Genomic DNA, 51,241 nt, shown 5'->3' on the forward strand with positions numbered 1-51,241 from the left:
TGTCCAGGCCGCCGGGCAGGCGCGCCAGCACCTCGTCGAAGGCGCTGGAATGCGCGGCGGCCTGCAAGTCGGCCTCGGGGCGGGCTTCGCCGAAATCGAGGTTCTCGCGCACGCTGGCCTCGAACACCTCGGCCTCCTGCGGGATCAGGGTGGCCAGCTGGCGCAGGCGGGTCCAGGGTGCGGGTTGTCCGTCCAGCCTAAGCTCGCCGGACTGGGGGGCATACAGGCCGGCTAGCACCCGTAGCAGCGTGCTTTTGCCGCCGCCGCTCGCACCCACCAGCGCCACGCGGCTGCCGCGCTGCAGCGTCAGGTCGATGTCCTGCAGCCCATGACCGCGGCTGCCATCGGCATAGCGCCATTGCATGCCCTGCAGCGTCAGCGTCACCCACCGTGCCTGCGTGTCCACGGGCGGCACCGGCTGCTCGGGGTCGCCCGGTGCGGCCCAGATCGGCGCGGCGCTGCCCCAGTCGGTGTGCATGCGCGCAAAGCTCTGGAAGTTGGCCGCCATGGAGCCCACGACGGACGCAGCCTGCTGTGCGTACTGGTAGATCATGAACACGGTGCCCAGCATCACTGGCTGGCCGGGCACGCGGTTCTGCCACACGTATTCCATGACCAGCGCCCAGGTCAGGCCCAGGCCCAGCAGGTCGACGGTGAACCACTTGCCTTCGTTCACCACCACGGCGCGCTTCAGCGGCGCCGACACCGCGCCCATGCGCCGCCCGAGCAGCCGGCGCGAGGCCGCCTGCAGCCGCAGGCCGATCACCGTGCCGGCATTGCCGATGAAGTCGAACAGGGCGGCGGCGTAGCGCCGGTCGGCATCGTTCTCGGCGCGGGCCAGCTGCATCAGTGTGCGGTCGAAGCGCACGATGACGACCGCGATGGCGACGAAGCCCACCAGCGCGATCAGCCCGCTGGCCGGCGCCAGCAGCGCCAGGGCCACCAGCGGGCCGATGAAGCTGAAGGCGTTCTGCACGTAGACGAACTGGTTCTGGGTGAAGTCCGACAGCGCGCGGCTGGCCTGGTGCACGCGATGCTGCAGCTCGCCGGAATGGTGGCCATCGCGCCACACCAGCGGCGCGGCGGCGATGCGAGCATAGAGCTGGTCGGCCACGCGCTCGCGCACGCGCAGCCCGACGTTGCGCTCCAGCACGCGGCCGGGGCCGTGCAGCATCCACGAGACGAGGTAGATGGCCAGCAGCAGCAGGATCCAGCGGCCCGAGCCGGCGATATCGCCGCGCTGCAGGGTGTCGATGGCGCGACCGGCGAGCCAGGGCAGGGTGAGGCGGATGAGCTGCGAGGCCGAGATGAGCGTCGTCGCACCCACCAGATGGGTGCGCACGCCCTCGGCATGGCGCCATAGCGCCTGGTAGAGCTCGCGGACCGCACGGGCAGGAGACGACGTCGCCATCGCCGCGGGGCCTTACTTCAGCGGGATGGGCGTGCCCCGGTCCACCGGCACGGCGGTGACCGCATTGGTGGGCGAGCCGTCGATCAGCTTGTCGGAATAGGTGATGTAGACCAGCGTGTTGCGCCTGGCATCGACCATGCGCACCACGCGCAGCCGCTTGAACAGGATCGACTGCCGTTCGCTGTAGACCTCTTCCTGCTGCGGCAGGGGATTGGCGATGGCGATGGGCCCGACCTGGCGGCAGGCGATCGAGGCCTCGGCCTTGTCCTCGGCCAGGCCGACGGCGCCCGACAGGCCACCGGTCTTCGCACGCGAGACATAGCAGGTCACGCCCGTGACCTTGGGGTCGTCATAGGCCTCGACCACCACCTTGTGGTCGGGGCCGATGAGCTTGAAGGCCGTGCTGACCTCGCCGACCTTGGTGTTCTGGGCCTGGGCCACGCCGGCGGCGGCAGCCAGCAGCAGCGGCAGGAGCAGCGGTGCACGCATCACTGGATGTCCAGGGTGTGGATCTGGAAGCGGCCGGCGCGCCGGTCCTCGAAGAAGCAGCGCAGCGCTTCGCGCACGGTGCGGAAGGCGATCTCGTCCCAGGGGATCTCGTCTTCCTCGAACAACCTCGCCTCGATGGTCTCGTGGCCAGGGTCGAAGCGATCGCTCTGCAGCTCGGCCAGGTAGAACAGGTGCACCTGGCCGACGCGCATGACGTTCATGATGGCGAAGAGCTCGCCCATCTTGAACTGGGCCCCGGCCTCCTCGACCGTCTCGCGCGCGGCGCCGTCGGCGGTGGTTTCGCCCAGTTCCATGAAGCCCGCCGGCAGCGTCCACTTGCCCCAGCGCGGCTCGATGTTGCGCTTGCACAGCAGCACGCGCGTGCCCAGCACCGGCACCGTGCCCACCACGTTCAGCGGGTTCTCGTAGTGGATGGTGCCGCAGGCCGGGCAGACGGCGCGCTCGCGCGTGTCGCCGTCGTCCGGCACGCGGTAGACCACCGCGGTGCCGCAGGCCTTGCAGTGCTTGATGCGGGGTCGCTCGAACATGGGGCGCCGGCTCCTCGGTGGCCGATCAGGCGATGCGCACCGACAGGCGCGGCAGGCCGGCCACCTCGCCCTCCAGCAGGTCGCCCTGCACGACCGCGGCCACGCCCTCGGGCGTGCCGGTGTAGATCAGGTCGCCGGGCTGCAGCTCCCAGGCGGCCGACAGGTGTTCGATGGTCTCGGCGATGTTCCAGATCAGCTGGCTCACGTTGCTGCGCTGGCGGTCGGTGCCATTGACCTGCAGCGAGATCGCGGCCTTCTCGATGTCGCCAGCTTCGGCCTTGGGCACGATCGGGCCGATGGGCGAGCTCTGCTCGAAGCTCTTGCCGATCTCCCAGGGGCGACCCTGCTTCTTCATGTCGTTCTGCAGGTCGCGACGGGTCATGTCCAGACCCACGGCGTAGCCGAAGATGTGGTTGTGGGCGTCGGCCGCGGCGATGTTCTTGCCGCCGGTGCCGATGGCCACCACGAGTTCGATCTCGTGGTGCAGGTTCTTGGTCAGGGTGGGGTAAGCCGCGGTGCCGGTGGTGCCGGCGTCGACCACCACGGCCGCATCGGCCGGCTTCATGAAGAAGAAGGGCGGCTCGCGGCCGGTGAAGCCCATTTCCTTGGCATGCTCCTCGTAGTTGCGGCCGACGCAGTAGATGCGGTGGATCGGGAAGCGCGCGGCGCTGCCCGCCACGGGAACCGACACCACCGGTGCCGGCGCAAAGACGAAATCCTGGGAAGCCATGGAGACTGCTCTTGGAAGGGTTGGGGGAGGGGAAGGGCGCAGTGTGCCAGAGGCGGCGCCGTCGTATGCTCGCCGACCATGATCAAGCTGCACAACTACTTTCGCTCCTCGGCCTCCTTCCGCGTGCGCATCGCCCTGCAGCTCAAGGGCCTGCCGTATGACTACGTGCCGGTGCACATCGCCCGTGGCGACCACAAGACCGCGCCGTATGCGCAGATCTCGGCCGACCAGCTGGTGCCGCTGCTGGAGACGGACGACGGCCAGCGTTTCTCGCAGTCCATGGCGATCATCGAATACCTGGACGAGCTGCACCCCGAGCCGGCCCTGCTGCCGCGCGATGTGGCCGCCCGCGCCCATGTGCGTGCGCTGGCCCAGTCCATCGCCTGCGAGATCCATCCGCTGAACAACCTGCGCGTGCTTAAGTACCTGGTGCGCGAGCTCAAGCTGAGCGAAGACACCAAGAACGACTGGTACCGCCATTGGGTACGCGACGGACTGGTGGCCTTCGAGCGCCAGCTGGCCGCCTCGCCCGCTGGCCGCTTCTGCTGGGGCGACACGCCCACGCTGGCCGATTGCTGCCTGGTGCCGCAGATCTTCAATGCCCGCCGTTTCGACAGCGACCTGTCGGGTCTGCCGCGCACCATGGCGGCGTACGACGCCTGCATGGAACTGCCGGCCTTCCAGGCTGCGCAGCCGTCGCAGTGTCCCGACGCGGAATGAGCCGCGGATCGACGGCCGGAGCGTGGGCACGCAAATGATCTGCCCTGACTGGCCGGCGCCGCCTGGCGTGCATGCCCTGTGCACCACGCGCGACGGCGGCGTGTCCGGAAGCGCGCAGGGTGGCGGCTGGGCGGGCCTGAACCTGGGCACGCATGTGGGTGACGACCCGGCGGCGGTGGCCGAGAACCGCGCCCGGCTGGCTGAGGCCACCGGCGTGCGCCCTGTCTACCTGCAGCAGGTGCATGGCACGGCCTGCGCGCCGCTGGACGCAGCCAGCCCGGACGGCCTGGAGGCGGACGCCTGCACGACCGCCGAGCCCGGCATCGCCTGCACGATCATGGTGGCCGACTGCCTGCCGGTGCTGCTGACCGATGCGATGGGCCGGCGGGTGGCCGCCGCCCATTGCGGCTGGCGCGGCCTGGCCGCAGGCGTGCTCGACAGTGCCTGCGCTGCTTTCGAAGCTGGCAGCGAATTGCTGGCCTGGCTCGGGCCCTGCATCGGTCCGACCGCCTTTGAGGTGGGGCCCGAGGTCCGCGTGGCCTTCCTGGCGCGCGACGAAGGCGCTCACGCCTGCTTCGTGCCGGGCGCCGCCGAGGTCAAATGGCTGGCGAACCTGCCGGCCTTGGCGCGACGCCGCCTGGCCGCGCTGGGCGTGCGGGACGTGCATGGCAACGACGGCAGCGCCGCCTGGTGCACCGTCGGCAATCCCTCAGTCTTCTTTTCGTACCGGCGCGATGGGCGCGTCAGTGGCCGTTTCGCGGCCCTCATCTGGCGGGATTGAAGCGCCTGGTTGCGCGGACGGCGCGTTCGCGCCCTCTGCCGCGGCCTCCCGCGCGCGCCGCGCCCGACGCCGCGCGGGCGTGGACAGGATGTAGCCCACGATCGCCATGGGCAGCAGCCCATACAGCACGAAGGTGACGATGGCACCCAGCAGGCTGCCGTTGGTGTTCGTGGCTTCGGCCACGGCCATCATCACGGCCACGTAGAGCCAGGCGATCACGACGAGATGGAGAAACACGGGGCGGCTTTAGAGGTAGGCTTTCCGGGGGAAGAGGGGTCTCGAAAATGCAGGATACTCCGCCGGACCATCCGTCAGGTGAGGCACCGGAGACTCCATGAACCAGCAAGACGCGAAGGCCCAGATGAACGCCATGTTCGGGCCGTTTCAGCAGGCATTGACCGATGGTTGGGGCAAGGCAATGAGTGCCTTCGGCCAGCTCGGCAACGGCGGCAGCTTCGGCGGCGCCGCGCAGCCGGAGTTGCCGCGCTTCTCCTTCGACCCGGGTCGCCTGCAGGCCATCCAGCAGCAGTATGTGGAAGAGGCCGGCGCCCTGTGGCGCCAGGGCCTGTCGGTGCCGCCGCCGGGCGACAAGCGCTTCGCGGGCGAAGGCTGGGCCGCCAATCCCATGGCCGCGTTCTCGGCCGCGGCCTACCTGCTCAATGCCCGCACCCTGCTGGCCATGACCGAGGCGGTCGAGGCCGACGCCAAGACCCAGGCCCGGCTTCGCTTCGCGGTCGAGCAGTGGATGGCCGCCTCGGCGCCCAGCAACTTCCTGGCCTTCAACGCCGAGGCGCAGCAGAAAGCCCTCAAGACCCAGGGTGAGAGCATCGCCCGCGGCATGCAGAACCTGATGCACGACATGCGCCAGGGCCACGTCAGCATGACGGACGAGAGCGCCTTCGAGGTCGGCCGCAACGTGGCCACCACCGAGGGTGCCGTGGTCTTCGAGAACGAGCTGTTCCAGCTCATCGAGTACAAACCGCTGGGCGACAAGGTGCACGAACGCCCGCTGCTGCTGGTGCCGCCCTGCATCAACAAGTTCTACATCCTCGACCTGCAGCCCGACAACTCCCTGGTGCGCCATGCCGTCGAGCAGGGCCACCGCACCTTCGTCGTCAGCTGGCGCAATCCCGACGAGTCGCTGGCCCACACCACCTGGGACGACTACATCGAGAAGGGCGCCATCACCGCCATCGGTGCGGTGCAGGCCATTAGCGGCCAGGACAAGCGCGGCGGCAAGATCAACGTTCTGGGCTTCTGCGTGGGCGGCACCATCCTGGGCACCGCACTGGCAGTGCTAGCGGCACGCGGGCACAAGCCGGCGGCCTCGGTCACCTTCCTCACGACGCTGCTGCGCTTCGAGGACACGGGCATCCTCGACGTCTTCATCGACGAGGCCTTCGTGCGCTTCCGCGAGATGCAGATGGGCCGGGGTGGCCTGATGCCCGGCGCGGACCTGGCGGCCACCTTCAGCTTCCTGCGGCCCAACGACCTGGTCTGGAACTACGTGGTGGGCAACTACCTCAAGGGCGAGTCCCCGCCGCCCTTCGACCTGCTGTACTGGAACAGCGACGCCACCAACCTGCCCGGGCCCATGTACGCCTGGTATCTGCGCAACACGTATCTGGAAGACAAGCTGGCCGACAAGGATGCGGTCACGGTCTGCGGCGAGAAGGTGGACCTGGGCCGCATCGACATCCCGGCCTACATCTACGGCTCGCGCGAGGACCACATCGTGCCCATCGGCGGCGCCTATGCCACCACGCAACTGCTGTCGGGGTCGATGCGCTTCGTGATGGGCGCCTCGGGCCACATCGCCGGCGTGATCAATCCGCCCGCCAAGAAGAAGCGCAGCCACTGGCTGCGTGAGGACGACGCCTTCCCGCCGACGCATGGCGAGTGGCTGGAAGGCGCCACCGAGCACCCGGGCAGCTGGTGGACCGACTGGGACGCGTGGCTCAAGCGCCATGCCGGCAAGCAGGTCCCCGCACCCAAGGCCTATGGCAACGGCGCGGCCTACAAGGCCATCGAGCCGGCGCCGGGCCGCTACGTCAAGGCCAAGGCCTGACCCCTTTTCCTTCCCAACGATTTCATTGAAGAGAGAGCACCATGGAAGACATCGTCATCGTCTCGGCCACCCGCACCGCCATCGGCAAGTTCGGCGGTTCGCTGGCCGGCATACCGGCTACCGAGCTGGGCGCCATCGTCATCAAGGAAGCCCTGGCCCGTGCCAAGGTCGAGGCCGGCCAGGTGGGCGAGGCGATCATGGGCCAGGTTCTGGCCGCCGGCGCCGGCCAGAACCCGGCCCGCCAGGCCTGGCTCAAGAGCGGCGGCGCGAAGGAGACGCCGGCCCTGACCATCAACGCCGTCTGCGGCTCGGGCCTGAAGGCCGTGATGCTTGCTGCCCAGGCCATCAATGCCGGCGACAGCGAGATCGTTGTGGCCGGCGGCCAGGAAAGCATGAGCCTGGCGCCGCACGTGCTGCCCAACTCGCGCAACGGCCAGCGCATGGGCGACTGGAAGCTGGTCGACACCATGATCACCGACGGCTTGTGGGACGTGTACAACCAGTACCACATGGGCATCACGGCCGAGAACGTCGCCAAGCAGTACGACATCAGCCGTGCCGCCCAGGACGAGCTGGCGCTGGCCAGCCAGCAGAAGGCAGCGGCCGCCCAGGACGCCGGCAAGTTCAAGGACGAAATCACGGCCGTGAACATCCCGCAGAAGAAGGGCGACCCGATCGTCTTCAATGCCGACGAATTCATCAACCGCAAGACCAATGCCGAAGGCCTGGCCGGCCTGCGTCCCGCCTTCGACAAGGCTGGCGGCGTGACGGCAGGCAATGCCTCGGGCCTGAACGACGGCGCCGCCGCCGTTGTGGTGATGAGCGCGAAGAAGGCCGCCGCCCTGGGCCTCAAGCCCCTGGGCCGCATCGCCAGCTTTGCCACCACCGGTCTGGATCCGGCCATCATGGGCATGGGCCCGGTGTCGGCCTCGAAAAAGGCGCTGGAGCGCGCCGGCTGGAAGGCCGCCGACCTGGACCTGCTGGAGATCAACGAAGCCTTCGCCGCCCAGGCCTGCGCCGTGCACAAGGAAATGGGATGGGACATGAGCAAGGTCAACGTCAACGGCGGCGCCATCGCGCTGGGCCATCCGATCGGCGCCTCCGGCTGCCGCATCCTGGTCACCCTGCTGCATGAAATGGCCCGCCGCGATGCCAAGAAGGGCATCGCCTCGCTGTGCATCGGCGGTGGCATGGGCGTGGCGCTGACCATCGAGCGCTGATCGAGGCGCAGCGACCGGCGAGCGTCCGGCGCTGCCGTCACGGCACAAGCAGCGGCACAAGGCCCGGCGCGTCCGGGCCTTGTGCTTTCAGGCTGCGGCAGCGATGTCGTCCGCGAAGTTGAAGCCCGGGGCGTGCGACTGCTGCTTGCTGTGGTACATCGCCCGGTCGGCGGCGCGCAGGAGGGCGTCCAGGCTGTCGCCGTTCTGGGGGCGGCGCGCAATGCCGATGCTCATGCCGACGCGCAGGCCCTGGCCCTCCCATTCCACCGGCAGCGCGGCCTGGGCGAGCAGACGCTGGGCCAGGCCCGTCAGGGCATCACGCTGCGGATCGCCCGCCACCAACAGGGCAAACTCATCGCCGCCCAGACGTGCCACGAGGTCGGAGTCGCGCACCGACTCGCGCAGCCGCCCTGCCAGCGCTGCCAGCACGGCGTCGCCGGCTGCATGGCCGTGGCGGTCATTCACGGCCTTGAACCCATCCAGGTCCAGCAGCAGCACGGCGAAGGGCCGTCCCTCGCGCAGCCAGCGGTTGGCCTGGACCTCCAGCCCGGCGCGGCTGGCAACGCTGGTCAGCGGGTCGGTGCGCAGTGCGTCGATCAGCTCCAGGTTGTGGGCGGCCAGGGCTTGTTCGGAACGCAGCACCAGTCGCAGGCGTGAGGCCGCGGCCACGGCGAACACCACAAGTTCGAGCACCAGCGCGCCCTGCGTCAGGTTCATCTGGCCAGGCCGCCAGCTCAGCCAGCCCCAGGCGGCGAAGACGATGGCGCCCACAGCCAGCAGCAAGAGCGCAACACCCACGCAATACAGCACCGCCGGCCAGTAGCGTCGCCGGCCTGCCACGATGGCGCCGACCAGGAGCACGGCCGAGGCCAGCACGACCGACGCCTGCACCAGGTTGAAGGTGAGCAGCGGGTGCCGACCGAAGAGTCCGTACACGGCCGCGACGCCCAGTGCAACCAGCAGGCCGACGACCAGGCGGTCGAGCCAGGGCGCGAACTGCCGCAGGTTGAGCAGTTGGCGTCCGAACTGCAGCTTGCAGATGGCCCAGAGCGCCGGCATCAGCGTGTAGGACACGCCGGCCGCTGCCGGCCAGTTGGCGAAGGGGTAGCGCAGCAGATGCCCGTTGAAGCCGGCGATGGCCCCCAGTGCGCACAGGCAGGACAGCAGGTAGTAGACGTAGATCGGCTCCCCGAAGACCAGCAGCAGCACCAGGCCGTACACCAGCAGGCCGATCAGGATGCCGTAGCTGATGCCGTCGAACATGCGCTTGTCCTGCGTCGACTCCAGGTAGTCGGCGGTGCGCCAGACGCGCATGTCATAGATGCGGGCGAAGGTGGATTCCGCACGCACGTACACCGTGTACGGCTGCGCGTCCGGCAGGTGGAAGCGCCAGGCCATCTGCTCGGACGAGGCCGGGCGGGTGCGCCATGGATGGCGCATGCCGGTGACCACGGGTTCGGCCAGCGCATGACCGTCGGGCGCGATGGGGCCGTAGAAGCGCATCTCGTGCGTGGAGACCGATGGCACCAGCAGCAGCCATTCCTGCGGTGCGTCAATCGGGTCGGCCAGCCGCAGCTGGAACTTGAACCACAGCACCCGGTCGGCCTCACGTCCCAGCAGTGGGTTGTCCGGCAAGGTGAAGCGCGACTGCCACGCGGGTTGGCGTACCTCTTCCAGGGTGAGGCTGCGGCTGGTGTCGTCGAGCACCTGGAGGTGCCAGGCCAGCGGCAGGCCGCCTGCCTGGGGGCGGATGGCCACGGGTTCGAGTCGCTCTGCGGCGGAGGGTGCGACGGCCTGTGCGACGGCCCAGGCCGCCAGGCCCAGCCACAGCAGGACGCCCAGGCACAGCCTGCGCCAGGCGCAAGTGCCGCCGGCGGCGGTGTGCCTCATCGGGCGCCGGCCTCCAGCAGGCCGGCAAGCATCCGGATCGCGTCCGCGGCGTCTTCGGCCAGTCGGGCGGCGCCCGTGAGCATCAGGTTCAGCCGTTGGCCCCGGCCCTCGACTTCGGTGCCGTCCGCCTGCTCGCGCAGCACACCCCGCGCATCGAGCCCGCAAGGCCGCACGGCCTGGACGCGCTCGGCATAGCTGCCGGACGGCACGCCATAGGCCACCACGGGCTTGCCCAGCGCAATGGCGAAGCCGACCTCGAAGACCGTGCCCGAGTCGGGCTCCAGGCCGCGGAAGCACTGCAGATTGGCGATCACGCCGGCGCTGCTGCGGATCAGGTCGATGTTGCCCTGGTAGATGCGCCGTGCCTCTTCGTCGCTGTCCTGGGTGTCCGCCAGGTCGACCTGGGCATCGGAGGGCGCGACACCCTCCAGGCCGCAGGTGCTGCACAGCCGCTTCAGTTCCTGGAACACGGCCGCATGGTCGGCTCGGAAGATGTCCGGTCCCGCCAGATAGACACGCGGGCGCGGGGAGTCTGCATTCATTGCGCGCATTTTCGCGAACCGGCGTGCGTTTGGTGATGACGAAGACCATAAGTCATGCTGATGGCCCCTGCGGCGGACGCGATGGTCGCGTCGGTCGGCGGCCACCTAGCATCGTTCCATGCGCGTTGTCGCCTCCCTTCCATCGATGAATGCGCCTGGCGCCGAGGTCGCCCCCGCGTGGGCGCCTATCGGCATCCTGGGCGGCATGGGCCCGCTCGCCACGCTGGACTTCATGCACAAGCTGCTGGCGGCAACGCCGGCCCGCTGCGACCAGGAGCACCTTCCGCTGTTGGTCAGCTCCATTCCGCAGATCCCGGACCGAACGGCCGCCTTCCTCGGTCAGGGCGCCTCGCCCCTGCCGGCGCTGGTGGACAGCGCCCGTCGCCTGGCCGATGCGGGTGCGCAGCTCATCGTGATGCCCTGCAACACGGCGCACCTCTGGTTCGAGCCGCTGCAGGCCACGCTTGGCCTGCCGATGCTCCACCTAGTGGATGCCGCATTAAAGGAGGCGGTGCGCCAGACGCCGGCAGGGGCCGCGATCGGGCTGCTGGCCACGCGCGCCACGCTGGCGTCGGGCCTGTACGTGCAGCGCGCCGATGCCTCCGTTCGGTGGCTGATGCCGACACCGGACGAATTGGCGCGGTGGGTGATGCCGGGCATCCAGGCCATCAAGGCCGGCGATCTGGCGCGGGGTGCGAGCTGCCTGCGGCAGGCGGCCCAGGCGCTGGCCGACCGCGGCGCGGGCTCGCTGGTGCTGGGTTGCACCGAGATCCCGCTGGTGCTCGATGCCGAGCGCGCCGGGTTGCCTGTGATCGATGCCACGGCCGCCCTGGCGCGGGCCACGGTGGCCTGGGCGCTGGCGCAACGTACAACGGCACCGGAGAGGGCGAACGTGCCGGCCTGACGCCCCGCCCCTTCTAGGCGTCCATGCCGCCCCGGCGTGCTGGCCCGTCGGCCCGCAGAGGCTGCCGCCGGCCGATCAGCGGTGCTCGGCGGTGACCGACCGCAGCGCCTTCAGGAAGTCGGCGACTGCCCGTGGCGAGCGCACCCCTTGGGGCAGCAACGCGCGCACCTCGACGGTGATCTCGGGCAGCAGCGTGCGCACATGCAGCGCCTCATCCCGCCGTGCCTGGGCGGTGAAGGAATCGACGATGGCCGGGCCGAAGCCCTGCTCCGCCAGCACCAGCGCGATGTGGTGCGTCTGCACCGTGATGCCCCCGGTGGGTGCGACGCCCAGGCGGGACCACTGCTCGGCCAGCATGGTGCCGATGGGGTCGCGTTCGTCGATGCGGATGATGGGGCTGCGGAGCACCTCATCCAGCGCCACGGTGGCGCGGGTGTCGGCGCCGGCATGGTCCACGCGCGAGACGCACACCAGCCGGCCGCTCGCGATGGCCTCCTCGTGCAGGGCCGGATGCGGCGCGCTGCCATAGACCACACCCACGTCACCCTCGTGCAGCGCCATCGCCTGGGCGATCTCGCGCGAATGCAGGGTGCGGATGGTGACCGGCATGTCGGGATGGCGGCGCTTGAAGACGGCCAACGCATCGGGCAGCGCCCGCACCGCCAGCGACGGCACGATCAGCACGCGCAGCGGTGTGTCCTCGTCGCGGCCAAGGGCCAGCGCCAGACGTCGTACGCGCTCCAGCTGCGCCATCAGCGGCTGCACCTGGGCATACAGCGCCTGGGCTTCCGAGGTGGGCACCAAACGGTTGCGCTGCCGCGTGAACAGCGGATAGCCCAGCTGCAGCTCGGCATGCTGCAAGGTCTGCGTGGCGGCCGGCTGGGTGACATGCAGAAGCCGTGCGGCGGCGCTGACGCTGCCGGTCAGCATGACGGCGTGGAAGACCTCGAGGTGCTTGAGCTTCATCGGCGGACGCGGTGGACGCCGAACGGCGCTCAGCCTCGCTCGTAGGTCACGAAAGCAAAGGGCAAGGCCTCGGGCGCGGCGCTGACGTGTGCTTCTCGCACCGTTTCGCGCCAGCGGGCATCGAGCACCGGTGCGAAGGCGTCGCCCTCGTAGTCGCGGTCGATCTCGGTGACGACGGCCCGTTGCGCCAGCGGAGCCGCTTCGCCATAGAGCTGGGCGCCGCCGATCACCCACAGTTCGGGCACGTCGCCCGCTGCGGCGATGGCCTCGGCCAGGCTGCCGGCGCGCACGGCGCTCTCCGCCTTCCAGTCGACCTGGCGTGTGACGACGATGTTGGTGCGGCCCGGCAGCGGCCGGAAGCGCGGCGGCAACGAATCCCAGGTGCGGCGCCCCATGATGACCGGGCAGCCGCGGGTCTGGGCGCGGAAGTGCGCCATGTCCTCGGGCAGGTGCCAGGGCAGGGCGTTGTCCTTGCCGATGACGCCGTTGGCGGCACGGGCGAAGATCAGGTTCAAGCGGCCCATCGGCGAAGCGCATGCTTCAGACGGCCACCGGCGCCTTGATGGCCGGGTGCGGGTCGTAGCCTTCGAACTCGAAGTCCTCGAACTGGTAGTCGAAGATGCTCGCGGGCCGGCGCTTGATGTGCAGCGTCGGGTAGGGGCGCGGCTCGCGCGAGAGCTGCAGCGCCACCTGCTCGGCATGGTTGCTGTAGATGTGGCAGTCGCCGCCGGTCCAGATGAAGTCGCCCACCTCCAGGTCGCACTGCTGCGCCAGCATGTGGGTCAGCAGCGCATAGCTGGCGATGTTGAAGGGCACGCCCAGGAAGATGTCGGCGCTGCGCTGATAGAGCTGGCACGACAGCCGCCCTTCGGCCACATAGAACTGGAAGAAGGCATGGCAGGGCATCAGCGCCATCTTCGAGAGTTCGGCCACGTTCCAGGCGCTGACGATGATGCGGCGCGAATCGGGGTTGCTCTTGAGCTGTTCGACCACCTGGGCGATCTGGTCGATGTGACCGCCATCGGGCGTGGGCCAGCTGCGCCACTGCACGCCGTAGACAGGGCCGAGGTCGCCGTCCTCGCGCGCCCATTCGTCCCAGATCGTCACGCCGCGCTCGCGCAGCCAGTTGTTGTCGGACGAGCCCGCCAGGAACCACAGCAACTCGTGGATGATGGACTTGAGGTGGACCTTCTTGGTGGTCACCAGCGGGAAGCCCTCGCGCAGGTCGAAGCGCATCTGGTGGCCGAACACGCTCTTGGTGCCCGTGCCGGTGCGATCCGCCTTGAACACGCCATGCGTGTCGACGTGGCGCATGAAGTCTTCGTACTGGGAGCGGATGGGGCGGGTCATGGCTGAAGAGGGCGGAGGGCCCGGCGGGGCTGGGCTGGGCGGGAAGGACGGGAGACACGACAGCACCGGCTCGGCTGCCGGCGTGGCGGCGTGGCGGCGTGGCGGCGTAGTTTATGCGGGGCCGTCGGGGCGGGCAGGCGGCGCAGCCGTCGCGATCGCCGTCGCCCAGCGCGGCAGCGGCGGATCGAGCGTGACCCAGCCCGCCGCGGTGCGCAGAGCGACCAGCCGCGGGCCGCCTAGTTCGACGTCGCGGCCGTCGTAGAGGTAGGCCGCATCGGCCTCGCGCACGGCCTCGGCCAGCAGGGCCAGCGTGCGCGGGTAGCGCGCCAGGATGCGCTCGGGCGGCACCGCATGGCCGCCTTCGCGCACGCGCTGGGCCACGCGGGTGACCAGCCGCTGCGGATCGTCCAGCGCCACGACGTGCAGCGCGACGGTGAAGCCAGCGGCGCGCGCCTCGCGGATCAGGGTCAGCTTGGAGGGATGGGAGAAGACCGTTTCGCTGACGAAAGGCGTGCCTGCGGCAATGAGTGCGGCGCGGCGGGTGTCGGCCCAGCCTCGGGCGGCTTCGGAGCGGGCCTGCGGGTCGGTGATGTGCTGCAGCTGGGCCCGCTCGTGCAGGTCGGCATTCACGAACTCCAGGCCGGCGCCGACGATGCCCTCGTGCACCAGCGCGCGATAGAGCGTGGATTTGCCGGCGCCGTTGGGGCCGGCCAAAAGATGCAGCCAGCGCGGCGTGGCACCGGAAGCGGTCGGCATCGGCAGAAGAGGTTCAGGCGGTGGGCAGCAGTGCGCCTGAATCGGCCGGGGCGCGGTTTTCGTTCACCAGGGTGCGCACGCGCTGTGCCAGCGTGCCGCTGGCCTGGGCAGCCAGCAGGCGGGCGGTGAGAGCCTCGACGGAGGCGGGTTCGGTTGGCGCCTCGGCCTGGCGCCTTTCATGGGCCTCGATGGCGGCCCGCGCTTCCTGCACGCTCAGGCCGGTGTGCTCGACGATCTGGCCCAGCGTGGCCCAGTATTCGATCTGGCTGGCGATGGAGCGTCGCATGGGCTGGGCGGCGCGGCGAGCCTGTTCTACCAGCGGGGTGGGCAATTTGACCGAGGCGAAGGCGGATGCGGGCATGGCAATGACTCCTGATTGGCGCATTTTGCGCCACATCCGCTAATCCGCGCCACGCCCAGGGATGCGGTGCAGCCGGGGGCTGGCCGGCCTCAGCGCACCAGCACCCGCCCCGGATTGAGCAGACCCTGCGGATCGAGCGCGGACTTGATGGCCCGCATCATGCCGAGCGCCACCGGCGACTTGTGCTTTTCCAGCGTCTCGACCTTCAGGCTGCCGATGCCATGCTCGGCCGAGAAGGAGCCACCGAACTTCTGCACCTGCGCATAGACCAGTTCGTTGACCCGCTTCTCCTGCTCGCGCAGGAAGGCCTTGGCATCGCCCTCGGCCGGCGCCTGCACGTTGTAGTGCAGATTGCCGTCGCCCAGGTGGCCGAAGTTGACCAGGCGCACACCCGGAATCTCGCGCGCCAGCAGGGCGTCGGTTTCGGCGCAGAAGGCCGGGATGCGCGACACCGGCAAGGAGATGTCGTGCTTGATGTTGAGGCCTTCCTCGGCCTGGGCCAGCGGAATGCTCTCGCGGATGTGCCACAGCTCGTGCGCCTGCGACAGGTTCTCGGCCACCACGGCATCGGCCACGCAGCCGGATTCGAAGGCCGATTCGAGCAGCGACTCGAAGCGGGCGCGGGCGTGTTCCTCGGATTCGCTGTCGGAGTTTTCCAGCAGCACGAAGTAGGGATGGCCGTCGCCCGACTCGTCGGCGAAGGGCACGCGCAGCTGCGGCATGTGCCGGCGCACCAAGCTGAGGGCGAAGCGGCCCATCACCTCGAAGCCCGTCAGGCCTGCGCCCAGGTGCCGCTGGGCCTGCCCCAGCAGCTGCACGGCGTCATCGAAGGAGCCCACGGCCGCCCAGGCCGTGAGCCGCGCCGCCGGCTGTGGAAAGAGCTTGAGCGTGGCCGCCGTGATGATGCCCAGCGTGCCTTCGCTGCCGACCATCAGGTCGCGCAGGTCGTAGCCGGTGTTGTCCTTGCGCAGGCCGCTGGTGCCGTCCCACACCTCGCCCTGGGCGGTCACCACCTCCAGGCCCAGGCACAGTTCACGCGCATTGCCGTAGCGCAGCACCTGCGTGCCGCCTGCATTGGTCGCCAGGTTGCCGCCGATGGTGCAGCTGCCTTCGGCTGCCAGGCTCAGTGGAAACAGGAAGCCGGCCTTGGCGGCGGTCTCCTGCAGCACCTGGAGCACGCAGCCAGCCTCGACGGTGATGGTGAGGTTGGCGGCGTCGATCTCGCGCACTGCCGTCATGCGCGCCAGGCTCATCACCACCTGCGAGCCGCTCTCGTCCGGAATCGAGCCCACGGCCAAGCCGGTATTGCCACCCTGGGGCACGATGGTCGTGCCGGCCGCGGCGCAGGCCTTGACCACCGCCGCCACCTCGGCGGTGCTGCCGGGGCGGACCACGGCCAGGGCCTTGCCCCGGGCGCGCTTGCGCCAGTCCTGTTCGTAGGCGGTGAGGTCGCCGTCGGTGAGCACATGGGCGGCGCCCACGAGGGCGCGCAGCGAGTCGATCAGTCCAGGGGTCGTCATGGTCTCAGGAGGTCGATGGATCGGCGGCGCGCATTTGCCGGCCAGCCCGCAGCCGCAGGCGCACATGCCAGGCACAGGCCACGAAGAGCAGCAGACACAGCGCGATCTCGATGCCCGCGAGGGCGCGGCTCGTCGGCAGCGTGTCGCTCCAGGCGCGCACCACGCCTTCGGTGAAATAGAGCCAGATCATCAGGCTCAGCCAGCGGTAGGTGTACAGCCGCCACTTGAGCAGGCCGGCCAGCGGCACCACCAGCGGCAGCACCTTCAGCGCCAGCCAGCTGCCGCCCGGGCGCAGCGGCGCCAGCCACAGCTCCCAGGCCAGGCCCAGCCCGATCAGGCCGAGCAGACAGCCCACGGCCAGCGTGCGCGTGGCGGCGACGGAGGCCGAGGGACGGGCAGGGGATGTGTTCAAACCAGGGGAGGAAAGGGGCCGCGGCACGCGAGGGCGACGGCGGTGTCGGAGGGCGGTGGCATGATACCCAGCATGATTCGCCATCGGCTCTGGAGGGATCTGACGCGCTTTCCGTGGCGCAGCACCGCGGCGGTGCTGGGCGAGCGGTTCCGCGACGATCGGCTGGCCCTCACGGCCGGCAGCCTCACCTTTACCACCACCATCGCCCTGGTGCCCTTCTTCACGGTGGCCCTGGCGCTGTTCACCGTCTTTCCGATCTTCGCCACGCTGCAGGACCGGCTGCAGCGCTGGCTGGTGCAAAGCCTCATCCCCGAGAACATCGCGCGCCAGGTGCTGGGCTACCTGACGCAGTTCGCCGGTGCGGCCAGCGGGCTGGGCATCGTGGGCCTCGGGGTGCTGCTGATCACGGCCATCGCGCTGATCCTGACCATCGACAAGACGCTCAACGGCATCTGGCGCGTGCCGCGGCCGCGGCCGCTGGCGCAGCGGGTGCTCATTTATTGGGCGTCAATCACGCTCGGGCCGTTGCTGCTCGCGGTCAGCCTGTCGACCACCGCCTACGTGTTCAGCGCCTCGCGCGGCCTGATCGGCGAGGCGGGGCTCAACCTGCGTTGGCTGTTCGACGGCGCCGAGTTCCTGCTGCTGGCGCTGGGCATGGCCTCGCTCTACCACTATGTGCCCAATACGCAGGTGCGCTGGGCCCATGCCTGGGCAGGTGGCCTGTTCGTCGCTGCGGCCATCGAGGTGGCCAAGCGGGTGCTCGCGTTGTACCTGAGCTTCGTGCCCACCTATTCGGTGCTCTATGGCGCCTTCGCCACTGCGCCCATCCTGCTGATCTGGATCTACACGGCCTGGGTGATCGTGCTGCTGGGGGCGGTGATCGCGGCCTATTTGCCGATGCTCCTGGCCGGCGTGGCCCGGCGCGGGGGGCGGCCGGGCTGGCCGATGCAACTCGGCATCGAGGCGCTGCGCCTGTTGGCGCAGGCCCGCAAGGGGCCGGCGCGCGGGCTGGGGGTGCAGGAGATGGCCAGGCGGCTGCGGGCCGACGTGCTGCAGCTGACCCCGGTCGTCGACGCGCTGGTCCTGCTCGACTGGGTGGCGCCGCTGGCCGAGGAGCCGGCGAGCGGCGATCCGCGCTACGTGCTGCTGGTCGACCCGTCCGTCACGGCGCTGGCACCGATGGTCGAGGCGCTGCTTCTGCCTCGCAAGCCGGTGCTGGAACCGATCTGGGAGCGCGGCCCGCTGGCCCGCTTGACCCTGGCCGACGCTCTGGCGTCGGAGCGGTCGCCGGGGCCCGCCGAAGGCATCCCGCTGGCGGACGGCATCAGCGCCTGAGCGTCCGGCCGGCCTTCGGGCGGCCACCCGCCGCGAAGGACCCGATCAGAGCTTGACGCGCCCCGCCCAGATGTCCCGGTACATCACCCAGTCGCCCATGAAGCTGTAGAGCGGGCGCTTGAAGGAGGCCGGCTTGTTCTTCTCGAAGACGAAATGGCCGACCCAGGCGAAGCCGTAGCCGGCGAAGAGCGCCCCCAGCAGCCACCACGGGTTGGCCGTGACCACCAGCGCTGCCAGGCAGGCCAGCGCCAGCGTGGAGCCGATGAAATGCAGGCGCCGGCAGGTGCGGTCGGCGTGCTCGCTCAGGTAGAAGGGATAGAACTCGGCGAAGCTCGAGAACTGGCGCGGATCGACGGCGGCACCGGCCGGCGTGCGCGTGGCGGCGGGGGAGGGATTCATCGCTGTCTCCTGTCGCTTCTGAGGGCGTTGCCCATAATAGCGATGGCCCTTGCCTGGGCCAAAACCTCCTCCAAGACCCTGACGCCCGCACCGTGACCGACGCCCCCGCAGCCGATTCCACCTGGGCCGTGTGCCTGTGCGCCGAATGGTGCGGCACCTGCCGCGACTACCGCCCCCTGTTCGCCGAGGCCCAGCGCATGCACCCGCAGCTGCGCTTTGCCTGGGTCGACGTCGAGGACCACGCCGACCTGGCTGACGAGTTCGACGTCGAGACCTTCCCCACGCTGCTGCTGGCGGGGCCACAGGGCGTGCACTTCCTGGGGCCGATGCTGCCGCATGCCGGCACCCTGGCGCGCATGCTCGAATCGCCGCCGGCCGCCCGGCCCGCCGATGCCGCCGTCACAGCCCTGCTGCAGGCGCTGGCGGCGCGCCGGGACGACGCCTTTGCGGTGGACGGGGCGTAGCCGGCCTCATATTCGCTTCATCTGCCGGCCCTAGCCTGCGCCCATGCGGATACTGCTGGTCGAAGACGATGCCTCGCTGGGCGCCACCGTGCAGTCGTGGCTGCAGATGGACGGCCACGCCGTGGACTGGCTGCAGCGCGGCGACCAGGCCGTGACGGCGCTGGCCACGCATGACTACCAGTGCGTGCTGCTCGACCGCGGCCTGCCGGGCCTGGACGGCGACGGCGTCCTGCACGCCTTGCGCGCCCGCGGCGCCACGCTGCCGGTATTGCTGATCACCGCCCGCGACACGCTGGCCGACCGTGTCGAAGGCCTGGATCTGGGCGCCGACGACTACCTGGTCAAGCCCTTCGACCTCGAAGAACTCTCCGCCCGCGTGCGGGCCGCGCTGCGGCGCGAGGCCCGGCAGCCCTCGCCGGTGCTGCGGCATGGCGGCGTCACGCTCGATCCCGTTGCCAAGCGGGTGGCGCTGGAGGGCGTCCCGGTCACGGTCACGGCGCGCGAGTTCGCCGTGCTCGAAGCGTTGATGCGCCGCCCCACCCACATCCTCAGCCGGGCGCAGATCGAGGAGGCCCTCTACGGATGGGGCGAGGAGGTGGAAAGCAACGCCATCGAGGTCCACATCTACAACCTGCGGCGCAAGCTGGGCAGCGGCTTCATCACGACGGTGCGCAACCAGGGCTACGGCCTGGCACCTGCATGAGGGCCGACCGCCCCTGGTCGTTGCGTCGACGCCTGCTGGCCACGGTCGTGGCCGCCAGCGTCGCGGTCTGGCTGGTCAGCCTGGCCATCGTCATCCAGGTGGCCTGGCATGGCGTGAGCGAGACCTTCGACGAGGCGCTGGAGGAAAGCGCCGAGCTTGTGCTGCGCCTGGGCCGCGAGCCCGCCACGGCGGCGACAGCCGGCGCACGCGGCGACGGGCTGCGCCTGCGCATCTACTACCAACTGGTGTCGCCCGATGGCCGCGTGCTGCAGCGGGGCAGGGATGCACCGGCCACTCCCTTCATCGCGCAACTCGCGGGTGACGACGAGCACTACAACGTGCGGGTGGACGGCCACTACTGGCGCGTGCATGTGCGGCGCGACCCCGCCACCGGTCTGCAGGCCCAGGTCGGCCAGCCCTGGGAGGAGCGGCTGGACCTGCTGGAGGACATCGCCGAGCGCCTGGCGTGGCCGGCGCTTGGCCTGCTGCTGCTGCTGGTGGCCGTGTGCTGGTTCGCCATCCGCCGGCTGCTGCGCCCACTGGAGACCGCCGCCGCCGGCATCGCCGCCAAGTCGCCGCAGGACCTGACGCCCGTCGACGCGCAGGGCATGCCCGAGGAGCTGCGGCCCATCCTCGGCGCGCTGGACGGCCTGCTGGCGCGGCTGGCCACCGCGATGGAGGGCGAGCGCCGCTTCACCAGCGACGCCGCGCACGAGCTGCGCACGCCGCTGGCCGCTCTGCGCAACCGCGTGCAACTGCTCGCGCGGCAGGGCCACCTGCCCGCGGAGGAAGCACGCCAGCTGCGTGCCGACGTAGACCGCAGCACGCAGCTGGTCGAAAGCCTGCTGGCCCTGGCCCGGCTGGACCCGGTGAAGACGCTGGAGGCCGTTGAGCCCGTACCGCTGGCGTCCCTGGTGGACGAGGCGCTGGCCGGTGCGCGGCCGCGGCAGGGCGACCCCGGCGCGGAGATGGCCAAGGCGGCACGCGTGGAGGCGGCACTCGCGGTTCCGGTCCTCACCGGCCATCCCGCGCTGCTGGCCACGCTGGTGCGGAACCTGGTCGACAACGCGCGCCGCTACGGCGGCAGCGAGGTGCGCATCCGCGTGGAAAGCACGGCCTTGCCTGGCGGCGGCACGCGTCTGGCCGTGCGCGACGACGGGCCCGGCGTGCCGCCTGCGCAGCGCCGGCGGCTGGGCGAGCGCTTCTTCCGCGTGCTGGGCAGTGGGCAGCCGGGCAACGGCCTTGGCCTGTCCATCGTGACGCGCATTGCCGCGTTGCACGGGGCGCGGCTGCATTTCGAAGAAGGGCTGGAGGGTCGCGGGCTCTCGGCGATCGTCGACTTCCCTGCGCGCTGACGCGCTTGGAGGCCCATCAGTTGGCCTTCATCTTCGGGCCGCCCAATGGCATCACTGGCCCGGGATGCTCCGGGCACAGCCTTTGTCCCGCCTGAATCGTTTCGACGAGGCGGCTTTGTCCCCACCCTCTTCAGGAGCCTTGCACCATGCGTTCTTCCCTCTTCGCCTCGACCCTCGCCCTGTCGCTGCTGGCCGCTGGCGCCGCCAGTGCCGCAGGCAGTGCGGCCCCCGCAGCGGGCCTCACGCCTGCTTCCGCTGCGGTCGCGCCGGGCGGCTACAGCGGTCCCAGCACCGTGCCCATCAGCACCGTGCGCCAGCTGCTCGACAGCGGCCGTGACGACCAGCAGGTGCGGCTGCAGGGCCGCATCGTGTCGCACGATGGTGGCGAGAACTACACCTTCGCCGACGACACCGGCCGCATCCGCGTGGAAATCGAGCCACAGCACTTTCCGGCCGGCCGCACGCTGGGCGCCGAGCAGCGCGTCGAACTGCACGGCGAATTCGAGAAGGGCCTGCGCACCACCGAGGTGGAGGTCGAGCGCCTGATCGTCCTCAACTGAGGAAGTCGCGCAGCGCGAACAGCACTGCGTCGGGCGCCTCGCTCATCAGTGCATGGCCAGCCTTCACGGTCACGACGCGAGCGCCCGGCGCCTTGTCGCGCAGCGCCTTCGTGGCGCGCGGCGGCGTCATCTGGTCGGCGCCGCCCAGCAGGAAGAGCACTGGGCAGCGCACCTTCTCCATCGCCGCCTCGCCGCCCGCATAGTCGTTGCAGGCCTTGAAGCCGGTGTGGAAGACGTTGACGGCCGTGTTGCTCGCCAGTACGCGCCGCATCAGCGCGCGCGAACCGCCCATCAGCCAGGTTCCCGGTCCGAGCGAAGAGGGCGGCGGCGCCAACATGGAATGCGAGAACACGTTGACCATGTCGATGGCCTTCTGCGGGGCGTTCAGCGAACTCTCGAGCAGCGCCGGCGACACCACCATCGGATAGGCCGTGCCCACCAGCGCCAGGTGCGTGATGCGCTCCGGCGCGCGGGCCGCGGTCTCCAGCGCGATCAGCGAGCCGAAGCTGTGGCCCACCAGCGCGGCGCGCTGGACGCTGGCCGCATCGAGCAGCGCCAGCACGAAATCGGCCGCCGCCTCGACGGAAGCGGGCGGCTCGCCCTCGCTGCGGCAATGACCGGGCAGATCGACCGCCAGCACGTTCCAGCCGTGGTGCGCGAACCAGCGGCTCTGCAGGATCCACACGCTGTGGTCGTTGAGCACGCCGTGGATGAAGATGACGGTGGGCTTGGCGGCATCGAAGGGCTTTCCGCCGGTATAGGCGTAGGCGCGGTGGCCGTTGACTTGCAGTTCCATCTCAGGCCCCCGCCTTCTCGGCGGCCTTGAGCGCGCGCTTGAGGTCATCGATCAGGTCGTCCGCATCCTCCAGGCCGATCGACAGGCGGATCGTCCCCTGGCCGATGCCGGCACCCGCCAGCGCTTCGTCGCTCATGCGGAAGTGCGTGGTGCTGGCCGGATGGATCACCAGCGAGCGGCAGTCGCCCACGTTGGCCAGGTGGCTGAACAGCCGCAGCGCCTCGATGAAGGCCTTGCCCTGCGCCCGGCTGCCCTTGATGTCGAAGCTGAACACCGCCCCCGCACCGCGTGCGCCGCCGCGCAGCAGGCGGCCGGCCAGCGCATGGCTGGGATGCGATTCCAGCAGCGGATGGCCCACGCGCGAGACGAAGGGATGGCTGGCCAGGAACTGCACCACGCGCTCGGTGTTGGCCACGTGGCGCTCCATGCGCAGGGGCAGCGTCTCGATGCCCTGCAGGATCAGCCATGCCGTGTGCGGACTCATGGCCGCGCCGAAGTCGCGCAGACCCTCGCGGCGCGCGCGCAGCAGGAAGGCGCCGACGGTGCTCTCCTCGCTGAACACCATGCCGTGGAAGCCGTCGTAGCCTTGCGTCAGCTCGGGAAAGCGGCCGGAGGCCTCCCAGTCGAAGCTGCCGCCGTCGACCAGCACGCCGCCGATCACGGTGCCGTGGCCCGACAGGAACTTGGTGGCAGAGTGGTAGACCAGGTCCGCGCCCCAATCGAAGGGCTTGATGAGGTAGGGCGAGGTGAGCGTCGAGTCGACCAGCAGCGGCACCCTGGCCTCGCGCGCGATCTGGGCGATGGTCGGGATGTCCAGCACGTCCAGGCCGGGATTGCCCACCGTCTCGCCAAAGAGCAGCTTCGTCTCGGGGCGGATGGCGGCGCGCCAGCCGTCGATGTCGCCGGGCTTGACGAAGGTGGTCTCGATGCCGAAGCGCCGCATCGTGTAGTGCAGCAGGTTCTGCGAGCCGCCGTAGAGCGCCGTGCTGGCCACGATGTGCGAGCCGGCGCCCATCAGTGTGGCGACGGCCAGGTGCAGTGCGGCCTGGCCGCTGGCGGTCGCGATCGCGCCGATGCCGCCTTCGAGCGCCGCCACCCGTTGCTCCAGCACCGCATTGGTCGGGTTGCTGATGCGGCTGTAGACATGACCGGCGCGCTCCAGGTTGAACAGCGCCGCCGCATGGTCGCTGGACTCGAAGACGAAGGAAGTCGTCAGATGGATGGGCACCGCGCGGGCGCCGGTGGCGGGGTCGGGCGCTGAGCCGGCGTGCAGTGCCAGGGTGTCGAAGCCGGGGTCGGAATAGCCGCTCATGGATGCTGTTCCGACGAATGCATTGCGCAAAGGCGAGGTATCAAGCGTGTCTCCTTGTCAGTGCCTGCGGGCTGGCCCCGAGAAAAGTGTCGAGGCCGGGCGCCAGTCGCGAGGGATTGTGGGCTATATTTTCAGGACGGTTTCTTGAGGAGCACCCCGATGAAAGTCAGCGACATCCTGCGCGTGAAGGGCAACACGCTCTACACGATCGGCCCCGACGATCCGCTGGCCGAGGCGGTGGGCATCATGGCAGACCGGGACATCGGCTCGCTGGTGGTCATGTCCCATGGCGACTTGGTCGGCATGCTCACCTTCCGCGAGGTCATCCTGCAGATCCAGCGCAACGGCGGCGCCATCGGCGACACCCGGGTGCGAACGGCCATGGACGATGCGCCCCTGACCTGCACCAACGAGACCGACCTCGACGAGGTCCGCCGCATGATGCTGGAGCGCCATGCCCGCTACATGCCGGTGATGGACAAGCGCATGCTGATGGGCGTGATCAGCTTCTACGACGTGGCCAAGGCCGTGGTGGACAGCCAGAACTTCGAGAACAAGATGCTCAAGGCCTACATCCGCGACTGGCCGGCCGAGGAAGAGAACGCGCAGAACCAGCCCTCGCTCTGAGGCGAGGCATCGTCAAGAAAAGCCGCGTCGCCCCCTGGGCCACGCGGCTTTTTACATGCGCTTGATTTCCTTGATCGCGCGCCAAGCGTCACGAGCCGGCGTGGAAGTCACCCTAGTTCCGCCGCCTGGTGGATCGTCTCGCGCACCCGCGGATAGATCTGCGCGTTCCACTTGCTGCCACTGAAAACACCATAGTGGCCGACGCCCGCCTGCAGGTGGTGCGCCTTCAGATAGGGCCGAATGCTGCTGCACAGGTCCTGCGCCGCCACCGTCTGGCCGACGGCGCAGATGTCGTCGCGCTCGCCTTCGACGGTGAGCAGGGCCGTGCGGCGGACGGCCCGCGGATCGACCCGCCGGCCGGCGACGGTCAGCTCGCCGCGCGGCAGGTCGTAGGTCTGGAAGACCCGCTCGACCGTCTCCAGGTAGAACTCGGCCGGCAGGTCGTTGACGGCGAAATACTCTTCGTAGAAGGTGCGGATCGCCTGAGCCTTGTCCATTTCCCCCTCGACAAGATGAGCATAGAGGCGGCGGAACTGCTCCTTGTGTCGCTCCATGTTCATGCTCATGAACGCCGACAACTGCACGAATCCCGGGTACACCCGGCGCATGAAGCCGGCATGCGGCAGCGGCACATGGCTGATCAGGTTGCGCTCGAACCAGTCGATGGGCCGCTCGGTGGCCAGCCGGTTGACCTGGGTCGGGTTGATGCGGCAATCCACCGGCCCGGCCATCAGTGTCAGGCTGCGGGGGGTGGCGGGGTCGTCGTCCTCGGCCATCAGCGCGGTCGCGGCCAGGGCGGCCACGCAGGGCTGGCAGACCGCCACCAGGTGCACCCCGGGGCCGACCGCCCGCAGGAAGGCCATCAGCTGCAGGGTGTACTGGTCCAGACCGAAGCGGCCGTGGGCCAGCGACACGTCGCGGGCGTTGTGCCAGTCGGTGATGTAGACGTCGTGGTCGCGCAGCAGGGTGCGCACCGTTTCGCGCAGCAGGGTGGCGAAATGGCCCGATAACGGTGCGGCCAGCAGCACCGCGGGCTCGGTCGGTGCATTCGCCGGGCGCATCTTTCGAAAGCGCAGCAACGTGCCGAAGGGGGCCTGCAAGGCTTTTTCCTCGACCACCGGAATCCGCTCGTCGCCGACGGTCACCTCGTGGATGCCGTAGTCCGGCCGCTGGTGGGTGAGCTTGAGCCGGTCGAACACGTCCATGGCCGCCGACATGCGCCGGGCGATGGTGCGCTCGGTGCCGGCGGCGAAAAGTGCGTGTCCGAAGAAGTGCGACAGCTGGCGCAGCGGCGACAGCAGGTCGGCCTGCATCTGATAGGCCTGGTACAGCATGCAGACCTCAAGGCAATTTGCGGGCCAAGCCGGTGCACGGCGGGCCCGGGCGGCATGCACTGTTCTGGCACAGGCTTTGCACAGCAGGTGGAGAAGTCATCGACTGGAGCATTGCGACATGGCCAAGGCCGTTCTCACCATCAGCAGCAAGAACAACGGCGCCTGGGCCCTGCGCGGCTGGCTGATGTGCCGGCTGGCCGGGCTGGATTTCGTCGAAAAGGTCATTCCGCCCGACGATCCGGCGATGAAGGCCGAGATGCTGCTGCTGTCTTCGTCCATGTTGGTGCCCTCACTGGAGCACCAGGGCATCCGGGTCTGGGACACGATGGCCATCGGCGAGTACCTGCACGAGACCTTCCCCAAGGCCGGCCTGCTGCCGGCCGATGCCGCGGCCCGCGCCCACTGCCGCGCGATCTGCGGCGAGATGCACTCGGGCTTCTCCGCCCTGCGCGGCGCGCTGCCCATGAACATCAAGGCCCGCTTCAAGGACTTCAAGGTCTGGTCGCGAGCCCAGGCGGACATCGACCGCATCGTGGCGATCTGGCGCGAATGTCTGTCGACCTATGGCGGTCCCTTCCTGTTCGGCAAACGCCCAGGCCTGGCCGATGCGATGTATGCGCCGGTGGTCACCCGCTTCCGCAGCTACGGCGTGGCGCTGGACGAGGTCTGCGCCGCCTACAGCCAGCAGGTGCTGGAACTGCCCGCCATGCGCGAGTGGATCGCCGCGGCCCTGCAGGAGCCCGAAGAGATCGACGAACTCGACGCCGAGTTCTGATCGCGTTCCCGCGTCGGCGCCCGGGACGGGCAGGGCCTAAAGACGCTCAACTCCGGGCCGGCCGAATCGCCGACTTGGGTCGAAAGGCCTTGCACACGGCGTCGTTCGTCTCGAGGTAAGGGCCACCGATCAGATCGATACAGTAAGGCACGGCCGCGAAGATGCCGGGCACGATCTGGCTGCCATCGGCCGCCTTGAGGCCCTCCAGCGTCTCTGCGATGGACTTGGGCTGGCCGGGCAGGTTGATGATCAGGCTGCGATCACGGATCACCGCCACCTGGCGCGACAGGATCGCCGTCGGCACGAAGCGCAGGCTGATCTGCCGCATCTGTTCGCCGAAACCGGGCATCTCCTTGTGCGCGACGGCCAGTGTGGCCTCGGGCGTGACGTCGCGCGGCGCGGGGCCGGTGCCGCCGGTGGTCAGCACCAGGTTGCAGCCGGCGTCCACCAGCTCGATCAGCGCGGCGCTGATGCGCGCGGCCTCGTCGGGGATCAGGCGCGGCTCGAAGGCGATGGGGTTCTTGAGCGCCCGCGTCAGCCAGTCCTGCAGCGCGGGCAGGCCTTTGTCCCCGTAGACACCGCTGCTGGCGCGGTCGCTGACCGAGACGATGCCGATCTTCACCGGCTCGAAAGCGGCGCCGTCCATCAGGCGTCCTCCTCGCGCGACTGGGCCGAGGCCTGGTCGGCATGGTCGTCGTCGCCATGTACCGACAGCTGCTCGCGGATGCGCTGGAACAGCTCGCGGAAAGCCTTGCCCTGGCGGGGTGCCTCGCCGGGCTTGCCGGCCAGGTGGTCCTTGCGGGCCTGGCGCACCAGGGCGCGCATCTGCTGGGCGTCGGTGCCGGGGTGGGTCTCGATCCAGGCGCCCAAAGCGTCGTCGTCGGCCAGCAGGCGCTCGCGCCATTGCTCGGCCTCGTGCAGCATGGCGGTGGCCTGGGCGGGACCGCGGGCCTGCTCGTCGAGGGCGGTGCGCACGGCCTCCAGCGTCTCGGGGTCCAGCTTGCGCATGAGCTTGCCGACGAACTGCGACTGCCGGCGGCGGCCTTCGAAGTTGGTGATGCGGCCGAGTTCCTTGAGTGCTTCGATCAGCTGATCGGGCAGCTGCAGGCGTTCGCTGGCTTCGCCGCGCAGCGTGAGCAGGGCCTCGCCCAGCGCCTGCAGCTCCGCGCTTTCGCGCTTGAGGTCGGTCTTGCTGGTCTCGATGCCGCCCTTGAGCTCGCGCTTGTATTCGATGTCGAGTTCGCTGCCTTCGGCGACGAACTGGCCACGGACGAAGTAGCCTTTTTTGGGTTTGCGGGACATGGCGGGGGAATTGGGTGCGCCGCCCGGGCGTCGGGGGCGCGTCGCTATCATTGTCCCTCACATGAGCACCACCACTTCGCGCGCGGAAAGCGGCTTCGCCTACAGCCGAGATTACTTCGAGAACCTGGTCGACACCGCCCTGGCGCATGCCAAGAAGCTGGGTGCCACCGACGCCGGCGCCGAGGCGTCCGAAGGCTGCGGACTGAGCGTCTCGGTGCGCAAGGGTCAGCTCGAGAACGTGGAGCGCAACCGCGACAAGTCGCTCGGCGTCACCGTCTACGTCGGCAACCGCCGCGGCAATGCCAGCACCTCCGACTTCTCCGAGGCCGCCATCCGACAGACGGTGCAGGCCGCCTACGACATCGCCCGCTTCACGGCCGAGGACCCGGTCGGTGGCCTGCCCGACGAGGCGGACATCGCCAAGGAGCATCCGGAACTCGACCTCTTCCATCCCTGGGCCATCGACAGCGAAGGCGCGGCCAGGCTGGCGCTGGAGTGCGAGGCGGCCGCCCTGTCGACCGACCGGCGCATCACCAACAGCGAAGGCGCGGGCGTGTCGGCCCAGCAGAGCCATTTCTTCAGTGCGCACACGCATGGCTTTCGCGGCGGGTATGCCAGCTCGCGCCATTCGATCTCGGTCGCGCCCATCGCTGGGCGCGGCGACGACATGCAGCGCGACGCCTGGTACAGCTCCATGCGCTCGGCGGACGAGCTGGCCTCGCCGCAGGCCGTGGGTCGCTATGCGGCCGAGCGGGCGCTGAGCCGGCTGAAGTCGCGCAAGATCAAGACCACCGAATGCCCTGTGCTGTTCGAGTCGCCGCTGGCTGCCGGCCTGCTGGGCGGGCTGGTGCAGGCCGTCAGCGGCGGCGCGCTGTACCGTCGCAGCACCTTCCTGCTCGACTCGCTGGGCAAGGACGTGCTGCCGTCTCACATCGACGTGACGGAGGACCCGCACGTGATGCGCGGCAAGGGCAGCGCGCCTTTTGATGACGAGGGCGTGATCACCCGCGCGCGCACGGTGGTCGACGCCGGCCGGCTGGAGGGCTACTTCCTGTCGACCTATTCGGCCCGCAAGCTGGGCATGAAGACCACCGGCAATGCCGGTGGCTCGCACAACATGACGCTGCGCTCGCGGCTGACCGATCCGGCCGACGACCTGGATGCCATGCTGCGCAAGCTGGGCACCGGCCTTTTCGTCATCGAGCTGATGGGCCAGGGCGTCAACTACGTCACCGGCGACTATTCGCGCGGCGCCAGCGGCTTCTGGGTCGAGAACGGCCAGATCGCCTTCCCGGTGCAGGAGATCACCATCGCCGGCAACCTCAAGTCCATGCTGATGGGCATCCAGGCCATGGGGGCCGATGCCTACAACTACGGCGCCAAGACCGTCGGCTCGATGCTGATCGACCGGATGAAGGTGGCAGGGGCCTGAGGCTTCAGGCGCAGCGCGCCGCCTGCGGCAGTGCCGTGAGGTGCGCAAGCAGCGTCCGCGCCTGCGGCGACAGCGCCGCCTCGTCGCGCACGCAGACCCGCAGTTCGCGACCGGCCCATTCCTCCGCCAGGGGCACCCGGGCCAGCGCCATGGTGCGCGCGCACCGCGCTGCCGCCGTGTGCGGCACCACGCCAGCGCCGATGCCCTGCGCGGCCATGCGGCACACCGCGTCGAAACTGCGCACCCGCGCCCGGTAGCGCGACGGCAGCCCGGCTGCACGGATCTGGCGGCTGATGTGTTCCTGCAGCGGATTGCCGGCGGCCAATCCCACCCATTCCGCATTGCCGATTTCGGCGAGCGTTACGCGGCGTCGACGGGCCAGCGCATGGCCGCGCGGCAGCACCAGCACCAGGTCGTCGCGGCGGAAGGCGTGGTGGACCAGGCCGCCGAAGTCGGCGAGCTGCGAGGCAATGCCGATGTCCGCCAAGCCGGCGCGCACCGCATCGGCCACGTCGGCGCTTGCCCGCTCGTCCAGATCCACCGAGACCTGCGGATGCGCCGCCAGGAAGTCTGCCAGGGGACCGGGCAAGTGCTCCATCAGCGCGGCCGTGTTGGCGAGCAGGCGCACGCGGCTGCGCAGGCCCTGGCCGTGCTCGGCCATCTCGCCGTACAGGCACTGCATCTGCGCCAGCACCGTGCGGGCATGGTGCAGCAGCGTGCGGCCTGCGTTCGTGGGCGTGACGCCCGTCGCGTGCCGCTGAAGCAGCGGGCCGCCCAGCGCCTGCTCCATGCCGCGCACTCGCTGGCTGGCGGAGGCGAGCGTCATGTGGGCCCGATCGGCGCCGCGGGTGAGGCTGCCGGCTTCCACCACGTGGACGAAGAGGCGCAGATCTGTCAGGTCGAATCGCATGGCGGCAAGGTAGCACGCGGGGCGGTGCGCCGCGCGGGTTCGCGGAAGCGCGGGTTGGATCCGCGCAGGTCCATTCCGCTCTGGCCCTGGCGCGCATCGGCCGATGCTTCTCTTCGGTGGTCAGGGGCTCAGTTTCGGCCATAGGCGCCTGCGCCTCTTCCGCATTGGCGCCGTGCAGCGCCGCCGCCAGACTCGCGGGCTTCCGCAGTGCTGCTGCGCATTCCCCAATACCCCCATGCCCGTCCCCGTATCCAACAACGCTCCGCCACCGGGAGCACACCATGGCCGTTGACGCCGCTGCGCTCCCGATCTGGACGCTGACCGTCGGCGTCTTCGTGCTGGCCGGCGCGGTCAAGGGGTTGCTCGGCCTGGGCCTGCCTACCGTGTCGATGGCGCTGCTCGCGCTGTGGATGCCCCAGGCCCAGGCGGCGGCCTTGTTGGTGCTGCCGTCGTTGGTGACCAACCTGTGGCAGGCGGGTCCGTGGCCTGCGGCCTGGGCCCTGCTGCGCCGCACGGCGGGTCTGCAGATCGGCATGGCTGCCGGCACGCTCGGCGGGCTGGTGGTCTGGGGGCCGCCTGCCGGTCCCACCGGTGTCCTGCTGCTCGGCCTGGCGCTGATCGCCTATGCGGGATGGGGCCTGGCGGGTCGGGCGCACACCCTGACGGCGGAGCAGGCGCGCTGGGCCGGGCCCGTCGTGGGCCTGCTGACCGGCCTGCTCACGGCGCTCACCGGCGTGTTCGTGATGCCGGTGGTGCCCTACCTGCAGAGCCTCGGGCTGGATCGCGGGGCGCTGATGCGGGCCATGGGTCTTTCGTTCAGCACCTGCACGCTGGCACTGGGCGTAGGGCTGGGCGGGTCGTCCGGGATGATGGCCGCAGAGGTCGGCTGGACGTCGGCGGCGATGCTCGTGCCAGCCTGGCTGGGCATGGCGCTGGGACAGCGACTGCAGGCACGCATGCCCGTGCCGCTGTTTCGCCGCTGCTTCTTCGCCGCGCTGGCGGTGCTCGGCGGCTGGATGGTGCTGAGTGCAGCGGGCGGCTGACGACGGTCGTGCGCAGCGCATAGTGACCAGCTACCGATAACGGTACCGCGGCGGAGGTGCCGCTCGTCAGTGTCCGAGCGCGAAGGGGCGGCTCAGGCCCGTCCGAGCGCCTGCCAGACCCGCTCGATGGTCTGCCGGTACGGCAGCGTGAAGTCGTCCATCGGCTCCTGCGGCGTCAGCCAGCGGAACGCGAACACCAGCCCATCCTCTTCGGGGCTTCCGCGGGCCGTGTGTTCGAAGTGCTCGGGCGCCGGCGTGTCGATGCGCATCAGGAACAGGTGCCACAGCTGTTCGTGCGTGTGATCGTTGCCCTCGTGACCCGCATCGCAGTGGCGCAGCAGCGTGCCCAGGGGCCGCAGCGGGCCGTCGAAGCGCAGGCCGGATTCCTCCAGCAGCTCGCGCCGTACGGCATCTTCCGCCGACTCGCCGGGCTCGATGGTGCCCTTGACCAGCTGCATGCCCCGGTCGCCCGGGTGGTGGAAGACCAGCAGCCGGCCGCGCGTGTCCACCACGCAGGCGCAGGCTTTGCCGATGGGGGTGGCGGCCGGCGTGTCCATGCAATCAGCCGGCGAGTGCGGCCTTGACCGCGGCACTGACCTGGCCCATCTCGGCCTTGCCCGCCAGGCGCTGCTTGGCGGCGCCCATCACCTTGCCCATGTCGCCGGAGCCGCTGGCGCCCAGCTCGGCCACGATGGCCTTCACTTCGGCGGCGATCTCGTCGGCGCCCAGGCGCTGGGGCAGGTAGGCCTCGAGCACGACGATCTCGGCGGCTTCCTTGTCGGCCAGTTCGGTACGGCCGGCCTGGGTGAAGGCGGTGATGGAGTCCTTGCGCTGCTTGATCATCTTGTCGATGACACCGACCACGGCGGCGTCGTCCAGCTCGATGCGTTCGTCCACTTCCTTCTGCTTCATCGCGGCCAGCAGCAGGCGGATGGTGGCCAGGCGCTCGGCTTCCTTGGCGCGCATGGCGGTCTTCATGTCTTCGGTGATGCGGGCCTTGAGGCTCATGGTGCGTCCTTGCTGCAGGGGAAGAGAGGAAAGAGCGGCGCGCTCCCCGTGGCGTGCGGCCCCGGCCCGTGGATCGGGCGATGTCGTGCCGGCGAGCGGCTGGCGACAAAAACAAAAGCCGCGGCAGGTTTCCCCGGCGCGGCTTGCGTGTTGCGCGACCGGCGGCGTCGAGGACGTGCCGGCGTTGCCTGCGGATCGATCAGTACAGCTTCTTGGGCAGCTGCATGCTGCGCACGCGCTTGTAGTGGCGCTTGACGGCCGCAGCCTTCTTGCGCTTGCGCTCGGCGGTCGGCTTTTCGTAGAACTCGCGGGCGCGCAGATCGGTCAGCAGGCCGAGCTTTTCGATGGTGCGCTTGAAGCGGCGCAGCGCGACGTCGAAGGGCTCGTTTTCTTTAACGCGGATGGTGGTCATTGATTCAAAGAGATGTTGAATGTGACCAGGGAAGATCGAGGCCCCCGGCCGGTGGTCCTCAACTCTAAAGATTTTGCGGCCCGCTGAGGGGTAGGCCAAAGTTAGCCGGCTAATGTAGCAGGTTTGGAGGCCCGACTCAAGCTGCGTCGGGCGGCGCCGTACCCAGTGTGATGTTCGAGACGCCCCGACCCACGCGCTGCATCCCGGGCAACCCGCGTCGTCGTGCCGCGCCGGCAGTCGTTCGGCGCGCTCAGCTTGGCCGCAGGGCCTGGGCACAGGCATGGCCGCTGGCCCAGGCCCACTGGAAGTTGTAGCCGCCCAGCCAGCCGGTCACGTCCACCGTCTCGCCGATGAAGAAGAGGCCGGGCTGGCGTGTGGCCTCCAGGGTCTGCGAGGAGAGTTCGCGGGTGTCGACGCCGCCGGCCGTGACCTCCGCCTTCTTGTAGCCCTCCGTGCCGTCGGGCACCAGCGACCAGCGGCTGACGCGCTCGGCCAGGCGGGCCAGCGACTTGTCAGCCGCTTCGTTGATGGGGCGTTGCAGGCCTGGGTCCTCGCCAGACCATGCGTCCGCCAGCCGGGAGGGCACCAGCGCTGCCAGTTCGTTGGCCACGCGCTTTCGTGAGTCGCGCTTGGCTTCGGTGAGGCGGGCCTGGACATCGGTGCCGGGCGCGAAATCCACCGTCAGCGGCGTGCCGGGCTGCCAGTAGCTGGAGATCTGCAGGATGGCCGGGCCCGAGAGCCCGCGGTGGGTGAACAGCAGGTCCTCGTCGAAGCGCATGCGCGCCTTGCCGCTGCCGGTGCTGATGGCCACCGGCAGCGCGAGTCCTGCCAGTTGCGCATAGGGCGTCCAGGCCTCGCCGCCGAAGGTCAGCGGCACCAGCGCAGGACGAGGGGCGATGGTCTTCAGGCCGAACTGCGCCGCGATGCGCCAGCCGAAATCGGTGGCGCCGATCTGCGGAATGGCCAGGCCGCCGGTGGCGATGACGAGCTGCGGCGCCTCCACCGGGCCGCGTGCGGTCTGCAGGCGGTAGCGCTTGGCGTCGGCGTCGAAGGCCACCGACTGCACGGCGCAGGGCTGCCAGCGTTCGGCGCGGCCGTCGGCGCATTCGGCCAGCAGCAGGTCGATGATCTGCTGCGAGGGGCCATCGCAGAAGAGCTGGCCCTTGTGCTTCTCGTGCCAGGCGATGCCGTGGCGGTCCACCAGCGCGATGAAGTCGGCCGGCGTGTAGCGGGCCAGCGCCGAGCGGCAGAAATGCGGGTTCTCGCCCAGGTAGTGGCGCTGCGGCGCGCGCGGGTCGAGTTCGCGGTTGGTGAAGTTGCAGCGGCCGCCGCCGGAGATGCGGATCTTTTCGGCAATGCGCTCGGCATGGTCGATCAGCAGCACCCGCAGGCCGCGCTGGCCCGCCTGGGCCGCGCAGAACAGGCCGGCGGCGCCGGCACCAATGACGATGGCGTCGAAGTGGGAAGACATGGGGTGCGCAGTATCCGTGCCGAGACCACCCCGCTGGCTACGCTGGCTTTTGCGCGCATCAGGCGCGCAAGCCTGGTCCGGCACTGCACGCCGAAGGGACACCCGGACCGGCCGTCACAGTTGACGTCTGGCGAGGCCAGTCGCCGGGCCGGCCAGCCTCCTTTCAGGTCCCGAAGCGCGAGGAGGGCGCGTCGCCGGCGGCCGCCATTCCATGCAGCACATCCCCCACCACGATGATCGACGGACTGCCCAGGCCGCTCGCCGCGAGCTCGACGACCAGGGTACCCAGCGTGGCGACGATCCGCCGCTGCTGCGGCAGGCTGGCATGCTGCACCACCGCCACCGGCGTGGCGGCCGGCAGGCCGCCGGCAAGCAGTTGCGCCTGGATGTGGGCGGCGCCCGCCACACCCATGTAGATGACCAGCGTGAGGCGCGCATTCCGGGCCGTGGCGGCAAGGGCCGCCCAGTCGGTGCTGTCGTGGCGGGCGGCGTCGGCCGCGCCGGTCTTGGCATGGCCAGTGACGAACACCACGCCCGCCGCATGGTCGCGGTGGGTCAGGGGCACGCCCAGCGCCGTCACGGCGGCCAGGCCGGCGGTGATGCCGTTGACCACCTCGCAGGCGATGCCGGCCTCGCGCAGGTGCTCGACCTCTTCGCCACCGCGGCCGAAGACGAAGGGGTCGCCGCCCTTCAGGCGCACCACGGTCTCGCCCTCCTGCACGGCGGCGATCATCAACTTCTCGATGAAGGCTTGCGGCGTGCTCTTGCAGCCGCCGCGCTTGCCCACATGCACGATGCGCGCATCGGGCCGGGCCCATTGCAGGATCTCGTCGTTGACCAGGTCGTCCACCAGCAGCACCGTGGCGGCCTGGATGGCCTTGACGGCCTTGAGCGTGAGCAGTTCCGCATCGCCCGGTCCGGCGCCGACGAGGGTGCAGCGGCCGAGCGGACGCGAAGAGGTCGTGAGGGTGTTCATGCGTGGGCGGCCAGTTGGCGGATGTGCGCGACCTGGGCGGCGATCGCATCGGGAAGGGGAAGTTCACCCGCCAGCACGCGACGGGTGTAGGCGGCGGTGGCGACGGCGTCGAGTTCGGCCGGCAGGCCGGGGATCTCGGCCAGTGTGCCGGGCTGCTGCGTCTGCAGCGCCTGGCGCTGGCCGCGCACGAAGCCTCCGATGTGCAGGGTGCGGCGCGGATCCACCACCACCTCGCCTTCGAGGCCGCGCGAGAGCATGGCCGTCATGCCCAGCAACTCGAACAGTTCGGTCATCACCGTGCCGAAGGCCGGGTGGGTGTAGCTGCCGACCACCACGGCCGGCCCGGCCACCGGCTGCATCAGCTTGACCACGCTGTGGCCCGCGTTGCGCAGGCCGACCACGCGGCGCACTTCCAGCAGGCGCTTGAGGCCGCCGTGCAGCAGGCCGGTGTCGACCACGGCGATCTGGCCGGCGTCCAGCGGCGTCAGCGTCGTCGCTTCGGCATGGCCCAGTTCGGCCAGCACCTCGGCGGCCGTGACCCGGCTGCTTTCGGTGCGGCTGCCGTGCACCAGCACCGGCAGGCCTTCGCGGGCCAGCAGCAGCGCCAGCAGGGGCGTGAGCACCGGCAAACGGCGCGCGCCGTTGTAGCTGGGTAGCACGACCACCGGACCGGCCAGGCTCTGCACGCAGGCCAGCCGCGCATGGGTGGCGTCAAGGAAGCCGGCCATCTCCTGCGTGGTCTCGCCCTTGACGCGCATGGCCAGGCAGAACGCACCGATCTCCAGGTCGGTGACGCTGCCGTCCAGCACCTGGCCGAAGAGGTCCGCCGCCTGTTCGCGGGCGAGGGGCTTCGCACCGCGGGCGCCGCGGCCGATGTCCTTGATGTAATGCGCAATGCTTCCCATGGGTGTCCGGATTGTCCTGCAGCGCTTATGCCGGAATGCGAGGGCGCTTATGCCGCCTGGCGCTGCAGGCGCACCGGCGTCTCGCGCACCATGCGGCGCAGTTCGGGCACGCAGGAGCCGCAGTTGGTGCCGCAGCGCAGCGCCTGCTGCAGGCTGGACAGCCGCGCGGCCTCGCTGCCCTCGCAGGCGGCCAGATGGCCGGTGATGTCCTGTTCGGCCACGCCAAAGCAGTTGCACACGGTCTTGCCGCGCGACACCACGGCCACCGGCGGCGTGGACTGGTACGAGAGCAGGCGGCGGCCGAAGTCCTGCGCCGGCAGGCGGTCCTGGATGAGCGTCTTGAGCCAGCCCTCGGCCCGCGTGTCGCCGGCCAGCAGCACGGCGCGCACGTGCGCCAGCTCGCCATCGCGCTGCAGCCGCACCGCGCGGCGGTGGCCGCGGGCGGGGTCGGCATAGCGCAGGGCCTGGCCGTCGTCCAGGCCGAGCAGGGTCTCGATGCGGTCGACCAGCGCGGCGGGCGGTGGCCTGTCGGCTGCGGCGCGCAGCAGCACACCGCCTTCGCTGCCGCCGGCACCTTCGTCGCCGAAGGGCACGCAGCTGACGAAGCGCAGGTCGCGGGCCGTTTCGCGCAGGGCCTGCCGCACAGCCAAGGCGCGGTCGGCCGGCAGCCAGGCGATGCCCAGCAGCGTCCAGGGCAGGGTCAGGCGGTGGATGCGCACGGCCGCGTGCTTGAGTTCGGGCTGCTTGGAGGTGGGGCAGAAGGTGGGCGTCGTCAGGCCGTTGACGCCGGTCATCTTCCGGCCCTGCGGGTCCAGCCCGCCGAGGAACTCCTCGCCCCAGTGCATCGCGAGGAAGGTCTGCGCCGGCGCCAGCGTGGCATCGGGCTGCACCGGCAGCACCGCGCTGCCGCGGCGGGAGCTGACCTCGACCAGGTCGCCCGCCGCCAGGCCTTCGCGGGCCATGTCCTGCGGCGCCATCTGCAGCGCCGGTTCGGCCACATGGCCGAACAGCCGGCCCAGCGTGCCGGTGCGGCTCATGCCGTGCCACTGGTCGCGCAGGCGGCCGGTGTTGAGCGCGTAGGGCCAGTCGGCGTCGCGCGCCTCGGCCAGGGGGCGCCACGGCTCGGGGCTGAAGCGGGCGCGGCCGTCGGGCGTGGCGAAGACGCCGTCCTGGTACAGGCGCGTCGTGCCGGCCACTTGCCCTTCGGGCATGGGCCACTGCTGCGGGCCGAGTTCGTCGAGCAGGGCATAGGACAGGCCCGTGATGTCGAGGTCACGGCCACGGGTGGTGGCGCGGTGCTCGTTCCAGACCTGCTCGGGCGTGCCGTAGGCGGTGAGGGCGGGCATGGCGGGCGCCAGTGCCTGCAGGGCCAGCCGCGACTGCAGCCGCTGGCCGAACTCGGCCGCGATGGCCCAGTCGTGGCGCGCCTCGCCGGGCGCCGGCACGGCCGGGCGCACGCGGGAGATGCGTCGTTCGCTGTTGGTGACGGTGCCGTCCTTCTCGCCCCAGGTCGTGGCGGGCAGCAGCAGGTCGGCGAAGGCTGCAGTGGCGGTGGTGGCGAAGGCCTCCTGCAGCACCACGAATTCGCAGCGTTCCAGCGCCCGGCGCACCAGCGCCTGGTCGGGCAGGGACTGCGCGGGATTGGTGCAGGCGATCCACAGCGCGCGCACCCGGCCTTCGGCCGCGGCGCGGAACATCTCGATGGCGCTCAGGCCCGGCGTGGCCGGGATCGTCGGAACGCCCCAGAAGGCGGCCACCTCGGCCCGGTGACCGGCATTGGCCATGTCGCGGTGCGCGGGCAGCAGGTTCGACAGACCACCCACCTCGCGCCCGCCCATGGCGTTGGGCTGGCCGGTCAGTGAGAAGGGGCCGGCACCCGGCTTGCCGATTTGGCCGGTGGCCAGGTGCAGGTTGATCAGTGCGGCGTTCTTGTCCGTGCCATGCGAGGACTGGTTCAGGCCCATGCAATAGAGGCTGAGCGTGGGTGCGCGATGCGCCACATCGCCGGTGCCGCCGGTGGCGAACAGGCGCGCTGCCCGAATGATGCTGTCCACGGGCAGGCCGCAGACCTCGCTCACCTGTTCGGGCGTGCAGCCCTGCACCGTCTCGCGCAGCGCCTCGAAGCCCTGGGTGTGGTCGGCGATGAACGCCTCGTCGGTCCAGCCCTCGCGCAGCATCACATGCAGCAGGCCGTGGAAGAGCATGACGTCGCTGCCCGGCTGCAGCGGCAGGTGCAGGTCCGCGATCTCGCAGGTGTCGGTGCGGCGCGGGTCGACCGCCACGATCTTCATGGCCGGGTTGGCGCGCTTCGCCTCCTCGATGCGGCGGAAGAAGATGGGATGGGCCCAGGCCGTGTTGCTGCCGGCGATGAACAGGCAGCCGGCCTCCTTCACGTCGTCGTAGCAGGCCGGCGGAGCGTCGGCGCCCAGCGTCTTCTTGTAGCCGGCCACGGCGCTGCTCATGCACAGGCGCGAGTTGGTGTCCAGGTTGTTGGTGCCGACGAGGGCCTTGGCCAGCTTGTTGAAGACGTAGTAGTCCTCGGTGAGCAGCTGTCCCGACAGGTAGAAGCCGACGGCATCGGGGCCGTCTTCGGCGATCACCTGCGCGAAGCGGTCGGCGGCCAGGTCCAGGGCCGCGTTCCAGCCGATGGCCTCAGACGCCTTGCCGCGCGCCGGGCGCAGCGCCGGTGACAGCAGGCGCGCCTGCTGCGCGATGGCGGGCGATGCTGTCAGGTGCAGCGTGCTGCCCTTGGTGCACAGTCGCCCGAAGTTCGCGGGGTGCAACGGGTCGCCGCGCACGCCGGTGATGCGGTCGCCGTCGGCCTGGATGAGCACACCACAGCCCACGCCGCAGTAGGGGCAGGTGGAGCGTGTCTCCTCAGCCATGCGCCGGCTCCCCGAAGATCAGCTGCTCGCGCAGCCCCGCCACGCTGCGGCCTTCGCGCAGCAGGTCCAGGTACCAGCCGCCGCCCTCGGCATCGCCGTAGAGGCAGGCGCCGACCAGCCGCTCGTCCTTGAGCACCAGCTTGCGGTAGACGCCACTGTGCGGATCGCGCAGCACCAGCTTCTCGGTGCCTTCGCCGCCCATGAAGTCGCCGGCCGACAGCAGCTCTACGCCCGTGACCTTGAGCTTGGCCGACACGGTGCTGCCCTCGTAGCGGCCAATGCCCAACTGCGCCAGGTGGTTCGCGGCCACACGGCCCTGCTCGAACAGCGGCGCCACCAGGCCGTAGGCCACGCCGCGGTGCTGGGCACATTCGCCCACGGCGTAGATGCGGCCGTCGGTCACGGTCTGCAGCGTGTCGCTGACGACGACGCCGCGCTCGCAATGCAGGCGCATCTGCTGCGCCAGCGCGATGTGGGGGCGGATGCCGATGGCCATCACCACCAGGTCCGCGGGCAGCTCGCTGCCGTCCGTTAGGCGCACCGCGCGCACGCGGGCCTGGCCATCGTCCAGCAGCGCTTCGGTCTGCGCGCCGAGGCGGAAGTTCAGGCCTTGTTGTGTTTCCAGCGTCTCGCGCAGCAGCGTGGCGGCCTCGGCGTCGAGCTGGCGCTCCATCAGCCAGTCGTTGCGGTGCACCACCGTCACGGCCATGCCGCGCCGGCCCAGGCCGCTGGCGGCTTCCAGGCCCAGCACGCCGCCGCCGATCACCACGGCATGGCGGTGCGTGCGGGCAGCTTCGATCATGGCCTCGGTGTCGGCGATGTCGCGGTGGGCAAGCACGCCGCGCAGGCCGGCGCCCGGCACGGGCAGCAGCACGGGCCGCGAGCCGGTGGCCAGCAGCAGCCGGTCGTAGGCGGCCTCGGTGCCGTCGTCGGCGCGCACGATGCGGCGGGCGCGGTCCACCTGCGTGACGGTGCGGCCCGCATGCAGGGTGATGCCCTGCTCGCGGTACCAGTCCCAGTCGTTCAGCACGATGTCCTGCAGGCTGCGCTCGCCAGCCAGCACCGGCGACAGCAGAATGCGGTTGTAGTGCGGATGCGGCTCGGCACCGAACACCGTGATGTCGTAGAGCCCCGGCGCGATGGCCAGCAGCTCCTGCACCGTGCGCATTCCGGCCATGCCGTTGCCGATCACCACCAGTTTCTGCCGCATCCTTGTCTCCTGCGTGCCGTGTTCCCGGGTGGCCGCCCTCAGGCGGCCTGCTTCTCCACGTGACCCTGCCGGGTGTAGAGAAAGTCGATCACCGCCTTGCGGTAGTGCACGTAGTCGCGGTCCTCGGCCAGTTCCACGCGATTGCGCGGGCGGGGCAGGTCGACCGCCAGCACCTCGCCGATGGTGGCGGCGGGGCCGTTGGTCATCATCACGATCTTGTCGGACAGCAGCACCGCTTCGTCCACGTCGTGCGTGACCATGACCACGGTGCTCTGCGTCTTCTGCACGATGGCCAGCAGCTCGTCCTGCAGCTTGGCGCGGGTCAGGGCGTCGAGCGCGCCGAAGGGCTCGTCCATCAGCAGCACCTTGGGCTCCATGGCCAGAGCGCGGGCGATGCCCACGCGCTGCTTCATGCCGCCGGAGATCTCGCCGGGGCGCTTGTGGGCGGCATGCCCCAGGCCGACCAGGGCCAGCGCGTCGGTGGTGCGCTGGCGCAACTGCGCCTTGGACTCGCTGCCGCCGAACACACGCTCCACACCCAGGTAGATGTTCTCGAAGCAGGTCAGCCAGGGCAGCAGCGAATGGTTCTGGAACACCACCGCGCGCTCGGGGCCGGGGCCGGCGATCTCCTTGTTGGCGCACAGCAGTGCGCCCTGCGTGGGCCGGGTCAGGCCGGCGATCAGGTTCAGCAACGTGCTCTTGCCGCAGCCGGAGTGGCCGATCAGCGCCACGAACTCGCCCTTGGCGACGGTGAGGTCGATGCCCTGCAGTGCGACGAAGCGGCCCTTGGGCGTCTTGAAGGCCTGCTCGACGCCCTGGATCTGGATGAACCGGGCGCCTGCAGCGGAGGTGGTGGTGGAAGCGGCGGTGTTCACGACTTGACCTCTTCGAAGGTGAATGCGGTGGCGAGCTTGACCAGGGCGGCTTCGAGCAGCAGGCCCACGATGCCGATCACGAAGATGGCGATGATGATGTTCTTGACGTTGAGGTTGTTCCACTCGTCCCACACCCAGAAGCCGATGCCCACGCCGCCGGTCAGCATCTCGGCGGCCACGATCACCAGCCAGGCGGTGCCCACGGCCAGGCGCACGCCGGTGAGCATGTAGGGCAGCACGGCCGGGAACAGGATGCGCGTCAGGATCTTCCATTCCGACAGGTCCAGCACGCGGGCCACGTTCATGTAGTCCTGTGGCACGCGCTGCACGCCCACGGCGGTGTTGATGACCATCGGCCAGATCGAGCAGATGAAGATGGTCCAGATGGCGGCGGGGTTCGCGCCCTTGAACACCAGCAGGCCGATGGGCAGCCAGGCCAGCGGTGACACCGGCCGCAGCAGGCTGATCAGCGGGTTGAACATGCGCGCCAGGAAGACCGAGCGGCCGACCGCGAAGCCCGCCGGAATGCCCACCAGTGCCGCCAGGCCAAAGCCGACCGCCACGCGCTGCAGCGAGGCCAGCACGTTCCAGCCCACGCCCTGGTCATTCGGGCCGTTGCTGTAGAAGGGGTCGGAGAAGACCGTCACGGCCTGGGCCCAGGTCTCGCGCGGGCCCGGAAAGCTGCCGCCGCTGCGCGCGGCCACGAGCTCCCACACCAGCAGCAGCAGGCCGAAGCCCAGAAGCGGCGGGACGATGCGCAGCCACAGGCCGCTGAAGTCGCGCGGCGCACGCGGTGCCTTGACCGGCTGTGCAGTGGCCGCTGGCGCTTCGGGCGTGGGCGCCACGGCGAGCGGCTTGGCCTGCGCATGCACGGCCGGGATCGGGGCCGCGATGTCGGCCTCGCGCGGAAGATGGAAAACGGCGGCAACCATGGTGATGGGCTCCTGCTGAGTGGCGGCCGGCCTCAGGCGCGGACCTTGAACGAATCGGCGTACTTGGCCGGCTCCTTGCCGTCCCACACCACGCCGTCGATGAGCTTGCTGCTGCGCATCGGGCTGGCGGGCACCGGCGTCTTGGTGGCGGCGGCGGCCTGCTTGTAGATGTCGATGCGGTTGATCTCGGTGGCCACCTTCAGGTAGTCCGGATGCTCCTTGAGCAGGCCCCAGCGCTTGTGCTGGGTGAGGAACCACATGCCGTCCGACAGGTAGGGAAAGTTCACCGCGCCGTCGTTGTAGAACTTCATGTAGTTCGGGTCGTCCCAGGTCTTGCCCAGGCCGTTCTGGTAGCGGCCCAGGATGCGCTGGTTGATGGCGTCCACGCTGGTGTTGACGTAGCTCTTCTCGGCGATGGTCTCGGCCATCTTGTTCTTGTTCGATAGACCGCCGTCGATCCACTTGCCGGCCTCCAGGATGGCGGCCGTCACGGCGCGGGCGGTGTTCGGGTACTTCTTGACGAAGTCGGCCGAGGTGCCCAGCACCTTCTCGGGATGGTCCTTCCAGATGTCCTGCGTGGTCACGGCGGTGATGCCGATGCCGTCCATGATGGCGCGGTGGCCCCAGGGCTCGCCCACGCAGAAGCCGTCCATGTTGCCCACGCGCATGTTGGCCACCATCTGCGGCGGCGGCACCACGATGGCCTTGGCGTCCTTCATCGGGTTGATGCCGTTGGCGGCCAGCCAGTAATAGAGCCACATGGCATGGGTGCCGGTGGGGAAGGTCTGGGCGAAGGTGTATTCGCGCTTCTCGGCGGCCATCAGCTTGGCCAGCGAGGCGCCGTCCACCGCACCCTTGTCGGCCAGCTTCTTCGACAGCGTGATGGCCTGGCCGTTGTTGTTGAGGGTCATGAGCACGGCCATGTCCTTCTTGGGGCCGCCGATGCCGAGGTGCACGCCGTAGACCAGGCCGTAGAGCACATGGGCGAAGTCCAGCTCGCCGTTGACCAGCTTGTCGCGCACGCCGGCCCAGCTGGCTTCCTTGCTGGGAACGATCTTCACGCCGTACTTCTTGTCGATGCCCAGCACCGAGGCCATGACGACGCTGGCGCAGTCGGTCAGCGGGATGAAGCCGATCTTCACCTCCTCTTTCTCGGGCTTGTCCGAGCCCTGCGCCCAGACGGCGGCGCGCAGGGCGGGGTCGATGGTCAGGGCGCTGGCGGCGGCGGCCTGCAGCACGCGGCGGCGGCTCAGCGGGGCGGGGCGGTGGGCGTCGGTCATGGGCAGACTCCGGGGCAAGAAGGGCGGCGAAGGGGAAAAACAAAAAGGCGTCCTCGCCGCGCCGGGCCCATGGCATGCGGTGCATGCCATGGAGCCAGCGGGAGAGGACGCCTTTGTCCTGTGTCCGGCCTGCCGCGCCCGCCTTTGGGCACCACCTGCCGGACGACCGTTTCCGGTCTGTGGTCAGGACTACGCAAGCGGTGTGCCAGGATGGGCTGATGGGCGGTCCAAGGTGGCTTCGTCAGAGGGAGAACGGCCGGACAGGGCTTGCCGAGCCCACTGTTGCATGCGTCCCTGGGCGACCGTCATGCGCCACGGACGTGCACCGCGCATTGCTGCTGTGCACCAAAAGCAGCTGCGGTGCGTTCGTCAGCGCCGGGTCTGTGTCAACCTGGGGCGCGGCTCGGCAGTGGCCGAAGTTAGCGCGGCGCGCTGGCGCCCAGCGGCAGGAAGTCGGCCATGGCCAGCACCGACTCGGCCACGTCCACCAGCCGGCGGTTCTGGTTCATGGCGGTCTGGCGCAGCATCTTGTGGGCCTCTTCCTCGCTGAGCTTGCGGTGGGCCATCAGCAGGCCCTTGGCGCGTTCCACCACCTTGCGCTCGTTGAGCGAGGCGCGCACGGTCTGCAGCTCGTCGTTCATGGCCTGCAGGCGACGCGACTGCTCCTGCACCATCTGCAGCACCGAGCGCTCCAGGTTGCGGCCGTAGCCGGCCGCGGGGGCTTCGGCGGTCTCGCCGGCGCCGTCGGCGAAGAAGTCGCCGGGCTTCACCGCCTCGGCCTGCAGCGCCTCGTAGCGTTGCAGCTCGGCGCGGGCCTGCTCTATCTTGCGGCCGCACAGCGCGCGCAGCTCGCGCGCCAGGCCATCCTCGATGGCCTGCATGGCGTCGATGCGGCGGGTGCAGCCCTCGAACCACAGCGGGCTCAGGTTGGCGTCCAGCACCGTGCCGGCCGGCGATGTGCAGCCGATGCGGCGCAGGCGCTCCAGTTCGGCGAGCTGCGCCGGCGCCTGGCTGGCCTGCCACTGGGCGCGCAGCGTCTCGTCGCTGAACTCGCAGAACAGGCCGAAGCAGCGCTCCTGCGATTCGATCAGGTGCAGCCACTGCTGACGCTGGGCATCGTCGTTGCCGCCGCGCAGGAAGGCGGCGGCGCCGAAGGCACGTTCCTGGCCGGCGAATTCCTTGCCCTGCATGAAATTGAACATGGCGACCAGCCAGCGCGAGATGTCCGGGTCGGTGGCGCCATCGGCCGCCTCGAACACCACCGCCAGCAGGCCGGCGATCAGCTTCACGTAGGCGGCGGTGGAGACGTCCGGCCCGATCGACAGCGCCTCGATGCGGGCGCGCAGGGCAGGCAGGGCGTCCAGCCCCTGCAGCACATAGGCCACCCGGGGAAAGAGGCGCGAGCCGCCCGCCAGCCGCCGCGGGTCGTCCACCAGCGGGTCGAGGGCGGCGCGGACCTGTTGCTCCCGGGCCAGGCAGTCGGCCACCTGCGCGGCACGCTCGGCGGCGAAGCGCTGGCCGCCCGAGCCCAGGAAGACATTGGTGATGCCGCGCTCGCGCTGCAGGGCATGCACCAGCCGGCCCAGCGTGCCCACCAGCTCGCTGGTGCGGGCGAGCTGGTCGAGCTCGTCGATCTCGCAACGGCGGGCGGCGATCAGAAAGCCAAGGCTGGTCGTCATGGGGCAGGCGGCAATGAAGCAGGAAGACGCGAGGGGCGAGAGCATGCCGCAAATTCCATGCCCCTCGACGTGCAACCGGGCCGCCCGGCCGGCTTTGCGCACCGCATCGGCGCAGGGGCATGGCGCGCGCGGGCGGCTCCGCGCCGGGGCGCCGCCTACACTGCCGCGATGCGCATCCTGGGCATCGAATCCTCCTGCGACGAAACGGGCGTGGCCCTCGTCGAGACCCTGGCCGACGGCGGCGTGCCGCGACTGGCGGCCCACGCCCTGCACAGCCAGATCGCCATGCACCAGGCCTACGGCGGCGTGGTGCCCGAGCTGGCCAGCCGCGACCACATCCGCCGCGTGCTGCCCCTGACCGAGACGGTGCTGGCCGAAGCCGGCTGCACGCGCGCCGACATTGACGTCGTCGCCTTCACCCGCGGCCCGGGTCTGGCGGGGGCGCTGCTGGTGGGCGCGGGCGTGGCCTGCGCGCTGGGCGCGGCGCTGGGTCGGCCGGTGCTGGGCGTGCATCACCTCGAGGGGCATCTGCTCTCGCCCTTCCTCAGCGTCGATCCGCCGCAGTTCCCCTTCGTGGCGCTGCTGGTGTCGGGTGGCCACACGCAGCTGATGCGGGTGGAAGGCGTCGGGCGCTACGAGCTGCTGGGCGAGACCATCGATGACGCCGCGGGCGAGGCCTTCGACAAGAGCGCCAAGCTGATGGGCCTGCCCTATCCCGGGGGGCCCTGGCTGTCGAAGCTGGCCGAGGGCGGCGATGCGCAAGCCTTCAAGCTGCCGCGACCGCTGCTCCACAGCGGCGACCTAGATTTTTCCTTCGCCGGCCTCAAGACGGCGGTGCTCACGCAGACCCAGAAGCTGGGCGCCGAGCTGGAAGCGCGCAAGGCCGACCTGGCCGCCTCGACCCAGGCGGCCATCGTCGAGGTGCTGGTGCGGAAGTCGCTCGCGGCGCTGGCGCAGACGGGCCTTCAGCGCCTGGTGGTGGCCGGTGGGGTGGGCGCCAACAAGTTGCTGCGCGAGCAGCTCAATGCCGCCTGCGCCAGGCGCAAGGTGCGCGTGCACTACCCGGAACTGGCGCTGTGCACCGACAACGGCGCCATGATCGCCCTGGCGGCGGCCATGCGCATCCAGTCCGGCCTGTCGCAGCCGGAGGCGCGCTACGCCTTCGACGTCAAGCCGCGCTGGCCGCTGGATGCGCTGGCCGAGGCGGCGCCGGCGTCGGCCTGAGCACGCTCGATCCACGCACCAGCAGTTCGCCTTCGAGCACGATGCGCCGCGGCGGCCGGCCGGGTTCGGCCATGCGCTGCAGCAGCAGTTCGGCGGCGGTGCGGCCGATGTCGGCCGTCGGCTGGGCCATCACGGTGACGGCGGGCTCGGGCAGGGTGGTCCAGTCGTTGTTGTCGAAGCCGGCGATGGCCACGTCCTCCGGCATGGCGAGGCCGGCCTCGCGCACCGCCTTCCAGGCGCCTAACAAGAGAAGGCCGTTGGTGGCCAGCAAGGCGTCCGGGCGCTCGGCCTGGGCCAGCAGCGTGGCGGCGGCCGCCTGGCCCTCAGCCGCGAGCGGACGCAGGGCCACCACCTGCGGCTGCAGGCCGGCCTCGCGCATGGCGGCCTCATAGCCGGCCTGGCGCTCGCGGCCGGTGCTGCTGCGCGAGCCCGCCAGCAGCGCGATGCGTCGGCAGCCCTGCGCGATCAGGTGCTCGGTCAGGCGGCGGGCGGCTGGGGCGTTGTCCAGCAGCACCAGATCGCTGGGCGTGCTGCCTTCGGGCGCCCGGTCGACCATCACCACGGGAAAGGGGTGCTGCCCCGCCCGGAATCGCCGTGTCAGCTCCAGCGTGGGCGAGAGGATCACGCCGCTGGCCTGTTCGTCCGCCATCAGCTCCAGGTAGGACTGCTCCTTGGCCGGGTCCTCGTCGCTGTTGCACAGGATCAGGCGCAGGCCGTGGCGGTAGGCGATGTCTTCCACCGCCCGGCTGATCTCGGTGAAGAAGGGGTTGCGGATGTCCGAGACGATCAGCCCGATGAGCGAGGCTCGCTGCTGCCGCAGCCGCCGCGCGGCCAGGTTGGGCCGGTAGCCCAGCTCGTCGATGGCCTGCTGCACGCGCTGGCGCAGGTCGGGTCGCACCGCCTCGGGGTGGCTCAGCACCCGCGAGACGGTGGTGGTGGAGGCGCCGGCGCGTTCGGCGACGTCCTTGATGCTGGCGCTCTGGCGATGCGGCAGGGGCTGCGTCATGGATGAAAGCTGAAATCGATACCAGGATTCTGCATTCCGAAGACGGCGAGGCGATGAAGGTTCTATCGCCTGAATCTCAGTGTTTACCCTGATTTTTGAGACATATCAGCGGGTTTTGGTGGACAGCCGGGCGCCTGTTTCGATAATTCCGCCATTGGTATCGATTCCAAAACTTTCAGGAGACGGTATGGATCTTCCCGTGCAAGTCCAACTCGCCGCCACGGTCGCCGACCGTGAGGCTGCCATCCGCGCCGCCGGCGCCCTGCTGGTCCAGGCCGGCTTCTGCGACCCCGCCTATGCCGACAGCCTGCTGCGTCGCGAGCAGGTCGCCACCACCTACATGGGCCGTGGCCTGGCCGTGCCGCATGGCATGGTGGAAGACAAGGGACTGGTGCGCCGCACCGGCCTGGCCGTGGTTCAGGTGCCGGGCGGTGTCGCCTGGGACGCGCCCGACCACCGCGTGCAGCTCGTGGTGGCGGTGGCCGCCGCCTCCGACCAGCACATCGCCGTGCTGCGCCGCCTGACCCGGCTGATGGCCGACGGCCAGCGCCTCGAAGCCCTGGCCGCCACCGGCAATGCGGAAGAGATCGTGGCCGCGCTCACCCGCGACGGCGCCGCGCCGGTCGCCACCGCCGTGCCCGAAGACCTGCCGATGGCGCAGGACGTGGTGCTCGACTATCCCAACGGCCTGCATGCCCGCCCGGCGACGCAATGGGCCCAGGTGGCTTCGCGCTTCCTGGCCGAGCTGCGGGTGCGCCACGGCGACACCGTGGCCGACGCCCGCAGCATGCCCGCGCTGCTGGGCCTGGGCGCAGGAAGCGGTGCACGCCTGCGTATCTCGGCCGCCGGCCCGGACGCCCAGCAGGCGCTGGCCGCCCTCAAGGACGTGATCGTGCGCCTGGCGCAGGATGAAAAACGCCAGGCCGAACAGGCCGCCGCCCGCGAGAAGCAGGCCCACGGCCTGGGCCGCGAACTGGCCGGCTGGCAGCCCGAGGCGCGCCAGCACATCGGCGGCATTGCCGCCAGCCCGGGCCTGGTGATCGGCACGCTGGTGATGGCCGACGCGCCCGCGCTGGAGGTGACGGATCAGCCCGGCCAGGGCGTGGCCGCCGCTGCCGCCGCGCTCGACGCGGCGCTGGCTTCGGCCGAGGGCGAGCTGATCGAGCTGGCCGAAGGCGCCCGCCGCAAGAACGCCGCCGAGCAGGCCGGCATCTTCGAGGCGCACCGCCAGATTCTGGCCCACCCGGAACTGCTGCGCGACGCCACCCGCCTGGTCGTGCAGGGCCACGGCGCCGCCTGGTCCTGGCGCCATGCGCTGGCCGGCCATGTGGCGGCCCAGCGCGCCGTCGCCGACCCGGTGCTGGCTGCCCGCGCCGCCGACCTGCAGGACGTGGGCGACCGCGTGCTGCGCGCCCTGGTGGGCGAGGCCGGCGCCGCCGCGCAGGACCCGTCGCGCTGGCCCGCCGACAGCCTGCTGCTGGCCGACGACCTGTCGCCCTCGGTCACGGCGCAGATCGACGTGCAGCGCGTCAAGGGCTTCTGCACTGCCCGCGGCGGCCCGACCGCCCACACCGCCATCCTGGCGCGCGCCCTGGGTCTGCCGGCGGTGGTGGCCGCCGGTCCCGCCGTGCTCGCGGCCCGCAGTGGCGAACGCGCCATCCTCGACGGCTACCGCGGCCAGCTGCACATCGGCCCCAGCGACGAGGCGCTGGCCCAGGCCCAGGCCATGATCGACCGCCTGGCCCGCCGCCAGGCCGAGGAGGCCCGCAGCCGCCTGCAGCCGGTGACCACGCTGGACGGTCACGGCCTGGAGATCGCCGCCAACATCAACAAGCCCGAGCAGGTGGCCAAGGCGCTGGACCACGGCGCAGAAAGCGTCGGCCTGATGCGCACCGAATTCCTCTTCCTGGAGCGTGACCACGTGCCTGATGAGGAAGAGCAGTACGCCGTCTACCGCGACATGGTGCGCGCCCTGGGCGGCCGACCGCTGATCGTGCGCACGCTGGACATCGGCGGCGACAAGCAGGTGCCTCACCTGGACCTGCCGGTGGAAGAGAACCCCTTCCTGGGCCTGCGCGGCGCCCGCCTGTGTCTGGCCCGCGACGACCTGATGATGCCCCAGCTGCGCGCCCTGGTGCGCGCCGCGCAGGAAGGACCGCTGTCGCTGATGTTCCCCATGATCAGCACACTCGACGAAGTGCGCCGCCTGCGCGAGCGCCTGGCCGAGGTGCAGCAGTCGCTGGGCCTGGCGCCCGAGCAGGGCGGCCGGCGCATTCCGGTGGGCATCATGATCGAGGTGCCTTCGGCCGCCATGATGGCCGACCGCCTCGCGGCGCACGTGGACTTCTTCTCCATCGGCACCAACGACCTGACGCAGTACGCGCTGGCCGTGGACCGCCAGCATCCGCAACTGGCCACCATGGCCGACAGCCTGCATCCGGCCGTGCTGCGCCTCGTTGCGCAAACCGTGGAAGGCGCCCGGCGCCATGGTCGCTGGGTGGGCGTGTGCGGCGGCCTGGCCGGCGAGCCGCTGGGCGCGGCCCTGCTGGCCGGCCTGGGCGTGCAGGAATTGAGCATGAGCGTGGGCGACATCGCCGGCGTCAAGGCCCTGCTGCGCCGCCACAGCCTGGCCGAGCTGCAGGCGCTGGCGAAGGCCGCCCTGGACATGGACGACGGCGACGCCGTGCGCGCCCTGGTTGCCCAGCTGCGCGACACCGCGCCGGCCGGCGACGAGGTGGCGGCATGACGTCCACCGCCATGCAGCTGATCACGGTCACGCCCAATCCGGCGATTGACCACACCGTCTCGCTCGACCGGCTGGAGCCCGGCGCCGTGCACCGGGCCCGCGCCGAGCAGTTCGAGGCTGGCGGCAAGGGCATCGGCGTCGCGGCCGTGGCCGCGGCGCTGGGCCTGCGCACCGCGGCCTCCGGCTGGCTGGGCGACCAGAACCCGCAGCTCTTCGAGCGCGCCTTCGCCGAGCGCGGCATCGCCGACGCCATGGTGCGCGTGCCGGGCCGCACCCGCACCAACATCAAGCTGGCCGACGCCGAGCGCGGCGACAGCACCGACATCAACCTGGCCGGCATTGCCTTCGATGCCGAATCGACCGCGCAGGCCGAGGCCGCGTTGCTGGCGCGCCTGGCGCCGCTGGTGGGCGAGGGCACCTGGTGCACCCTGGCCGGCAGCCTGCCGCCCGGCGTGGGCGTCGAGAGCCTTCTGCGCCTGGCCGAGGCGCTGCGCGCCCGCGGCGCCCGCCTGATGGTGGACACCGGCGGCAAGGTGCTGGGCGAGCTGCTCGACCGCCTGCCCGCCGCGCCCGACTTCCTCAAGCCCAACCGCGCCGAGCTGGAAGAGATGGTCGGTGAGCCGCTGCCCGCTGTGGCCGACGTGGCGCGCGCGGCGCTGGCGCTGGCGCTGCGCGCGCGCGGTGTCGGCCGGGTGGTCGTCTCGCTGGGCGGCGAGGGTGCCGTCATCGCGGGCGAAGGCGGCTGCTGGCTGGCCCGGTCGCCGCGCGTGCCGGTGGCCACCACCGTCGGCGCCGGCGATGCACTGGTGGCCGGCACGCTGGCGGCGCTGGTCGAAGGTCGCGACTTCCCCGAAGCCGCGGTCTTCGGCATGGCCTGCGCCGCTGCCCGCATCCAGCGCATCGCGCCCGGGCTGCCGCCGCGGGCCGAGATCGAGGCCCTGGCCGCGCGCATCGCTCTGCAGCCGGTCTGACCGGCATCGAAGCCGCCGACGCCCCATTCAAGATTCCGTTTTCCCTTCCGTCACTCACCCCACCAAGACCCCGCCAGGAGACACCATGGCCTCACTCATCGCCATTGCCGCCAGCCAGGCCGGACCCGCGCACAGCTTCATGCTGGGCGAGGTGCTGGCCGACGCCGCCCGCCAGCTCGGGCACGACCTGAAGCTGCAGGTGCAGAGCTCGCTCGGCACCCAGGGCCAGCTCTCGACCGCGGAACTCGCCCAGGCTTCGGCCGTCATCGTGGCGGCCGACGCCGGTGCCGCCGTGGACCGCAGCGCGCTGCCCGCCGGCCGCGTGCTGGACGTGGCGCCCGACGCCGTGTTCCGCGATGCCGGCGCCGTGCTGCGCCAGGCGCTGGCCCTGGCCGGTGCGCCGGCTTCTGCGCCTGTTTCCGCAGCGCCCGTGGCAGCCGCGGCAGCCAGGTCGCTGAAGATCGTCGCCATCACCTCCTGCCCCACCGGCGTGGCCCACACCTTCATGGCTGCCGAGGCGCTGGAGCAGGGCGCCAAGGCGCTGGGTCATCAGATCCAGGTGGAGACGCAGGGTTCGGTCGGCGCGCAGAACACGCTGGGGGCCGACACCATCGCCGGGGCCGACCTGGTGCTGATCGCCGCCGAC

At 70.4% G+C, this 51,241-nt stretch carries 51 protein-coding genes and 1 pseudogene; 18 read left to right on the forward strand and 34 right to left on the reverse strand.

What is annotated here, in order from left to right; genetic code table 11:
• The 4 genes from QZ772_RS16870 to QZ772_RS16885 form a co-directional block, all read right to left on the reverse strand.
• Positions 1 to 1,411, reverse strand: a 1,411-nt coding sequence (locus tag QZ772_RS16870; RefSeq protein WP_295528680.1) for an ABC transporter ATP-binding protein, incomplete at its 3' end; no start/stop codon positions are given.
• Between the two features lie 12 nt (positions 1,412 to 1,423).
• Entirely contained in the window at positions 1,424 to 1,900 is a 477-nt protein-coding gene (locus QZ772_RS16875; RefSeq protein WP_295528682.1) for a CreA family protein, read from the reverse strand.
• Positions 1,900 to 2,448 (reverse strand): NUDIX hydrolase, encoded by a 549-nt coding sequence (locus QZ772_RS16880; protein ID WP_295528684.1) that lies wholly within the window; start codon positions 2,446 to 2,448, stop codon positions 1,900 to 1,902. The genes QZ772_RS16875 and QZ772_RS16880 overlap by 1 nt, the downstream gene beginning before the upstream one ends.
• A 25-nt stretch (positions 2,449 to 2,473) precedes the next feature.
• On the reverse strand, positions 2,474 to 3,178 hold the full coding sequence (locus QZ772_RS16885) for a fumarylacetoacetate hydrolase family protein (protein ID WP_295528686.1): 705 nt from the start codon (positions 3,176 to 3,178) through the stop codon (positions 2,474 to 2,476).
• An 81-nt stretch (positions 3,179 to 3,259) separates the two neighbouring features.
• On the opposite strand from QZ772_RS16885, the gene maiA reads away from it, so the two are divergent.
• Together maiA and pgeF are read left to right on the forward strand one after the other, a co-directional pair.
• Entirely contained in the window at positions 3,260 to 3,898 is a 639-nt protein-coding gene (gene maiA, locus QZ772_RS16890) for a maleylacetoacetate isomerase (protein ID WP_295528777.1), read from the forward strand.
• A 34-nt stretch (positions 3,899 to 3,932) separates the two neighbouring features.
• On the forward strand, positions 3,933 to 4,679 hold the full coding sequence (pgeF, locus tag QZ772_RS16895) for a peptidoglycan editing factor PgeF (RefSeq protein WP_295528688.1): 747 nt from the start codon (positions 3,933 to 3,935) through the stop codon (positions 4,677 to 4,679).
• Here pgeF and QZ772_RS16900 read toward each other — a convergent pair.
• A complete protein-coding gene (locus QZ772_RS16900) occupies positions 4,608 to 4,916 on the reverse strand; it encodes a hypothetical protein (protein WP_295528690.1) in 309 nt (102 codons plus the stop codon). The genes pgeF and QZ772_RS16900 overlap by 72 nt on opposite strands.
• Positions 4,917 to 5,013: 97 nt before the next feature.
• On the opposite strand from QZ772_RS16900, the gene phaC reads away from it, so the two are divergent.
• Complete coding sequence (gene phaC / locus QZ772_RS16905) at positions 5,014 to 6,747, forward strand: class I poly(R)-hydroxyalkanoic acid synthase (RefSeq protein WP_295528692.1); 1,734 nt, start codon at positions 5,014 to 5,016, stop codon at positions 6,745 to 6,747.
• A gap of 41 nt (positions 6,748 to 6,788) precedes the next feature.
• Positions 6,789 to 7,967, forward strand: a complete 1,179-nt coding sequence (locus QZ772_RS16910) for an acetyl-CoA C-acetyltransferase (protein ID WP_295528694.1) — start codon at positions 6,789 to 6,791, stop codon at positions 7,965 to 7,967.
• An 87-nt stretch (positions 7,968 to 8,054) separates the two neighbouring features.
• Here QZ772_RS16910 and QZ772_RS16915 read toward each other — a convergent pair whose 3' ends face one another.
• Positions 8,055 to 9,857: a diguanylate cyclase gene (locus QZ772_RS16915; RefSeq protein ID WP_295528696.1), complete on the reverse strand. Its 1,803-nt coding sequence runs from the start codon at positions 9,855 to 9,857 to the stop codon at positions 8,055 to 8,057.
• Complete coding sequence (locus QZ772_RS16920; RefSeq protein WP_295528698.1) at positions 9,854 to 10,399, reverse strand: nucleoside 2-deoxyribosyltransferase; 546 nt, start codon at positions 10,397 to 10,399, stop codon at positions 9,854 to 9,856. Before QZ772_RS16920 ends, QZ772_RS16915 begins: the two co-directional genes overlap by 4 nt.
• 118 nt (positions 10,400 to 10,517) lie before the next feature.
• On the opposite strand from QZ772_RS16920, the gene QZ772_RS16925 reads away from it, so the two are divergent.
• A complete protein-coding gene (locus QZ772_RS16925) occupies positions 10,518 to 11,303 on the forward strand; it encodes an amino acid racemase (RefSeq protein ID WP_295528700.1) in 786 nt (261 codons plus the stop codon).
• A gap of 75 nt (positions 11,304 to 11,378) precedes the next feature.
• Here the strand turns inward: QZ772_RS16925 and QZ772_RS16930 are convergent, their stop codons facing one another.
• The 7 genes from QZ772_RS16930 to QZ772_RS16960 form a co-directional block, all read right to left on the reverse strand.
• Positions 11,379 to 12,269, reverse strand: coding sequence for a LysR family transcriptional regulator (locus QZ772_RS16930; protein ID WP_295528702.1), 891 nt, complete (start codon positions 12,267 to 12,269; stop codon positions 11,379 to 11,381).
• A gap of 29 nt (positions 12,270 to 12,298) precedes the next feature.
• Positions 12,299 to 12,793 carry a dihydrofolate reductase gene (locus QZ772_RS16935; protein WP_295528704.1) on the reverse strand — a complete coding sequence of 165 codons (495 nt, stop codon included), beginning with the start codon at positions 12,791 to 12,793 and terminating at the stop codon, positions 12,299 to 12,301.
• A 16-nt stretch (positions 12,794 to 12,809) separates the two neighbouring features.
• Positions 12,810 to 13,619: a thymidylate synthase gene (locus QZ772_RS16940; protein ID WP_295528706.1), complete on the reverse strand. Its 810-nt coding sequence runs from the start codon at positions 13,617 to 13,619 to the stop codon at positions 12,810 to 12,812.
• Between the two features lie 111 nt (positions 13,620 to 13,730).
• Entirely contained in the window at positions 13,731 to 14,375 is a 645-nt protein-coding gene (locus tag QZ772_RS16945) for an AAA family ATPase (RefSeq protein ID WP_295528708.1), read from the reverse strand.
• A gap of 13 nt (positions 14,376 to 14,388) precedes the next feature.
• On the reverse strand, positions 14,389 to 14,736 hold the full coding sequence (locus QZ772_RS16950) for a hypothetical protein (RefSeq protein ID WP_295528710.1): 348 nt from the start codon (positions 14,734 to 14,736) through the stop codon (positions 14,389 to 14,391).
• 89 nt (positions 14,737 to 14,825) lie between these two features.
• Positions 14,826 to 16,256 carry an FAD-binding oxidoreductase gene (locus tag QZ772_RS16955; RefSeq protein ID WP_295528712.1) on the reverse strand — a complete coding sequence of 477 codons (1,431 nt, stop codon included), beginning with the start codon at positions 16,254 to 16,256 and terminating at the stop codon, positions 14,826 to 14,828.
• A 4-nt stretch (positions 16,257 to 16,260) separates the two neighbouring features.
• Positions 16,261 to 16,668, reverse strand: coding sequence for a DUF2069 domain-containing protein (locus tag QZ772_RS16960; RefSeq protein ID WP_295528714.1), 408 nt, complete (start codon positions 16,666 to 16,668; stop codon positions 16,261 to 16,263).
• Between the two features lie 60 nt (positions 16,669 to 16,728).
• Between QZ772_RS16960 and QZ772_RS16965 the strand changes: the two genes are divergently transcribed.
• On the forward strand, positions 16,729 to 18,003 hold the full coding sequence (locus tag QZ772_RS16965) for a YhjD/YihY/BrkB family envelope integrity protein (protein WP_295528716.1): 1,275 nt from the start codon (positions 16,729 to 16,731) through the stop codon (positions 18,001 to 18,003).
• A 45-nt stretch (positions 18,004 to 18,048) separates the two neighbouring features.
• Here the strand turns inward: QZ772_RS16965 and QZ772_RS16970 are convergent, their stop codons facing one another.
• Positions 18,049 to 18,402, reverse strand: a complete 354-nt coding sequence (locus tag QZ772_RS16970; protein WP_295528718.1) for a DUF962 domain-containing protein — start codon at positions 18,400 to 18,402, stop codon at positions 18,049 to 18,051.
• Positions 18,403 to 18,494: 92 nt separating this feature from the next.
• Between QZ772_RS16970 and QZ772_RS16975 the strand changes: the two genes are divergently transcribed.
• The 4 genes from QZ772_RS16975 (at position 18,495) to QZ772_RS16990 (ending at position 21,484) form a co-directional block, all read left to right on the forward strand.
• Positions 18,495 to 18,866, forward strand: a complete 372-nt coding sequence (locus QZ772_RS16975; RefSeq protein ID WP_295528720.1) for a thioredoxin family protein — start codon at positions 18,495 to 18,497, stop codon at positions 18,864 to 18,866.
• A gap of 43 nt (positions 18,867 to 18,909) precedes the next feature.
• Complete coding sequence (locus tag QZ772_RS16980; protein WP_295528722.1) at positions 18,910 to 19,569, forward strand: response regulator transcription factor; 660 nt, start codon at positions 18,910 to 18,912, stop codon at positions 19,567 to 19,569.
• Positions 19,566 to 20,924 carry an ATP-binding protein gene (locus tag QZ772_RS16985; protein WP_295528724.1) on the forward strand — a complete coding sequence of 453 codons (1,359 nt, stop codon included), beginning with the start codon at positions 19,566 to 19,568 and terminating at the stop codon, positions 20,922 to 20,924. The genes QZ772_RS16980 and QZ772_RS16985 overlap by 4 nt, the downstream gene beginning before the upstream one ends.
• 146 nt (positions 20,925 to 21,070) lie before the next feature.
• Positions 21,071 to 21,484, forward strand: a complete 414-nt coding sequence (locus QZ772_RS16990) for a NirD/YgiW/YdeI family stress tolerance protein (RefSeq protein WP_295528726.1) — start codon at positions 21,071 to 21,073, stop codon at positions 21,482 to 21,484.
• On the opposite strand, the gene QZ772_RS16995 is transcribed toward QZ772_RS16990, so the two are convergent.
• Together QZ772_RS16995 and QZ772_RS17000 are read right to left on the reverse strand one after the other, a co-directional pair.
• Complete coding sequence (locus QZ772_RS16995; protein ID WP_295528728.1) at positions 21,477 to 22,280, reverse strand: alpha/beta hydrolase; 804 nt, start codon at positions 22,278 to 22,280, stop codon at positions 21,477 to 21,479. The genes QZ772_RS16990 and QZ772_RS16995 overlap by 8 nt on opposite strands.
• Position 22,281: 1 nt before the next feature.
• Positions 22,282 to 23,592, reverse strand: coding sequence for an O-acetylhomoserine aminocarboxypropyltransferase (locus tag QZ772_RS17000; RefSeq protein WP_295528730.1), 1,311 nt, complete (start codon positions 23,590 to 23,592; stop codon positions 22,282 to 22,284).
• Between the two features lie 159 nt (positions 23,593 to 23,751).
• Here QZ772_RS17000 and QZ772_RS17005 point away from each other — a divergent pair, with 159 nt between their 5' ends.
• Positions 23,752 to 24,219 (forward strand): CBS domain-containing protein, encoded by a 468-nt coding sequence (locus tag QZ772_RS17005; RefSeq protein WP_295528732.1) that lies wholly within the window; start codon positions 23,752 to 23,754, stop codon positions 24,217 to 24,219.
• Positions 24,220 to 24,326: 107 nt separating this feature from the next.
• On the opposite strand, the gene phaZ is transcribed toward QZ772_RS17005, so the two are convergent.
• Positions 24,327 to 25,553, reverse strand: a complete 1,227-nt coding sequence (phaZ, locus tag QZ772_RS17010; RefSeq protein WP_295528734.1) for a polyhydroxyalkanoate depolymerase — start codon at positions 25,551 to 25,553, stop codon at positions 24,327 to 24,329.
• A gap of 118 nt (positions 25,554 to 25,671) precedes the next feature.
• Here phaZ and QZ772_RS17015 point away from each other — a divergent pair, with 118 nt between their 5' ends.
• A complete protein-coding gene (locus QZ772_RS17015; RefSeq protein WP_295528736.1) occupies positions 25,672 to 26,328 on the forward strand; it encodes a glutathione S-transferase in 657 nt (218 codons plus the stop codon).
• 46 nt (positions 26,329 to 26,374) lie between these two features.
• Here the strand turns inward: QZ772_RS17015 and mog are convergent, their stop codons facing one another.
• Together mog and yjgA are read right to left on the reverse strand one after the other, a co-directional pair.
• A complete protein-coding gene (gene mog, locus QZ772_RS17020; protein ID WP_295528738.1) occupies positions 26,375 to 26,974 on the reverse strand; it encodes a molybdopterin adenylyltransferase in 600 nt (199 codons plus the stop codon).
• On the reverse strand, positions 26,974 to 27,630 hold the full coding sequence (yjgA, locus tag QZ772_RS17025) for a ribosome biogenesis factor YjgA (RefSeq protein WP_295528740.1): 657 nt from the start codon (positions 27,628 to 27,630) through the stop codon (positions 26,974 to 26,976). Before yjgA ends, mog begins: the two co-directional genes overlap by 1 nt.
• A gap of 61 nt (positions 27,631 to 27,691) precedes the next feature.
• Here yjgA and pmbA point away from each other — a divergent pair, with 61 nt between their 5' ends.
• Entirely contained in the window at positions 27,692 to 29,062 is a 1,371-nt protein-coding gene (pmbA, locus tag QZ772_RS17030; RefSeq protein ID WP_295528742.1) for a metalloprotease PmbA, read from the forward strand.
• Positions 29,063 to 29,066: 4 nt separating this feature from the next.
• On the opposite strand, the gene QZ772_RS17035 is transcribed toward pmbA, so the two are convergent.
• Positions 29,067 to 29,972: a LysR substrate-binding domain-containing protein gene (locus QZ772_RS17035; protein WP_295528744.1), complete on the reverse strand. Its 906-nt coding sequence runs from the start codon at positions 29,970 to 29,972 to the stop codon at positions 29,067 to 29,069.
• Between the two features lie 281 nt (positions 29,973 to 30,253).
• Between QZ772_RS17035 and QZ772_RS17040 the strand changes: the two genes are divergently transcribed.
• The gene (locus tag QZ772_RS17040; protein ID WP_295528746.1) at positions 30,254 to 31,015 is read left to right on the forward strand and encodes a sulfite exporter TauE/SafE family protein; all 762 of its coding nucleotides are present in this window, start codon (positions 30,254 to 30,256) and stop codon (positions 31,013 to 31,015) included.
• A gap of 92 nt (positions 31,016 to 31,107) precedes the next feature.
• Here QZ772_RS17040 and QZ772_RS17045 read toward each other — a convergent pair whose 3' ends face one another.
• From QZ772_RS17045 to QZ772_RS17100, 12 genes and pseudogenes are all read right to left on the reverse strand, one after another.
• Positions 31,108 to 31,572, reverse strand: coding sequence for an NUDIX domain-containing protein (locus QZ772_RS17045; RefSeq protein WP_295528748.1), 465 nt, complete (start codon positions 31,570 to 31,572; stop codon positions 31,108 to 31,110).
• 4 nt (positions 31,573 to 31,576) lie between these two features.
• Entirely contained in the window at positions 31,577 to 32,023 is a 447-nt protein-coding gene (locus QZ772_RS17050) for a GatB/YqeY domain-containing protein (RefSeq protein ID WP_295528751.1), read from the reverse strand.
• A gap of 199 nt (positions 32,024 to 32,222) precedes the next feature.
• Positions 32,223 to 32,435 (reverse strand): 30S ribosomal protein S21, encoded by a 213-nt coding sequence (gene rpsU, locus QZ772_RS17055; RefSeq protein ID WP_007833691.1) that lies wholly within the window; start codon positions 32,433 to 32,435, stop codon positions 32,223 to 32,225.
• Between the two features lie 250 nt (positions 32,436 to 32,685).
• The gene (locus QZ772_RS17060) at positions 32,686 to 33,906 is read right to left on the reverse strand and encodes an NAD(P)/FAD-dependent oxidoreductase (RefSeq protein ID WP_295528753.1); all 1,221 of its coding nucleotides are present in this window, start codon (positions 33,904 to 33,906) and stop codon (positions 32,686 to 32,688) included.
• A gap of 163 nt (positions 33,907 to 34,069) precedes the next feature.
• Complete coding sequence (gene cobA / locus QZ772_RS17065) at positions 34,070 to 34,882, reverse strand: uroporphyrinogen-III C-methyltransferase (RefSeq protein WP_295528755.1); 813 nt, start codon at positions 34,880 to 34,882, stop codon at positions 34,070 to 34,072.
• Positions 34,879 to 35,787: a DNA-binding protein YbiB gene (gene ybiB, locus QZ772_RS17070; RefSeq protein ID WP_295528757.1), complete on the reverse strand. Its 909-nt coding sequence runs from the start codon at positions 35,785 to 35,787 to the stop codon at positions 34,879 to 34,881. The genes cobA and ybiB overlap by 4 nt, the downstream gene beginning before the upstream one ends.
• A 47-nt stretch (positions 35,788 to 35,834) precedes the next feature.
• The gene (locus QZ772_RS17075) at positions 35,835 to 38,672 is read right to left on the reverse strand and encodes a nitrate reductase (RefSeq protein WP_295528759.1); all 2,838 of its coding nucleotides are present in this window, start codon (positions 38,670 to 38,672) and stop codon (positions 35,835 to 35,837) included.
• 7 nt (positions 38,673 to 38,679) lie between these two features.
• Positions 38,680 to 39,882 (reverse strand): annotated as a pseudogene (locus tag QZ772_RS17080) (FAD-dependent oxidoreductase); the annotation flags it as partial.
• A 38-nt stretch (positions 39,883 to 39,920) separates the two neighbouring features.
• Positions 39,921 to 40,757, reverse strand: a complete 837-nt coding sequence (locus QZ772_RS17085; RefSeq protein WP_295528761.1) for an ABC transporter ATP-binding protein — start codon at positions 40,755 to 40,757, stop codon at positions 39,921 to 39,923.
• The gene (ntrB, locus tag QZ772_RS17090) at positions 40,754 to 41,689 is read right to left on the reverse strand and encodes a nitrate ABC transporter permease (RefSeq protein ID WP_295528763.1); all 936 of its coding nucleotides are present in this window, start codon (positions 41,687 to 41,689) and stop codon (positions 40,754 to 40,756) included. Before ntrB ends, QZ772_RS17085 begins: the two co-directional genes overlap by 4 nt.
• 32 nt (positions 41,690 to 41,721) lie before the next feature.
• Entirely contained in the window at positions 41,722 to 42,969 is a 1,248-nt protein-coding gene (locus tag QZ772_RS17095) for an ABC transporter substrate-binding protein (protein WP_295528765.1), read from the reverse strand.
• A 419-nt stretch (positions 42,970 to 43,388) separates the two neighbouring features.
• Positions 43,389 to 44,648: a nitrate regulatory protein gene (locus QZ772_RS17100; RefSeq protein ID WP_295528767.1), complete on the reverse strand. Its 1,260-nt coding sequence runs from the start codon at positions 44,646 to 44,648 to the stop codon at positions 43,389 to 43,391.
• A 168-nt stretch (positions 44,649 to 44,816) separates the two neighbouring features.
• Here QZ772_RS17100 and tsaD point away from each other — a divergent pair, with 168 nt between their 5' ends.
• The gene (gene tsaD / locus QZ772_RS17105) at positions 44,817 to 45,872 is read left to right on the forward strand and encodes a tRNA (adenosine(37)-N6)-threonylcarbamoyltransferase complex transferase subunit TsaD (RefSeq protein ID WP_295528779.1); all 1,056 of its coding nucleotides are present in this window, start codon (positions 44,817 to 44,819) and stop codon (positions 45,870 to 45,872) included.
• On the opposite strand, the gene QZ772_RS17110 is transcribed toward tsaD, so the two are convergent.
• Positions 45,817 to 46,878 carry a LacI family DNA-binding transcriptional regulator gene (locus QZ772_RS17110; RefSeq protein WP_295528769.1) on the reverse strand — a complete coding sequence of 354 codons (1,062 nt, stop codon included), beginning with the start codon at positions 46,876 to 46,878 and terminating at the stop codon, positions 45,817 to 45,819. The genes tsaD and QZ772_RS17110 overlap by 56 nt on opposite strands.
• 199 nt (positions 46,879 to 47,077) lie before the next feature.
• Here QZ772_RS17110 and ptsP point away from each other — a divergent pair, with 199 nt between their 5' ends.
• From ptsP to QZ772_RS17125, 3 genes are all read left to right on the forward strand, one after another.
• Positions 47,078 to 49,624, forward strand: coding sequence for a phosphoenolpyruvate--protein phosphotransferase (gene ptsP, locus QZ772_RS17115; RefSeq protein ID WP_295528771.1), 2,547 nt, complete (start codon positions 47,078 to 47,080; stop codon positions 49,622 to 49,624).
• The gene (locus QZ772_RS17120) at positions 49,621 to 50,595 is read left to right on the forward strand and encodes a hexose kinase (RefSeq protein WP_295528773.1); all 975 of its coding nucleotides are present in this window, start codon (positions 49,621 to 49,623) and stop codon (positions 50,593 to 50,595) included. The genes ptsP and QZ772_RS17120 overlap by 4 nt, the downstream gene beginning before the upstream one ends.
• An 85-nt stretch (positions 50,596 to 50,680) precedes the next feature.
• Positions 50,681 to 51,241, forward strand: a 561-nt coding sequence (locus tag QZ772_RS17125; protein ID WP_295528776.1) for a fructose PTS transporter subunit IIB, incomplete at its 3' end; no start/stop codon positions are given.

The sequence above is a fragment of the uncultured Pseudacidovorax sp. genome, assembly GCF_913773995.1.
Classification (GTDB): Bacteria; Pseudomonadota; Gammaproteobacteria; order Burkholderiales; family Burkholderiaceae_C; genus Xenophilus.

Bases quoted from the DNA above. Each gene is read 5' to 3' on its own strand.
- QZ772_RS16875 (WP_295528682.1), bottom strand. From the start codon at position 1,900: ATGCGTGCACCGCTGCTCCTGCCGCTGCTGCTGGCTGCCGCCGCCGGC.
- QZ772_RS16880 (WP_295528684.1), bottom strand. From the start codon at position 2,448: ATGTTCGAGCGACCCCGCATCAAGCACTGCAAGGCCTGCGGCACCGCG.
- QZ772_RS16885 (WP_295528686.1), bottom strand. From the start codon at position 3,178: ATGGCTTCCCAGGATTTCGTCTTTGCGCCGGCACCGGTGGTGTCGGTT.
- pgeF (WP_295528688.1), top strand. From the start codon at position 3,933: ATGATCTGCCCTGACTGGCCGGCGCCGCCTGGCGTGCATGCCCTGTGC.
- phaC (WP_295528692.1), top strand. From the start codon at position 5,014: ATGAACCAGCAAGACGCGAAGGCCCAGATGAACGCCATGTTCGGGCCG.
- QZ772_RS16910 (WP_295528694.1), top strand. From the start codon at position 6,789: ATGGAAGACATCGTCATCGTCTCGGCCACCCGCACCGCCATCGGCAAG.
- QZ772_RS16915 (WP_295528696.1), bottom strand. From the start codon at position 9,857: ATGAGGCACACCGCCGCCGGCGGCACTTGCGCCTGGCGCAGGCTGTGC.
- QZ772_RS16920 (WP_295528698.1), bottom strand. From the start codon at position 10,399: ATGAATGCAGACTCCCCGCGCCCGCGTGTCTATCTGGCGGGACCGGAC.
- QZ772_RS16925 (WP_295528700.1), top strand. From the start codon at position 10,518: ATGCGCGTTGTCGCCTCCCTTCCATCGATGAATGCGCCTGGCGCCGAG.
- QZ772_RS16930 (WP_295528702.1), bottom strand. From the start codon at position 12,269: ATGAAGCTCAAGCACCTCGAGGTCTTCCACGCCGTCATGCTGACCGGC.
- QZ772_RS16935 (WP_295528704.1), bottom strand. From the start codon at position 12,793: ATGGGCCGCTTGAACCTGATCTTCGCCCGTGCCGCCAACGGCGTCATC.
- QZ772_RS16940 (WP_295528706.1), bottom strand. From the start codon at position 13,619: ATGACCCGCCCCATCCGCTCCCAGTACGAAGACTTCATGCGCCACGTC.
- QZ772_RS16945 (WP_295528708.1), bottom strand. From the start codon at position 14,375: ATGCCGACCGCTTCCGGTGCCACGCCGCGCTGGCTGCATCTTTTGGCC.
- QZ772_RS16950 (WP_295528710.1), bottom strand. From the start codon at position 14,736: ATGCCCGCATCCGCCTTCGCCTCGGTCAAATTGCCCACCCCGCTGGTA.
- QZ772_RS16955 (WP_295528712.1), bottom strand. From the start codon at position 16,256: ATGACGACCCCTGGACTGATCGACTCGCTGCGCGCCCTCGTGGGCGCC.
- QZ772_RS16965 (WP_295528716.1), top strand. From the start codon at position 16,729: ATGATACCCAGCATGATTCGCCATCGGCTCTGGAGGGATCTGACGCGC.
- QZ772_RS16970 (WP_295528718.1), bottom strand. From the start codon at position 18,402: ATGAATCCCTCCCCCGCCGCCACGCGCACGCCGGCCGGTGCCGCCGTC.
- QZ772_RS16980 (WP_295528722.1), top strand. From the start codon at position 18,910: ATGCGGATACTGCTGGTCGAAGACGATGCCTCGCTGGGCGCCACCGTG.
- QZ772_RS16985 (WP_295528724.1), top strand. From the start codon at position 19,566: ATGAGGGCCGACCGCCCCTGGTCGTTGCGTCGACGCCTGCTGGCCACG.
- QZ772_RS16990 (WP_295528726.1), top strand. From the start codon at position 21,071: ATGCGTTCTTCCCTCTTCGCCTCGACCCTCGCCCTGTCGCTGCTGGCC.
- QZ772_RS16995 (WP_295528728.1), bottom strand. From the start codon at position 22,280: ATGGAACTGCAAGTCAACGGCCACCGCGCCTACGCCTATACCGGCGGA.
- QZ772_RS17000 (WP_295528730.1), bottom strand. From the start codon at position 23,592: ATGAGCGGCTATTCCGACCCCGGCTTCGACACCCTGGCACTGCACGCC.
- QZ772_RS17005 (WP_295528732.1), top strand. From the start codon at position 23,752: ATGAAAGTCAGCGACATCCTGCGCGTGAAGGGCAACACGCTCTACACG.
- phaZ (WP_295528734.1), bottom strand. From the start codon at position 25,553: ATGCTGTACCAGGCCTATCAGATGCAGGCCGACCTGCTGTCGCCGCTG.
- QZ772_RS17015 (WP_295528736.1), top strand. From the start codon at position 25,672: ATGGCCAAGGCCGTTCTCACCATCAGCAGCAAGAACAACGGCGCCTGG.
- mog (WP_295528738.1), bottom strand. From the start codon at position 26,974: ATGGACGGCGCCGCTTTCGAGCCGGTGAAGATCGGCATCGTCTCGGTC.
- yjgA (WP_295528740.1), bottom strand. From the start codon at position 27,630: ATGTCCCGCAAACCCAAAAAAGGCTACTTCGTCCGTGGCCAGTTCGTC.
- pmbA (WP_295528742.1), top strand. From the start codon at position 27,692: ATGAGCACCACCACTTCGCGCGCGGAAAGCGGCTTCGCCTACAGCCGA.
- QZ772_RS17035 (WP_295528744.1), bottom strand. From the start codon at position 29,972: ATGCGATTCGACCTGACAGATCTGCGCCTCTTCGTCCACGTGGTGGAA.
- QZ772_RS17040 (WP_295528746.1), top strand. From the start codon at position 30,254: ATGGCCGTTGACGCCGCTGCGCTCCCGATCTGGACGCTGACCGTCGGC.
- QZ772_RS17045 (WP_295528748.1), bottom strand. From the start codon at position 31,572: ATGGACACGCCGGCCGCCACCCCCATCGGCAAAGCCTGCGCCTGCGTG.
- QZ772_RS17050 (WP_295528751.1), bottom strand. From the start codon at position 32,023: ATGAGCCTCAAGGCCCGCATCACCGAAGACATGAAGACCGCCATGCGC.
- rpsU (WP_007833691.1), bottom strand. From the start codon at position 32,435: ATGACCACCATCCGCGTTAAAGAAAACGAGCCCTTCGACGTCGCGCTG.
- QZ772_RS17060 (WP_295528753.1), bottom strand. From the start codon at position 33,906: ATGTCTTCCCACTTCGACGCCATCGTCATTGGTGCCGGCGCCGCCGGC.
- cobA (WP_295528755.1), bottom strand. From the start codon at position 34,882: ATGAACACCCTCACGACCTCTTCGCGTCCGCTCGGCCGCTGCACCCTC.
- ybiB (WP_295528757.1), bottom strand. From the start codon at position 35,787: ATGGGAAGCATTGCGCATTACATCAAGGACATCGGCCGCGGCGCCCGC.
- QZ772_RS17075 (WP_295528759.1), bottom strand. From the start codon at position 38,672: ATGGCTGAGGAGACACGCTCCACCTGCCCCTACTGCGGCGTGGGCTGT.
- ntrB (WP_295528763.1), bottom strand. From the start codon at position 41,689: ATGGTTGCCGCCGTTTTCCATCTTCCGCGCGAGGCCGACATCGCGGCC.
- QZ772_RS17095 (WP_295528765.1), bottom strand. From the start codon at position 42,969: ATGACCGACGCCCACCGCCCCGCCCCGCTGAGCCGCCGCCGCGTGCTG.
- QZ772_RS17100 (WP_295528767.1), bottom strand. From the start codon at position 44,648: ATGACGACCAGCCTTGGCTTTCTGATCGCCGCCCGCCGTTGCGAGATC.
- tsaD (WP_295528779.1), top strand. From the start codon at position 44,817: ATGCGCATCCTGGGCATCGAATCCTCCTGCGACGAAACGGGCGTGGCC.
- QZ772_RS17110 (WP_295528769.1), bottom strand. From the start codon at position 46,878: ATGACGCAGCCCCTGCCGCATCGCCAGAGCGCCAGCATCAAGGACGTC.
- QZ772_RS17120 (WP_295528773.1), top strand. From the start codon at position 49,621: ATGACGTCCACCGCCATGCAGCTGATCACGGTCACGCCCAATCCGGCG.